The following is a 57671-nucleotide window of genomic DNA, read 5'->3' on the forward strand; positions in this document are numbered from 1 at the left end:
GGCGGCAAACTTGGTGTAATAGTCGGTTCAGCCGTTGGCTCAGACGTTGGTTCATTGCTTGGTGGAATACTAGGCTCTGAGCTTGGCTCAGTTGTTGGAGTGGTACCACAACTTGCGGCATCCCAAAACCAAGATGTTGCAGTTGGAGTTTCCCAAGTGCCTGGATTATTTTTGGCAACGTAACAGCTGTCTTTGTAGATAACTAGGTCGCCGTTATTGACTTTAGTCTTGCCTGCTTGCCATTGGATAGGCTCAGCAGCGAATGCTTGCGAACTAACGCAAGCACCAATCACCAAGGAGGCGATGGTGGTTAATTTCATCTTCATAATTTTCATCCTGAAAGTGTCACAATAAGATCCTTTATTGCCAGTTAATCATAAATCAAATTGCTAAGCGTTAACCAATTTGGAGCATCAAAATTAGATCAGACTCAACTTTTTTTACTGAAAACAAGCACATTTTCCTACAGCCAGGTATGTATTGTGCTCAGCACCACTCTTTACAAATCGATAAACCAAGATTATTTAAATATTTGGTAGCCTTCGGATAGAATTAGCTCATGTCCAAATCATTAACATGTTAGGTACTTATGACCTCATCAATCATTCGTTGTTCACATTGCGGAGTAAACAATCGGGTTGGCAATGACAAAGTTGCCGACAACCCAAAATGCGGCAAGTGTAAACAAGCTTTATTATTCGGCGCGCCTATCGCTGCCGATCAGGACAACTTTCATGCCCTAATCAATAGCGGCTTGCCCGTGGTAGTGGACTTTTGGGCCAGTTGGTGCGGTCCCTGCATGCAATTTGCGCCAACTTTTAACGCTGCCGCCGCGGATTTTGCACCGCAAGCGATCTTTGTGAAGGTGAATACCGAAGAGCAAAGCACGTTAAGCAGCCAATACCATATCCGTAGTATTCCCACTTTAATGATTTTTCAACATGGCAAGATAAAACAGCAACTTGCAGGCGCGTTGCCGCCAAGCCAATTCAATCAATGGTTACAGGCTAATCTCTAAAGTTAAGTTAAACTAAGCTCAGCTAAGCAAGGCAGTTTCCTAAGCTACTGCCTTGCTCATCTTTGGTTAAACCTGCTTGAATTGATTACTTTGGGCAACGTAGTGCCAGCCCGCGCCTTGAAGTCTTTGTTCTAATGCTAATCGGTCAATATCATATCGATGACACAAATCATCAATCGCGCCGTCCTCATCCCTCAGCTTCATATTGACAATGCTTAGTAAGATATTGATATCCATTTTTAAATAATTATCTAAGTTCATGCTCAACCTTATTTCGATCATTTTTCAATGGCAATACGATACAAAAAATACCGCCACAACTAAACAGCGCTAATAGTAGCAGTACAATCGATGACGAAACTTGATCCAGCATGCTGGCTTGGCCTACTCCGACGCGTTGTCGCATTGGCTCCTCTGAATATGAAGCCCCCACCGTTGCAGCCATCGCCCAGCCTGAATGGCTTAACGCTTGCTGCTCTAATTCAGCTTCCCAAGTTGCTGCTTTTAAAGGGCTGAGCATATTAGTTAAAAAAAACATAAGTAAAGTGATCAAAAGCGTTTGCAATCCGGTGCGCAATACCGCCTTACCCATTTGATGTTTCATGTTCGTTATCCTTTTCAACACTGAGATAGCAAACATTAAACCAGCCAACTTGGGTTATTTTAGATACCAAAAAAGGCACTTTAGCAGTGAAAAATGGCAAAAAATGTCAGCGATATAACAAGGATGCATGGGATAGAACAAGCAGATAGGATCGTAAGGGGTAAGAAATTTTTGCAAGCTTATTTAGAATACTTGCATAAGTATTAGTAAATCATGCTCTCAGATTGCAATGGAGCGCCCTTTTCCTTATTATTCTGGCCAGAAATTAGGATGTAGCGCAAGCTAAGGAAAACAATGAAAAACTATAAAATCGCATTACTAGCCGGTGACGGTATCGGTCCAGAAGTAATGAAAGAAGCGGTAAAAGTACTTAAATTGGTTGAACAGCGTAACAAAGATGTGTCATTTGAACTAAATGACGTTCTATTTGGTGCAGCAGCTTATTTTGCAACCGGTAAATCTTTCCCAGAAGAAACCATTAAAGCCTGTGATGAAGCTGATGCTATCCTAAAAGGCACCATAGGTCTTAGCCACGAAGAGTCTAAAAAGATCCCTGTAGACGAACAGCCTGAGCGTGGCGCACTGCTGCCTCTTCGCCGTCGCTACAATACCTACGCAAACTTCCGTCCGGTTTACTTGCCTAAAGCCCTTTCTCACTTCTCTCCACTAAAACAGGAAGTGATTGGCGAAGGCATCGACATCATGATCATTCGTGAGCTTGTGGGTGGTTTGTACTTCGGTCATAAAGAAGTGGGCGTTAACGAAAACGGTAAACGCTACGTACGTGAAGTACTTGAGTATGATGAAGACCAAATTCGTCAAATTATCAAAGTTGGCTTTGAAGTAGCGCAAAAGCGTAAAAAAGTACTGCACAACATCCACAAATCAAACGTACTTAAATCTTCAGTACTGTGGAACGAAATAGTTGACGAAGTAGCAAAAGACTTCCCAGAAGTAGAAGTGAAAAACATCCTAGTAGATGCAGCGGCTACTTACCTATGTCTGAACCCTGCCCAGTTTGACGTGATGGTAATGGAAAACATGTTTGGTGACATTCTAAGTGACCAAGGCGGCGGTATTCTTGGTTCATTAGGTCTAATGCCATCAGCGTGTAAAGGCCCAGAAAAATCTTACTACGAGCCATCACACGGCAGTGCGCCTGATATCGCAGGTAAAGGTATTGCTAACCCTTATTCTATGATCGGCTCAGTTGCCCTAATGCTTGAAATGAGCTTTGGCATGGAACAAGAAGCGAAAAACCTATGGGCTGCAATGCAAAGCGTATTTGCTGCTGGTTACTCTACGCCAGATCTTTCTAAAGACAGTGAAGCAACCCTGATCACCACAGAAAAATTTGGTGATATGGTATGTGAAGCACTGGCAAAAATGCCTGTTGCATAATCATTGTTAACGAACTGACCAAGCGCACCTCTCTGGGTGCGCTTTTTTATTGGCTTTTTTATTTATATTTGACAAAATAGCATCTGCTTTCTACTTTGTGCACTATAAGAATAAAATGCTAACTAGGCACATACTCAAGCACAATATAAAATAAACATTTAGCTCTCCAACCTTTGGCGTTTGCCGTATTTATTTCTTTTTGGAGTTATAACAGTGAAACCTTTCTTCGTTGCATGTGCATCGTTACTGCTCAGTCCTCTGACTTTTGCAGATGCCAGTGTTACCTTTCCCAGTGAATGGCCAGACAAGCAAGATCTGTCGGGTATTAGTTTACAAGCTGAAAATTATCAGCGCATGATGCACAAAGTAACCTGGCAAAATGACAATGATTTTACTGCAGCTAAACAGCAAATCATCATGGCAGGTCAAGCTCGAGTCGATGATAGATTGACCCAAAATTGGCTTGAATTAGATCAGCAAGGATTTGCCCTTGATACCGCCGAGCAACGTCGTTTGTTTGCCAACTCACTGCTGTATGTGTTGCGTTACAAAGAATCCATGGCGCAAGTTGGCGTTGATTGGTTCTTTCAACCTAATTCCGCTAGCAAACAAAAAGTCGTAGCGGTATCAGCCAGAGAGCAAGCCTATTCGCTGTATAAAAGTCTCCAGCAAAATGAATTTGCTCAGTTTATTGAACAAAATCAAGCGCACTATAGCCAATATCAGCAAATGGCCGCGGTTAAATCTCATTTTCGCACCTTAACGGATGTGAGTTGGCCACAAGTCCACGAAAACGTGCGTGTTGTTCGAGATAATGATCCTCTCGCCTCAGCCGAGCAAATTATTGATATCTTATTGCTGCTGGGTGACATTGATGAAACCCAAGCACAAGCGCTAAAAGATCAGCACCTCACCTATCTTTCTAAGGAATTACAGGAGTACATCCGTGTATTCCAGCGCCGTCATGGTCTCTATCCAGATGGCTTACTGGGCCCTAAAACCATTGGCTGGCTCAATGCTAATATTGATAAACGTGAGCAACTATTAGCACTGAACATGCTGCGCTTATCTTTATGGCCTGAAAATAAAGAAGGCATCGTTGTTGTTAATGTTCCCGCTTTTGAAATGGACGTTTGGGTTGAGCAAGAGCGTGTGTTTGAAGCGCGGGTTATCGTTGGCAAGCCGACACGTCAAACGCCTATTTTCATAACAAGGTTAGACTCCATCGTATTTAATCCAGGTTGGAATATACCCGTTAAAATAATGCGCGAAGATATCCTGCCTAAGGCCAAGCGTGACCATAGCTATTTAGATAGCAAAGGTTATCAAGTGTTAGCAAACTGGAGTGCAAATGCGCCGGTTATTCCACCCGAAGAAATTGACTGGGATACAATTAATCCTAAACGTTTCCCGTACCGCATGCGCCAGCCACCAGGTAACCTAAATGCCTTAGGCCGTTATAAATTTAATACCCCTAATGACATGGCGATTTATCTTCATGATACACCGGGGAAATCGCTGTTTAATAAAGAAAACCGTTCGTTAAGCTCAGGGTGTGTGCGAGTTGAAAATGCCAATCAATTTGCCCAAACCCTGTTAACGTTAAACAATAAAAATCCGAAGGACTACGATTACCTGCAAGGCAACACAGGCGAGATCAAAACCAAGGCTATCTCATTAAGGCTTAAATTGCCGGTGCATACCATCTATCAAACGGCTTGGGTTGATGACCAAGGTAAAGTGAATTTCAGAAATGACATTTACGATTTCGATCAACCAGTTAGTAACATTTCTGTTAGCAATTTGGTAAGCAATTCGCAAAACCTTTAGCTTTCTCATAAAAAAATGACGGTGAAATAGTTCACAAACTACTCAAAAGGGTCAAATCTGATTTGACCCTTTTTTGTGCAACCGTTATGGTGGCTGGGCTTGGAACGCCTCATACTTTTCTAATCAGGAAGATTGATAGAAAGTCAGTTGTACCCATTGGCAACTAAATTGCATTCCACGTTTTATCCATCCATAACAGTTGAGTAGTATTTATGGCTTCGCTAAACCGTAGACAATTTTTAGTAATGAGTGGGCTCACTGCAGCAGCAAGCGTGCTCCCTAACCCAGCATTCGCCAGTAAGACAGTTGTCCCTAGCAGTCGAATTTTAACCCTGTCCAGCATCCACACCGGTGAAACTGCTTCTATTGAGTATTTCGACGGCCAACATTACCTTGCTCAAGGGCTTGCCGAGTTAAACCATATTTGTCGGGACTTTCGACAAAATGAAACCACTATGATGGATCGCAGGCTATACGATAAACTTAATGCCATTCGCATTAAATTGGGTGTTAACGATGCACCAATTAAAATCATTGGTGGATACCGCTCACCTGAAACCAACAATATGCTGCGAAAAAAATCATCTAAGGTTGCCAAGAAAAGTTTTCATATGACTGGTCAAGCCATCGACTTCTATATTGAAGGGGTGCCGATGAATCAAGTGCATAAAGCTGCGCTTTCGCTACGTTCTGGTGGCGTTGGCCGTTACAGTAGCTTTATTCATATCGATACCGGGCCAACTCGCAGCTGGGGCTAGCCCAGCTGAAAGCGGTTTTCAGCTGGCTTGTTGCTGAGCTTGCAATTTGGTTTGAATGAAATCACTGTGCTTGAGATATAGCAGGTCGGCAATTTTACGAATGATATGATCTTCGTACGGATCAATTTGCTGATCAACATAAGCGAGTAACCACATAGCACGAACAAAACGAACCCTGTCTTCATAGCTCAGCTTATCGCTTAGCACGCGCGTATAGGTTTGCATCGATACAGAATCTCGCTGCAGTTCAACAGCTTGGTTAACTAGTTCAGTGGCGCTGTCAGTGTCAAGTTCAAACCCTTTCACCAACATTTGACCTACTTTGTGCTTTTCCTCTTCACTGATGTGCATATCTGCATTAGCAACCTCCATCAGCAACACAGCAACAGCTAAAGGTAAATTAACTATTTCTTGCTGATCTTGCTGTGACAATTCAGTAAAAAAGTTTTTCAATGCAGCAATCATCAACGCACTCCGGTTTGCTTAAATAAAAGTTAAGGTTACTCAAAGCGATAGACACTTGTAAACCATCTAGTAAGAGTACGTAGTGACATGGGAAATATATCATATCAAATACGGCTAAATATTATGTCAGCTCAGCAGGGTAAATCTGATTTGATTGGCTATAATTAGTCACATAAATGAACTGTTTTATCGACAAAGGGCAATCCTATGTGGTCAGATATTTGTAATAATATTCGCAATTCGATTAACAGTGAGTTCACCCCAATAGAACGAAAGCTACTGTTAAACGGTAACATATCCCATACCTATCGCCTGAGCAGTGAAGACAAACAATACTTCGTCAAAATTAATGATTTAGACAAAATAGACTTATATGTTTGCCAAGCTGACAATCTAATGCAAATTGCCAATAGCCAAACTATTCAGTGCCCGCAAGTCATATGTTACGGCACTACACAAGCGTTTAGTTACTTGGTATTAGAGTATTTTAACTTTTCTCAGAATGTGCAGGCGAATTGGTTTAGCACAGGTGAACAAATCGCCCGATTACACCAGTATGGCGAACAAAAGATGTTTGGCTGGGATACCGACAACTACATCAGTGCACTAGTGCAGCCTAATCGGTGGGCTAAACGTTGGTCGAGTTTTTTTGCCGAGCAACGTATTGGCTGGCAATTAGAATTAGCCATGGAAAACGGCATGGCATTTGGCCGTATTGATTCCATCGTTGAGCAAGCACAGCAAATATTACAACATCATAAACCAACTCCCAGTTTGTTACATGGCAACTTATGGTTTGGCAACCTAGGCTTTAATAACAGTGAGCCGGTCATCTTTGACAGCGCAAGTTACTGGGGTGATAGAGAAGCAGAAATAGCCCGTAGTCGATTATTACAATCCTTCCCTGAGGCTTTTTATCAAGGTTACCAACAAGCTCATCCCCTAGCCCATGACTATACTGATAGAGAATTGGTTTATCAGTTGTATTATCTACTGGCCATGTGTAACCAAGATGGCAGCGACCATCAACTGAAAACCGAAATGGTTGTTAGACGGATCATGATGTTATAGCTATGGAGCTAATATATGATTAACTTTTACCAAACGGAAATCACCTGCCCAAGTTGCGGCCATCATACCGAAGTTACCCTTGATTCCAGTAATGGCGATCAAGACTTCTACGAAGATTGTCACCAATGTTGTAACCCTATTCATATCCAATTACATGCCAATGAACTAACAAACAAGTTAGAAGTGAATGTATTCAGTGATGACTAAATAAGGAGGAGAACTCAGCTAGATTTTAGTGCTGTTGGTATAGATAATTTGACATAAAACAAGCTGAATTTAGAATTTTTATTCATTTTCATCCTGCAAGCCATTTCTTTATTGCACTTTCCTGCTGCAATGTATATTGTGCCCCGCAATAACGTTTACGACATATATAACCACCAGCAAGAGACCAGATAGTCACATATACCTTGCTAAGTGGCTTTAGAAGATTATTCACCAAGAGGCATGCTTTGCAAAAACAACTCGGACTACCTTCATTAGTTGCACTTGTCATTAGTACCATGATAGGGGCAGGCATTTTTAGTCTACCGCAGAATATTGCCGCTAACGCCTCCGCTGGTGCGGTATTCATTGCTTGGATCATCACTGCAATTGGCATGGGTGCCCTTGTCTTGGTGTTTCATCAATTGGCACGTAAACGTCCCGAGCTGGATGCCGGATTATTTGACTATGCCAAGGCCGGATTTGGTCACTTTATGGGCTTTAACTCCGCTTGGGGTTACTGGATATGTAATTTGTTGGCAAACGTATCTTATGCGGTGGTGTTTTTTGGTGCCTTAAGCATTTTTACTGACACCGCAGATTGGCAATTGTTTGGTGAAGGCAACACCGCAGCCGCCATTTTGGGGGCGTCTATCTTAATCTGGACCATGCATTTTTTAGTGCTACGCGGCGTACAACTAGCGGCCGCCGTTAATATTGTTGCCACCATCGCCAAGTTATTACCTATCTTAGTGTTTATTGTTGCTGTCATATTGGCCAGTGAGTGGGATAAATTTAGCTTTGACTTTTGGGGTCAACAAGCACCCGCGCTGGGTAGTGTGTTAGACCAAGTTAAATCGTCAATGATGGTCACCCTATGGGTATTCATTGGTATAGAAGGTGCCGTTATTGTGTCTGCGCGCGCTAAACTTCGCAGTGACGTCGGCAAAGCCACCATCATTGCACTGTTATGTGCCCTTTGTTTATACATCATGGTTACGTTATTCACCTTTGGGGTAATGACACAACCAGAAATCGCCGCACTGCATAACCCCTCTATGGGCCAAATTCTGGCGCATATACTCGGACCTTGGGGTGCAAAATTTGTTAGTGCTGGTTTAGTGATATCGGTTTCAGGTGCATTATTAAGTTGGACTGTGGTGTCAGCAGAAGCTCCCTTTATCGCAGCTAAATCGGGCTTATTTCCAAAACGCTTTGCGCAAGAGAACAAACATGGTTCGGCGTCTTTCTCACTGTGGATGTCGACCATTTTGGTGCAATTGTTCTTGATCACCACCTTAGTACAAGAAAGCACATATCTTGCCTTGGTGTATATTGCAACCTCAGCGGTATTATTACCTTACCTATTGGCCGCGGCCTACGCGCTAAAAAGTGGTTATTGCAAGCACAATCCAATCGGTAATAAAGGCATTGCATTTATCGCCACCCTATACAGTGTTTGGCTGGTCTATGCCGCAGGCTTAGACTCACTGCTACTTTGTGCCCTGCTTTATGCTCCTGGCATTTGGGTTTACCGCCAAGCTTGCCGTGAAACCGGCCAAGCCTTTTTACCGAGTAAGTCAGAGCGGGCCTTTGCCGGATTATTGATAGCGATGGCGATCACCGCCCTCTACTTTATCGCAACTGGCATTATCTCGCTTTAGTGCAAATTTGACCAATTAACCCCCTTCAAGACAAGGTGATAATGCGTGCTTTACGGCATGCATTGTCGTCTAGCTAATCTCATAACCCAGGATCTGCACTTTGTGTTGTTGCCAGTTAATAACAAGTGTTAAGCTGGTGTTTTTCTTACAGACCAATTTCTATGGATATCTTAATTTACCCCCTACTCGGCGCTGTCGCGGGTCTGATTGCCGGCTTATTTGGTCTAGGCGGCGGTATTATCATAGTGCCAGTGCTGATATTTGCCTTTGGTCTATTGGATATGCCCACCAGCATTTTAGTTCACATGGCCGTGGGAACATCCCTTGCTACCATCATAGTCACCTCTAGCAGCTCAGTGCTCACTCATCACAAACTCAAGGCGATTAATTGGCCTGTGGTAAAACAAATGACCATAGGCATTATTATCGGTACTTGGCTAGGCGCAGCAGCGGCCGATTTTGTTTCTGGTGAGCAATTTAAAAAGCTGATCGGCGTGTTTTCATTGTTGGTTGCTTTGCAAATGGGGCTTAACCTTAAACCTAAAGCAGCACGCAATTTACCCAATGCAACAGGCCAAACCTTGGCGGGTACAATTATTGGCGCATTATCATCCCTTTTTGGCATCGGCGGCGGTTCGTTGTCTGTGCCTTATTTTTCTTACTGTAGCGTGCCCATCGCCAACGCGATTGCTACCTCAGCCGCGCTGGGTTTACCCATCGCCATTGCAGGAACCTTAGGCCATATTTATGCAGGTTTGGATACTCCTAACTTACCCAGTTACAGCTTAGGCTATGTTTATTTACCGGCTTGGCTTGGCATCATACTCACCAGTGCCCTATTTGCTAAACTCGGGGCAAAATTAGCGCATCAGTTACCGCCATTATTGATGAAGCGCTTATTTGCATTATTACTGAGCCTAGTTGCCACTAAATTTTTATTCTTCTGAACCAAATAGGTTAAATGCAAAGCAAAGTGGCGCATCTTTAGGCGGTTGAACAAAAATGTAAGAATAAATATTGAAATCACTCAGCCCATAGGCAATAATGCGCACCGTTGCGAAAGCAATGTATCTATGGTGACCCTAGGGTCCTCTCGCATTGATACTCCGTGAACTCGGCCAGGACCGGAAGGTAGCAACCGCAGCGGATGACTCAAGTGCCGGGATGTGGCTTTAGGGTTACCACCCAAATTCCCCTCATTTTTATTCCCTAATTTAATCACCTACATAACTAGCTTGTTCTAACAGTAGCCTTCACCATTACATACAAGATCAGTAACTTTTCACATAAGCAGTTTTGACTAGGACCAGACTAAAGAACCCGAAACGGGTAACATAGCCCCTGCAGAATCCCCCAATAGTTTTTAATCACCCAACAAAAGCACAGCGTGCCGCTCTTTAGTGTCTTATGTATCTTCTTGAGGTTTCCTATCACGAGAAGCAAGCTAAATTTTGAGCGTATTTAGGTGTGGTGCGACCAACCAAACGATGGAAATGACAATGTAGTTGGAACAATCTCAAAATCATTTTTGACATTTGCGTGTTAGGACTTTTGCTCTAATCACGGCATTTCATATTACCCAAAGTATGGATAAGCTCTAAGCCTGTGGCCAATTTCTATTGCCCACTACACTTGTTAGCTTTAAGCTCTGGTGCTCGTTTGGGATAGCGACGATCTGGAAGTCATCTTCATATATCACTAGACCAGGTCGATCAGATATTAACTCCGTAACTATGAAGCCACTTTGTTCTACATAAGGAATTATGGCTACTACGTGAGCAAGAATTTCAACCGCTGTATCCTTAAACCAACAGACACCTTTTAAACTTTCTGGATTATCAAAAACATCAGGAATTGGAAAAGAACTCATCAACCATTCTAGATGTGTATCAAGGTCAACTATGCTGGTTCCTTCAGCCTGCCTTTCTCGACTGATACGATAAGCCACGCCTAAGATTCCTTGATTCACTCCCGACTGTTTGTTGATATGCCCAACGACAAAACGTTTGAACACTATTTAGTCCTCATAATTCAACCAAAAAGCTAACGCTTTGCTAAGCAGCGCGCGTCCAGTGGAGGCCGTTTTTTTGGCCGGAACGATGCTTGAGCAACTTGTTATATTTGTTTTGATAGCCACTCAACGACCTCTTCTTTGCCTATTGGTGAGTAGCGGCTTAAATGTGGTAGGCCTGCAACATATACGGAGCGGCCATTAATTTCACAATTAAACCCCTTGAGCGACCAATTTCCGTGACCTGATGGAAAATGCTCCTCGTCTCCACCGAGCATAGTGTGTAAATAACCATAGGGAGAAACTTTGGAGTTACCAAAAGTGATTATAAGTTTTGGTTTGATAATGCTCAGTATTGCTTCATGGACAGGCCAACACTTTTTTGCGAGCGAAAAGCTTATGTCACTTGCCTTCCGACTTTGAAGGAAAATTAGATTGCTTGCACACGCATCTCTTGTATTTAATCCAAGGTTCTCAAGAACCCACTGAATTCTTTTTTGAAGAGGAGCTTCACCGTTAGCCCATGCACCGTTATGATTTTCCCAGCTTTCATCAAGGTAGGAATTATCTGTATTTGTGAGCATGGAGTTTATGCTTTGCTCTACAGGATTTCCGCCAGCGCCACCAGGATTAAAACCAAGTAAATACACATCACCAGATTTTAGTGTTTCGTGGCTGCTATACAGAATACTTCCAGACTCACTTAAAACTTCTGAAAGGGCATCTTTTGCAATTTTGGGGATTTCATCCTTGTTCATTCAGTGCCTCGAAAAATAGAACGCTTTAGTATTTATACGCACTGTGTGCGTATAAATCCCTTGTTGGACTGAGCCGATACCCGAGCTGTGGTATCAGGTTGGTGTCATTTATGCTATAGGAATTTGCTTTTGGATGTGCCCCTTGTTTGACCATCGGGCAAGGTGTTTGTAGCATGATATTCCACATTCCTTGTTGGCATTGATGACGTTTTAATCCTTTCATTTAAACCAAGTTATCGTCTTTTGACAAGCTAACTTTATTTAAATTAACCGTCTATCTCCTTTTTATTTCATAGAGTAACATATTGATTAATCAGCAACCTTATCGGTTGATATCCCGTTCGCTCTGCGCCTTCAATTTCCCCTGTTTGTACTATTGGCTCTAACCCCACATGACTCAACCTCAACACCCCCTGTTGACACGCCGAACAAGGCCAATTCACCACCTTTTCCTCTTCAGATTCTTTCTGCTCCAGTTGTGCTATCCCTTGTTGTTTTCTTATCAGCGCCAACTTACGCTGGCGGCAGGCGCTCGCTAAAAAACCAAAATGACGCACCCGCATAAACCCTCTTGGTAACACATGCAGTAAATAACGCTGGATAAACACCTCAAGCGGCAAGGTCATGATTTTATCTCGTTGATTATCTGCATAATCACGATACCTAAAACTAACGCTGCCATCACTTTGCTGCACTAACCACGACTCCGACATCACGCCACGAGTCTTAGATCGGTTAGGCACCTCAGGATGGTTCTATATCCATATATTTGTGGATGGTCAATTTGCAGGGCAGTTAGAGTTTCGTAGCTTTTAACTCGAGCCGGAGACTGGCTATGTGCATCTCATTTACTTAAAGCCGAATTTTCGTGGATCAGGACTCGCCCCAAAAGTGCAGGATTATATTGTAACCACTTTGAGTAAAGCGGGTTGTTTACGTGCTGTACTTTCGGTCAGCCGAACTAACCATCGGCTCTCACATTCTACAAGCGCCATGGCTGGGAGTTCGTGCGTAAGAATCCCAAGCACGATGTAACGGACTTTTACCAACTTTGGCTACGCACCTAATCGGTAGCCTGAGGTCTCTACCTTCCAGCCCCCAAAGCACCCATCATGCACTCTCGATTGAGAAGATGTGCAATAGGCGGTTCATCTTCTGTAATGAATAGTAATCCAAATGTCCTTCAGTGATACCACAGGCAAGGGTGAGACGTTCACTGACACCTTGCTTGATTATTTGGCTGATGCCTATACAGGACTATTTCTGCTTACCCCAAACTCATTTTGGGGCAAAAGCGTTTTAGCTTTTCGTCCAACCAATATAGCGAGCCTCACGCTTATGTAATTGATTTTTGCCACGGTATGGGTTCATAAAGGATGTAAGAGACCATTTTTAACGAAGCGTAAGCATGCTGTTACAGGTTATTTATCAACTCAACCACCGCATCGGGGTCTAGCATGCTCTCCAAGTATTGATGTGACAATAGGTGCTTTTTGAGCAGCTCCCGATCTTGGCTAGCAAAGGCATCTTTTAGCAAAGCATAATAAACCAGCTCAAGTCGGATATCCGCACAGTTTTCCATTACAAACTCAACGCCGTCAGTTTGTACACAGGCCACAAAGGCTTTCCTTTGTAGCCACAAATCATAGCCACTGAAGTCTGGCTCCTTGAGGGAATTTGCTAACGCTATCTTTCGCACTATGTCAGCGTCACTGTTATACCGTTTGATGATTGAATAGGCAAAAAAGACCTGTGGAAATGAGTTATAAAAACGCTCCAAGTCCGCACGAGTTGCGCTCTCAAGCTTAATCCAGCTATCAAGGTAGGCATTGAGCGATCTTTCAGCCTCTTCAACAAGCGGGTCAACATTACTCAGATAATGCTCCCAGTTAGCTTGATTGAGATACAATTCGCGCTCGCAAAGGGGCTTGAAATACTCATTGGGGCAATGGGTTTTCAACCTTGCTAGGGCCTCATTGATGACATCTTCACCATAGCGGGTGGCAAGATCATGATAGAGATCGCTATATCCTTGGTTTATTAAGTCTTCCATCATGCGACAAAGTGCAATCGTAACTGTGCTTGGGAAGTTTCCAAATTGTTTAATTTCATCAATCACTTCGGGAAAATTTATCGCCTCCTGAAGATAGTTGTCTAGTCCGCAGCTATCCATGATAAATGCATCATGCGCTAACTTATTAGATAGCCTCTGGCTTGCAACATAATCCAGAACAATGCCTGATTCGATACAATATCCACACATAAAATATCTCCTACCCTTTAATTGCTTTAATCGTCTTCCCAACCTTCGTAAAGCTCGGCTTGAAACGCGCGTTTCTTTTCGACACGCTCTTGCGCCTTATCCAACGGGATATACATAAAATAAACGCCTTCGAATCGGCAAATACCATCGGGGTACTCCAAATAGGCAAGCAGTTTGTTATAAGCGGGATCGGTTTGATCCATGGCAATATCAATATACAGCGAGCCGCGATACGGCAATGAGAGGTTGAGGCATTCATAATCTCCGCATTCGTAATAATGGTATTCGTTCGCCGTTAACCAGTTCATTATTTGGCTGCGTATTGGGCTGTTTTGGTAGTCAAAGTCGACTCTTTCAGACCACATGTCTGGCTTGATAAATGAAATCCAAACAACATCCCGCTGTTTGGCAACAGCAATATCTTCTATGTAATCAATTAGCATAGGCATGGTTTGTTCTCCTTAGGTAATGACAATGCGCTATCTATGGCGCAAAGGGCCTCGAGCGCGCCTTGCTCGATAGCAATATAGCCTCTTGGTAAAGGGCCCAACTCTGGGTTGATCCTAATAACGGGTGAACCAAGTACCTCAACCTCTCTGCGGATGGTTGGGATATGTTGGCCAGCACCAATCTCAATCACGACTATCTCATCTGCCTGATAACGCATGAGTAAACGGCGATAGCCCGATTTTTGTGCAAATGTTCGTTGTGATAACCAATACGGATCATTGAACATTTTGATGTTCGGCCGCAGGTAACGCTGACAACATGGGCACTGTGGCAAAGTTGAAAAGTCATAATGAGGCTCATCAACTTCGAGCAAGCTATCATTGCAAGCAAGGGAGCATTGCCAATAATTAATGCTGCCATGCACTTCCATTATTTTATCGGCATCAAACCCGGCTTTTTGGAAGTGCCCGTCTACGTTAGTAGTATAAACGTAGTAGTCTTTGTTAAGATCGCTAATCCAATTCAGCAAAATCTTAAACCCATGATGTGGATTGGTATTTTTATATAAGCTGTAGCGATGACCATAAAACTGCCAAGCCTTGTTCGGATGCTCTATAAAAGCCGTCCCACTGGCTATATCACTAAAAGACAGTTGCTCTGACTCAAGCTCAGGATAGCAGCGCCAGAACCCTTTATTGCCACGAAAATCCGGCAAACCAGAGTCAATCCCCATGCCAGCACCGGCAGCGATGATGATGCATTTAGCCGAGTTAATCAGCTGAGCAGCTTGTAACATGTTGTTCCTTTCCATTATTAGTCCTCTGAATTTAGTTCCGCAAGAGAACTCCATAAATCTAACTTTAGAACCCTGAATTTTGCGAAAAAAAATGAAAATAGTTGAAATAATTCAAGGCAAGCAGCAGTAGAGGTTAAACCATACGCGCTACAGCAAGCTTAGCTACAAGCAGATACTTGTCATTTTTCAACAAAGTAAATAGTTAATGTTCAGGTATTACAGCGTTTGGGGGATTAACCATTCAAGCATCTTAGTACATATTTAAAGGCACAATAAATTTGTTGTTCTTAATTCACTGATCATATTCTTGGGATTAGTTTATCGTTACTTTCTAATCATCTTCCAATTCATCACTGCAATTATTTGACAGGGCAAGCTAACATGAAGATGATACCAAAAGGCTAATTAGCAATATTGGCAACCACCCTCTTTCACTTACCTCAAATTTGCTGGTACACCGAAATAAGATGGAAAAAACTATGCACCCAATTCTCGTTGATTTAAATAAGCGTTACACGTCTAAACGCTACGACCCTACTAAACGTATTCCAGCTGAAGATCTAGCGGTGATATATGAAGCCATGCGCTTATCGTCGTCCTCGATTAATTCACAGCCATGGAAGTTTATTGTGATTGAAAGTGATGCGGCTAAACAGCGCATGCATGATACTTTTGCAAATAAATTTCGATTTAATCAACCTCATATCAAGGCTGCATCACACATAGTGCTGTTTGCCCACAACCCTAAATACAACCGAGATGATTACGCCAAGGTAGTTGATAAGGGCATTGCTGATGGCCGCACTAAACCAGAAGACAGAGAAAAAGCCTTTGGCAGTTTTTCCTTTGCTACGTTAAACACTGATGAACAGGGTAACACGGGGCCTTGGACTAAGGCACAGGCGTATTTGGCGTTGGGTAACACCCTTCATACCCTTGCTCGCTTAGGCATAGATTCTACTTGTATGGAAGGCGTTGATAGCGAATTGATCGGCGAAATATTCAAAGATGAGTTAGCTGGCTATGTTTGTGAAGTGGCTTTGGCTATGGGCTATCATCACCCTGAGGAAGATTACAATGCTAAGCTACCTAAATCTCGTTTAGCAGCACAAGACGTAATAACCGTTCTCTAGACTGCGTTCTCTAGACAGATAGCAACGGCATGTAAGCTAATTCATTTACCCTAAAGGAGCTGATTTAAAGCGATTTTAGGGTAAATTGTTGCTTTATTTTAGCTGTTCAAGTTTCGCTTGTTCTTGCTCAAGCAACTGTTTTTGCTTATTTTTAACCTCATCCCACGAAATGCCATTTTCGATAGCCGTTACTCTCTCGTCATATTTGCGGCAGGCTCGATTGATTATTGAATCAAGCTTGACCCCCTGCTCTTTTTCAAGAGAGAGCACCACATTAAAGTAATCCCACAGTACATCGCCAAGCTCTTCCTCGAGATAACAAATTCGCTTGTTTGGAATTTCTTCGATGACTTCGTCCACTTCTTTTTTAATCTCAGATAAATAGGTGGATGCGCCAGCGTACCAAGTATTGTCCTTATCAAATTCGGCTTTACGCTTGGCGATGGCGATTAATTTGGCAAAATCAGTCATTTGGGCTTCTCTTTAGGGTTTGAACTGGCAATCACATTGCATGCCTTTTACGGGATCAAGTGATCATACTTGAGCAACTGCGCCAAGCAAGGGTAAGTGTTTGCGCTGCTGATAAGTCAGTGCCAAGGTTAAACAATGTCGAATGGCAGTCTCGGGCAGTGGCTGATCCAAGGATAATTTGATTGCTCGATTTCCTTCAAAGCATAATTGCTCGTGATAAAGCTCGCGAAAGGTATCAACGAGCTTAGTTTGGCAATGAAAAAACAGGTAATAGTGCTCAGGCGATTTCGGCTTCCAATCTATTCTGACAGGGCTACCCGATTTGACTCGATAACTAGGCTCCCCCCACTTTAAACTCTCTTCAACCTTATCCGATGTGAGTTGTGCGCCAAGCTCAAAGATTAGGGCGCGCAAATCTAATAGGCGCGATTGTACTTGATTGGGATAGGTTGCAAAATGTGCTTTGACGGCAGGCTCCATGTGTTCCCTCAATGTTAATGGTGGAAATTTTCTGTTATCCCAGTTTTATGTTATCAATGTGCTGCTAACATGCCGATAAATTAGGCTGGAAACGGCAACTCACCGTCAATTAAAAAGTCGCTAATATCAAAACGCATCACTTGGTTTTGGTAAAGTAGTTTAAACGCGACGGTATTGGCATCAACCTCACACAAAATGCCATAAGTGGCCAGAGGCTGACGCTGACACAAGGCTTGCGGCTCAAATAAGCCAACACAAATATCCCCGTTTTTGCTTCTGGCCGAGTGATATTCAAATGCCATTACGCCAGCTTCGCGCATCGCCGCCCCTAATTGCTGACAAACGCGGTAATCGGTTGGATCAAGTAGCTCAGCGTGCCCAGCAAAGGGGGCTTGATGTAACTTAATGCCTTGCTCGCTTTGGTAACCTACCGTAAATAACGTATGCTCGGTGCGCAGTTTGTCTTTGATTGGCGGCGCTTCCATGGCATGCCAAAACACAAATCGATAATATGCCGACTCAATCAGGGTCGCCTGCTCTGTGGCTCCGCCGTAAAAAATACTCGGCTCATGTGTTTGGCCAAAACGCGAGCCCCATTGCAGTGGTGGGTAACGAAACGGGGTTTTGAGTAAATAATGCAGCTCGCTTTGGGCGAGCTCCTCACTGGGATACTCAGGTTTGGCTTGCTCAAGTAAATCTTCCAGCATGGCTTGCTCGTCAAGGTTATCAACCAGCGATAAGGTCGCCACTTGCTCTTGGCTTTCAACCAGTCGATATAACACGCCACTGACAGGGGTAATGGCCTGCTCACCCCGACAACGTTGCCAAAGCATTAAAGTTTGCCTCGAATACCATCAAGGTAGCGCAAGACCGTCATCAAACCTTGAATCGATTTGATTTGCTCTTTGGGCACGCCGCGCGTGATCTTGTTATGGCTTTGCATAAAATGGCGCATCCACTGTTTATCACCACCGGTAGAGGCATAAAGTGCCCGCGCCAATCGGATCAACAGTAATGCCAGCTCACCTTGTTTCGATTTAGGATCAAGTGAAGTCAATCGGCTCAAGCCCGTGCGATGTATGCCGATCACGGCTGCGAGCTCGGTTTTGTTTAAGGCTAGCTGTTCGCCCACATTCAACAAGGCTTTGGCTAACACTTGCTCTGGCGTTGCGACGGTTTGTTGTACTGCTGACATACTCCCTCCACCCTGTCGGTTTTGCACTTATTATAGCCCTAATGTGTTAAATAGACAAATATAAGCCACTAACAGGCAAAAATGCAGCCGTTGTACCAATTACATGAACTTAAAATGCGGGTGGTAAGCGTGTGAAACGCGATAGCTAAAGGCAAGGATTTGTGAGGAAGATGGCCTACTGAGTCTAATCTAGTAGGCCAAACTTAAATTTATTGCGCTAAAGCAAACCGACGGTACTCTTGATTACATAGCTGCTGATCCAGCATGAGATCATCTAGGCTAGCCAGCTGCTCAACTACCGCAAACTTCCACGTTAGTCCGGCGGCTTTTGCCTTAGCAAGGTAAGCTTCACCCTTAGTGCTAACAGCGCGAGACTTGCCGGTTTCTTTTGCCTCTTGCAGACCAAGCTTTTCTAGCATGTTATTGATATTGACTGCGCCAACATCAAAAAGCTTACCCAATAAGGTAGGCGTAAATTCATCTTTTGCAATGGCTTTTTCAATCGCTGTGATGGTTTCAATAGGATGTGTTACGGTGAAGGCTGCTGTATTGATGATGGCTTTATCCGCCGAGATATCGCTTGCTTTAACGGCTTCTTGCTGTTTTTCTTCGCTGCTCTGTGCTGTTACAGGCTGGTTTGTTACCTGCTCTTCCACCTTAGGAGTCGAGGTCTTAACCACGGCTGGCGATGTGGTAACTGGGCGATTTGCGTTAAGCTTGCGGGCAGCTAGTTGCTGGGCCTTTAGGGCTTTTTGCTGATTATATTTTTGTTTTTTATTTTTGGCTCGTGCTTGACGTTTAGCTAACTTCATTACTACTTTATTCCATTGGCGGTGCAGGAAACTCACACAATAATGCCGAACCTTCCGTTTCGGCTTGTGCTTTAAATTAGCCGCGTATTATAAAGCATCAACCACAGGCATCAAATTGCGCCTGCTCAAGCTTGCGACAGATCCCATTATGAAAAATAGGGGTTGCCACAAGCAAAAAATTTAAGCTCGGTTCAATCACGTACGTCAGAGCCCAAATATAGTTTGAAAGCTCAACCCATTACGAAGCGTTATTATTCTTTATCATAAACTTTATAGCCTTTCTCGGATAAGCAGTTACGCAGCACCACAGCTTGCTTGCCCGTCGCGTCATTAGCCCCTGAAATTGCGCCGACCCCAGCACCAGCGGCAGTCCCAACAACCGCGCCGACTAAAGCACCAGACCATCCATCTTCCACTGCACCAGCAACGGTGCCCACGAGTGCACCAGACGCAGCCCCATTAATGGCCTCGGTTTTGGCATATTCATGCTTGTCTAATTGCTCAGCGTAGTCTTCGCAATACTGGCGATCAGCCTGATATTGCGCGGGGTCAACTTGCGCCATATCCACTACGGGCTCTCGATTATACGAACAGCCAACACAAGAAATAATGATGACACAAATAACAGCAAAAAATACGAATCGACATTTCATAACTTCTCTCCATTGTTAAACTGACTTCAGCTTAACGTCTGGCACGAGATGGATCTGTCGCGTTTTTGTCATTAATTGTATGAAAATGTAAGGTGAGACTAGCCCATGGCTGAGCTAGTTAAGCAGCAGGAACAATAATCAGATCAATCCTTGTTTGAACTTAAGCCTTCTTTTAGCTCAAACATAGGTCGCCACATTTCGATTAGCTCGGCCTCACTGGGTATTTCACCGTGTTCAATTTTACGAATCACCTTACAAGGTGACCCCACCGCCAAGCAATCTTCAGGAATGTCTTTGGTTACCACACTTCCGGCTCCAATTACGCTTCTTGCACCTATGGTTACGCCGCCTAACACTATCACCCCAGCGCCAAGCCAAACACTATCGCCTATCGTGATAGGGTTACCTGTAGCAAAAGGTAGCACGCGGTCGGCCATGTCCAGTGGGTGACCCGCAGTACTGATAACCGCATTAGGCCCAACTTGCACATAACGGCCAAAATGCACAGGCGCAATATCGAGAATTTTCACCCCTGCATTTAAGAAACCACCTTCAGCAAAATGAATGTTCTTCCCCATATCACAGTAAAATGGCGGCACAATATTTGCCCCATTATGGCTACCTAACAGTGAAGACAAAATATTACTTTTAAGCTCATGCTGTGACGGTCTAGCGTGGTTAAAGTCGTACAATTTTTCTTTCACTTCGGTTTGAAAGGCGAATAACTCTGGCGAGATTGGCAGTTTAACCTCAAAATCATCAAGTGAATGGCTCATTATTTTGTCACTCCAGAAAGATAACCAATTTGTATCCTAACTATAATCAAGCCCTTCAACAATATAAAAGCATAATATACAAGGTAAAAGGAGCATTAAACTAAGGCTCATTAGGTTTGCTTCGACGACAACGCTCCGAGCAATGCTTCACATGTTGCCAATCCCGTTGCCATTTTTTACGCCAACTAAACGGTCGCTGGCAAACGCAGCAAATCTTTGTTGGCAACTGAGATTTTTGCATCATTTTCATCAGCTTTCTCTAGTGGCTACTTTCTCAAGTGGTTAAGTGGTTAATTACGTGGTTTTGGCTTGGTCTTATTAGCTTTAGGTTGAACATGGCGCGCCAAGATGTGAGCCACTTGGCGCTTCACCTGCGGCCTATCACGCCAGTGCCATAATTTGGCTTGGGCAAATTGATAGCTTTGCTTGATATCTACAAGGGGAAATGGATAGTCCATGCCTAACTCAACTTGGTAAAAAAGTTGCTCCATCGGTGCCATTTGCCAAGGAGAATGAACGACTTCGTTGGGCAACTGAGCTAGCTCTGGACACCAACGCCTTACAAATTCTCCCTCAGGATCTTGCTCTATCCCCTGTTTAACCGGATTATAAATTCTAATGGTGTTGATACCGGTTATTCCGGCTTGCATTTGAAATTGGCGGTAATGGATCCCTGGCTCAAAATCCAAAAATACACTGGCTAGATGCTTCACGCCCAAACGCCAATCTAGATCTAGGTGATGACACAAAAAGCTAACTAGCATCGCCCGCATTCGAAAATTGATGTAACCCGTCGCCAACAAACAGCGCATACAAGCATCCACCATAGGGATCCCAGTCTGTCCTTGTTGCCATGCCTTTAAGCGTTTTATGGCAAGCTCGCCTGTGGTTGAAGGCATCGCCTGATAACCCGAGTTCATCGGCATAAACTCGATCTCGTGCTGACTTTCAAACTTTTGAATAAAGTGACAATGCCAATGCAGACGAGCGCTAAATGCAATCAGGCTTTTTCGCCACCCCGGTTGTTGCCAATGAGCCAGCGTCATCTGATAAACTTGCCGTAAACTTAAGTTACCCCATGCTAAGTATGCTGATAACCGAGAGCAATGAGCCTGACTCGTATTGGGGCTAGACAAAGAGTAATAATAAGGCTTACCCCGCTCGGTAAAAAAACTACTTAACGTCTGCTGCGCAAAGCTCTCACCACCTTGTTGAAAGTGTCCCTGCAAATCATCATATCTATGCTGGTAAGGTGTAACTTGGCTAACTTTCTCATCCAGCTGAGTGATGTGCATAGAACTAGGGGGCATCAAACCAAGTTGAGTAAGCTGCTGATCAGACAAAATATGCCAGTCGACCTTAGCCAAATCACAATTTTTTTGCTCTGCGCGCATGACTTTATGCCAATTATTTTGCCAATCCGAACGATGGTTCAAACCACGCATTACAGCCGCATAGGGTGTCTCATGCCAACTGATGTTATTGCGTTTAAACCAAGCAGCCATCGCTTGATCTCGGCGAAAAGTGTTTTCTAAGCCCACTTCTTGATGAGAAAATATTGCAGTAAGAGGCGTTAATCTGTGTAACTGGGTGAACGTTTCTAGTGCACTGGCTTGGCTACACAATATTGATTTATTAGGCAATCGAACCGCCATGTCTTGCAATGATTGCAACACAAACCGCCAATGACGAAGACGATAATGTTCATCGGTCAACTGCATAGGTTCAAAACAATAAATAAGTAAAACCCGTCCTCCTGACCGAGCGGCTTCAAACAAAGGCTCGTGATCTTGCAATCTTAAGTCGCGTTTGAGCCAAACAACAGAGACAGACTCAGATCCAAACGATTTCGCAATATGATTAAATGAAATACTAATATCTAAACCTTACATTTACGTTCATCCTCCCCGACTTTACGGATCCTTTCAGCAGTTGGATTAAATTCACCGCAGCTAAGCGCTTCCCTTGCTTCTGCCGCAACGCTTTCTTTGTTATCATAGCCGCGAATCAAATCAGCATAATTAGGAAGTCGTTGATGAAGTTAATCCGTTGGCTATTAGGCCGCATTATATTATTGGTCAATGCCCTGACCCCGCCTAAAAGCCTTAAACGCAGCGCTGAACAACAGCAACAAGTTGATAAACAAACTCAGCATTACGCTTTATATCAGTTTCAAGCTTGCCCTTTTTGCGTCAAAGTTAGACGCCAGATAAAGCGTTTAGGTCTAAACATAGAATACCGTGATGCCAAAAATGATTTACAGCATCAGGCAGACCTGCAAGCGGGTGGCGGTCGCGTGAAGGTACCTTGCTTACGCATAGATAAGTACAACGCGCAAGGTGAACTCGAAACAGTTTGGATGTATGAATCATCCGATATTAACGCCTATTTGGCCGAGCAATTTGCCCAATAATCATATTGTTGTTGCTATAATTTAATTCGAGTTAGCTAATAAGCACCTCACTACTACTACAGGAACCCAAGATGTCTTTAGACTCAAGCCAAATTGCCGTAATTGAAGGCTATGACGCCGAGCAGCGTTACCAGTACCTCATTAGAGAAGCCGTAAAAGAGCAACAACTGTGGATATTAACCGACCAACATGGCTGTGTGATGCTAAATACTGAGGATGAAGATTGTGTCCCCGTTTGGCCAAACCAAGAATTTGCACAAGCTTGGGCGACGGGCGATTGGCAAGACTGTGAAGCAAAAGCGATCAAATTAGCCGATTGGCAAGCTCGTTGGACTCCCGGATTAGAAGATGATCAATTAGCGATAGTGGTTTTTCCCAAAACCGATGAAGACGGTTTAGTGATCACACCTGACGAACTTGACTTTGAGCTAAGCAAACAGCAGCAAAAGAAAAATAAATCACGCAAATAAGCGTATTAAAGAGATAACCTAATGAATTTTAAAAAAGAAATCCAAGATTGGAATAACAAGCTTGATAAGTTTAAGCACAAACTTAACGCCGCGTATGAGCGTGATGATGCGGCGATGGTCAAGCACTTTAAACTAGAAATTGCCAAAGCAGAGAAGAAAATCAAAACTCTGAAAGGGAAACAAACCTACGAAATTGGTAATCAAGGCAGTGCGGTTTTAAAAATGCCGTTTAAGCGCGTATTGACCAAGCAAGAGCAGGCCGATATGGGCGCACTGAAAAAATCCGTTAAGGGCTTGATTGTCGTCCATCCAATGACCGCTTTAGGGCGCGACCTTGGCATTAAAGAAGTGACAGGTTTTGCCCCTCAAGCGTTTTAATATCTAATACTGCTGGTCGCTCTCACGCAAGCGTAAACGTGAACGACCAGCCCCCTCGCAATTACAATACCCCTTGTTGTACCGTTTCATGCTCTGCGTGATTTAATTGCAATGCAAGACTCGCTATCTTATCGGCCATGCCATGAAGTAATAACGCATGCCAAGGCGCAAAGAAATACCAATAAGCTAAGCCCCAAAAACCAGCCGGATGCCAAAGTAATTCAATGGTTAAATTACATTCGGGGGCACTATCTGTTTCATTGATGGGCGTAATACTAAGTTGCATGCCTCCACCACCTGGTGCCTTCATACCAAATTTCATGACCAACAGCCGCTCAGGGATCACACTTAAGATCCGCCACGAGTCTACCCGCTCACCAACAATAAATTGTTCGGTATTATCACGCCCATGGAGACGACCATGGCCACCTACAAGTTGGTCTATCCATTCACGCATAGCCCACAAGGCGTTAGCATAAAAATACCTATCTTTGCCCCCTAGTCGATTTAACACTTGCCAAACTTTCGCTGGATGCGCCTTGATCCTAATAGAATGGGCTGCACGCTTGGCATAAAATCCATGTAAGGGCGAAAAATTGCGAAACTCAGGGATACCATCTTGCCAACGTTTCGGATAGCTGCGGATCTTCTCCGTGGCTAAAACAGCGTCCACCGCTTGTTCAAAGCTTAATAGTGTTTGTGGTATCAAGGTTTGGATCCGCAAACCGCTGCCTTGTAATGGTTCATCAAGCCCAGCCAATAAGGCTTTTGCTAATGGCTTGGGCACCGATGTGATGATGCCCAGCACTTGCTGTGTCCAGCTAACCGGTAAGCCCTTAATCGCAATAATTTGACAAGACTTGGACAGCTTTTTCGCAATAATTTGCATCATATGCTTGTAACTGATCCACTCAGGCCCTGTGGCATCGTATATCTGTCCGGCCGAACTAGGATGATTAATCAGCTCGACAAGGTAATAAATTAGATTATCTAGCGCGATAGGTGGCGCTAAATTTTTCACGCTGCTGGGAGCAAAAAAGATCGGAATATGGCCCACCACATCACGCATCACTTCAAACGCGGCAGAGCCGGGCGCAACGATGATACCCGCTCGCACTTCGGTCACCGGAATGGCAGAGCCCGCTAAGATATGGCCTGTGGATACTCGCGATAACATGTGCTCTGATTTGGGGTTCCCCGACACCAAGCTGCCCAAGTAGATAATGCGTTTCACCTTGGTTCCCTGCACTGCCGCGACGAGATTATGAGCGGCTTGTTGCTCGGTTTGGGTGTAATGTTGGCCATCTGTCATGCCATGCATTAAATAGTAAACAACGTCGATATCCTGTAACGCAGCGGCAATGGAATCGGGTTGAAGCAGATCAACGGTAAATCGTTGATGCGGCAAATCGCGCCAAGGCACAGGCTTAGTTGCACTGCGTGAACTGATACTGACGTGATGCCCCGCTGCTATTAACCTTGGCACTAAATGGCGTCCGACCGTACCGAGTGCTCCTATCACCAATATATTCACGGTTTGCTCCTTATGCTGAGGGCTTGAGTCAGTTACAATAATGCTTATCTACATTACAACAATATGATAACAATCTGATGAACAGAAAGAAGAAAATCAACCAAGAATTGAAGAAAAGGCAAAAAAGAGCAAACGCTAAGTTGCAACACAGCAATAAACCCAAATACATCTCAAAGGCTGAACGTGCAAAAGCGGCAGAAATAACACAGGACGAGGTTGACGTTGAGCAGGAAACAACAACATCAGATGAATAAATAGCAAAAATGCAGGCCTAGCTTGACCTGCCACATCCATTAAACCACCGAGAAGCATCAATAAAACGCATCTCGGTGTGTCCAATTAAAATGAGCGGCTGTACTGCACGCCCACTAGCACAGCATCTGCGCGGGTTTTACCTTCCAATTTTGAATAAGGTGATTGCTCAGTCACATTGACATCTTCACCCATAAGATAAGTCGCCCCCACATCAATAGATGAGTCGGCATTTAAGTGATAGCTAAAACCTGCTGAAAACCAATTACGATCCGAATCAGGCACTGAGATCGAAGTGATTTGATCTTGTGCACTGGTGTCGTGCATGTAACCTGCACGTAGCGTCCAGCTTGAGTTTAATTCGTAGGTAGCGCCTAAAGAATAGTGAAAACCATCTTGCCACTCATAACGATTTAACACGCCGTGAGCGCTGGATTTTAATACATCAAACTCTTCCCAACCGATCCATTGCACGCTGTAGTGCACAGCCCATTGCGGGCTCACACGATGATAACCAGAAAACTCGATCATATCAGGCAATGGCATATGCAGCTTATCGTTTTTAGCTAGTGGAGACGTTTGATTCCCGGCGTATAAAATATCCCCCTTAGCCTCAAGTTTAGGGCTGTAACGGTAAGATAAGCCAAAACGGTTGTTCTGATTTAGCTCAAACATCACTCCCAAATTAAAACCAAGCGCAAAGCCATCGGCATCGATGTCTAAAATAGTCTGTTGCCCGGCCGGGGTATTTAGGCCACGGTGCATTTTACCTTTACCGTAAACAAGATCTAAACCCGCACCTAAACTCCATTGCTCATCAATACGGTAAGCTAGGCTAGTACCTAGGTTAAAGCTTTTAACGTCGGTTTTGCCGCCGAATTCAGGTGCAACGTAAGCACTATCAAACTCGGTTTTAGTACCAAAATTAGAGTAGACATTGACACCCCAAACCCAATTTGAATTGATCGGGACAATAACATGCAAATTAGGCGCTACCGAGGTATCCCCAGCATCGCCAAAATTAGCAGGGAAGATTTGACCGGGTACAAAGCCATTGACATAGCTGGCATCTTTTACCTTGATATCAGTATCTAAAACGATAAAACCTAAAGACATGGTCGTTTTATCGAACAAAGTCATGGCCGCCGCGTTACGCGCCATCACTGAGGCATTGTCGCCAATGACCGCATCACCGGCAAACGCACGGCCAAGGCCTGTTGCTGATTGTGAATTTAATTGAAAGCCAGCAGCCCAGCTTGGTCCTGCAATACATGCCAATGAGAGCGCACCAAGTCGCTTGGCAAAGGTTTTACTCACGACCATAATGATTCCTTTATTAATTATCTTGTTGATATCAGGTGGCCGGCGATTCTACCGCTCTGGTCAGAAATAACAAATCACCCTTATCTCAAAATACCAAATTATTGTTAACACACTAAACAAGGGAAATTAAAATGCAATATCCCTTTAACACAGATTTAACATTAGCCAAAAAACACCACAGATAAAGTAATTAGGAAGAAATATGCGCGAAAATTACGTTAATTAGGCCGCATTTGCACCGATTGCTGCTCACTTTAGTCACTTTTTGCTTTCTTTTTTTATGAATTTCATTAACATTCGGTGGGCATTTTTGCCTTATAGGCAAGGTCGGTGCCACTGCATTACCTCCATTGCAACCAAACAAGGTCTGTCATAAGGCAAGCCTCAGAATTGCAAGTTCAGGGTTAATTACATCAACCCTTAAAACTGCTAAAATGCGCCGACAATATCCAATATAAAGCAATTAGCGTGCACTCGAAAAACTGCATTAAAAGCAGAAAAGAACAACAACTCGTGCACCGCGACCTGTCTTTAAGACTAACAGCTCGACAGAGAACGAAGGAATATCATGACCAAACCAACTTCAAAAATTATCTACACCATTACTGACGAAGCGCCAGCACTGGCGACCTACTCTTTCCTTCCCATCGTGAAGGCATTCACTGAAGCTGGTGAGATTGAAGTAGAGACCAAAGACATCTCTCTTGCAGGACGCATCATTGCAAACTTTCCTGAAAAACTAACAGAACAACAACGTCAACCGGATGCCCTAACCGAACTAGGCGAGTTAGCTAAAACCCCAGAAGCTAACATGATCAAACTGCCTAACATCAGTGCATCAGTGCCACAGCTTGTTGCTGCTATTAAAGAACTACAAGCACACGGCTACGACCTACCGGATTACCCAGCAAGCCCTGCTAACGAAGAAGAAAAAGAAATTGCCGCGCGTTACGCGAAAATCCTAGGTAGTGCAGTAAACCCAGTACTACGTGAAGGTAACTCAGATCGCCGTGTAGCGGCACCAGTAAAAGAGTACGCAAAGAAAAACCCACACTCAATGGGGGTTTGGAGCAAAGACTCTAAATCACATGTTGCTCACATGCAAAGCGATGATTTCTTTGGCAGCGAGCAATCGGTCATCATGGAACAAGCCGATGATGTTAAAATTGAACTGGTTGCCAACGACGGCAGCGTAACCGTACTTAAAGCATCTACCCCACTGCAAGCGGGTGAAGTGATTGACTCCGCACGCATGAGTGCCAAAGCACTGCGCGCTTTTTATGAGCAAGAAATCAAAGATGCAAAAGAATCTGGCGTGCTACTTTCTCTGCACCTAAAAGCCACCATGATGAAGGTATCTGACCCCATCATGTTCGGCCACGCGGTTTCTGTTTACTTCAAAGACGTATTTGAAAAACACGCAGATCTATTCAAAGAGCTAGGCGTGAACACCAAAAACGGTTTTGGCGATGTAGTGGCTAAAATTGCTAGCCTACCTGCAGATAAAAAAGCTGAAATCGAAGCGGACATTGCAGCCGTTTACGCTGTACAACCACCACTTGCTATGGTTGATTCTGACAAAGGCATCACCAACTTACACGTACCAAGTGATGTGATCATCGATGCGTCAATGCCTGCCGCTATTCGATCTTCAGGCCAAATGTGGGGCCCTGATGGCAAGCTAGCCGATACTAAAGCCATGATCCCAGATCGTTGTTACGCAGGTATCTACCAGCAAACTATCCAGTTCTGTAAAGATAATGGTGCATTTGACCCAACTACTATGGGTAACGTATCAAACGTGGGTCTCATGGCGCAAAAAGCAGAAGAATACGGCTCACACGACAAGACTTTTGAAGTACCAACCGACGGTACCATCCGTGTTGTGAACCAAGCTGGCGAAACCCTAATGGAGCATGCGGTAGAGCAAGGCGACATCTGGAGAATGTGTCAGGCTAAAGATGAGCCAATCAAAGATTGGGTTAAGCTTGCCGTTAACCGTGCTCGCGCAACAGGCTCACCTGCGGTATTTTGGTTAAACGAGGCACGTGCTCACGATGCTAACCTAATCAAGAAAGTTAACACTTACCTAGCTGATCACGACACTGCTGGTCTAGAAATCAAGATCTTATCGCCAGAAGATGCGATTGCCTACACACTAGATCGCGTTAAAGCAGGCCAAGATACAATTTCTGTAACAGGTAACGTACTACGTGACTACCTAACGGATTTATTCCCAATTCTTGAGCTAGGCACCAGTGCGAAAATGCTATCTATCGTACCACTACTAGCAGGCGGTGGTTTATACGAAACCGGTGCGGGCGGCTCAGCGCCTAAACACGTACAACAGTTTGAGCAAGAGTCTCACCTACGTTGGGATTCATTGGGTGAGTTCTTAGCCTTAGCCGTGTCAATTGAAGATCTTGGCCACAAAAATGGCAATGCAAAAGCGCTTGTAATTGCTGATGCGTTAAACCAAGCGACCAGTAAGCTACTTGACACTAATAAGTCGCCGATGCGTAAAGCTGGCCAGTTAGACAACCGTGGTAGCCATTTCTACCTTGCGCTGTACTGGGCACAAGCACTAGCGGCACAAACTCAAGATGCTGCGTTGCAAGCACACTTTGCGCCTATTGCTAAATCACTGGCTGAAAACGAAGAAACTATCTTAGCTGAAATTCTTGCTACAGCGGGCAAGCCTTCAGATCTAGGCGGTTACTTCCAACCTGATTTTGCGAAAGCTTCTGCAGCAATGCGCCCAAGCGCAACATTCAATGCCATCATTGGCTAATGTACGCAAATAAGCGACGTTAAGCAGGCTTCGGCCTGCTTTTTTTTTCATAAGGAAAGCAACATGATCCGTTCTCGCTTGGCTTTAGCCCTATTTTCTTTTGCTATCTTGCTCTCTTGGCACCCAGCCAATGCTAGCAATGAGCCGAATAATCAAAATGCCTTCCTACCTTACTATGCCCAACAAACATTTACCGGTGATTTAACAGAAATAAAACAGCGACGGGTGCTGCGCGCCTTGGTCAGCTACAACAAAACCGATTTTTTTATCCGCAAAGGAACCATCCTAGGGCTGCAAACCGAATTACTCCAACAGCTTGAAAACCAACTAAACCAAGGCATTAAAAAGGAAATCGACAAAACCAAGATCAAATTTATTCCTGTGCCATTTGAACAGTTGATCCCAGCCCTGAACGAAGGAAAAGGCGACTTCATTGCTGCATTCTTATCAAATACCTCTGATCGCCAAAAACAAATCAGCTTTGTTGATTCGCTCTTAACCCAGGTAAATGAAGTGCTAGTAACAAATAAATCCATAGCACCAATCAATCGCTTAGAGCAATTAGCTGGGCTTACCATACACGTTTTGCAACACAGCAGTTATACCGAACACCTCAATACCATCAATCGGATTTTAGCTAAGCAAGACCTGCCTGCTATCAAAATTATCGAAGCCAATCGCTATTTAACATCAGAAGATCTCATTGAAATGCTGGCTGGAGATATGATCCAAGCAGTGGTAGTCGATGACTACAAAGCCAAATTATGGACACAAGTATTCCCTGAACTTATGATCCATACTGAGCAGCCCATTAGCGTCAATAACCATATTGGCTGGGCGACACGACAAAATAATCCAGAGTTAAACCAATTTTTATCCCAGTTTGTCAGCAAACATGCGCAGCAAGGCACACTGTTAGGCAATACCCTATTTAATCGTTACTACAAGGACATAAAGTGGGCAAAAGCCGCCCCCGCTATGCCTGATTTAAGTGATCCCATTTATCTCGCATTTCAGCAAGCGGCAGAAACTAACCAATTAGACGTTATCGCACTGATTGCTCAAGCCTACCAAGAGTCAAAATTCAACAACACGCTGGTCAGCCACCGCGGCGCCGTTGGTATCATGCAAGTGCTCCCATCCACAGCTAAGGAAATGCAGGTGAAGGACTATCGCAGCTTAGAAGGCAACATCCGAGCTGCAGCGCGCTATATGCATTGGATCGATAAACATTACCTCGCGGATAAAAATTTAACACCTGACAACCATCAAGCTATGCTGTGGGCGGCTTATAATGCAGGCCCAAATAAGTTGAATAAAATGCTCAAACGAGCACAAGAGATGGGACTAGATGATACGGTATGGTTTGGCCAAGTAGAAATTGCTGCGGCATTAGAAACAGGCCGAGAAACTGTGCAATACGTCGCGAACAATTATAAATACTACCTAGCCTATAAACTGTCTATTGATTTAGCCGCCAACAAAACAGCCGAGAAACAGCCTAATTAGCCAGCAAGAATGACGTAGCATCAACAATATCGGCAACTAAATAGCGGTCTATAATGCGTTGATAAAGGCCGTTATTACGAATTTCAACTAAGCCAACATTAAAATCGTTGCGCAAATTAATATCGTTAAACAACACCTTATAGGCGACGCTGTCAAAAATACGATGCACTTTCATGGCTGAAGTATCGATATTTTGCTCTTTGGCGTAGTATCTAAAAATATTTAAATCCAACACTATCACCTCTGCTCGCCCACTGGTTAGCATGGAGATCTGTAAGTCTTGGCGGGATTTTTCACTGTAACGGGAATTCTCAGCAACGGCCTGCTGATACGCTAAAGGTAAATATTGGCTCGCATTTTGAAACGCTACAATGGAGTATTTTGATAGCTGACTTACATTTTCAAGTTCAATCCCTTGGCTTGCCATACTTACCGCCACATTCACATAGCTGATATGAGAGTCAGAATAGTAGCCACCTTGATATTGTGAGCTTTCATTAGCCGGTGCAGCGGCATCCGCAAACCCATTGGCTAAAGACGGAATAACACGTGCAAAAGGGACAAATACCGGTGTTAAGGTATGCCCGTTAACAGCCAGTGCTGCAGCGATAATCTCTAACTCTAAACCAGAATTGGACTCTGCTAGATAATATGGTGGTAAGGCCAGCCCGACTGCTAGACGAATATCTTTGGCCAAGGCATTGGCATGATAGCCAGCCAGCATAGCTAAACAGAAAAACACAATACGTTTGCAACTCATGCTAGCACTCCTAATAAAACCAAAACACAGTTAGAGCTAATTGAGCGTCTCTAACACAATATCAATTGTAGATAACAAATACATCAAACGCTGTTAGATTAATCATAATTATGCCGGTCAAAACACGCTAACTCAGAGGCTTGTCAGTGACTTGAGAGAATTTGGATGATAAATCAGCTAAAACAGTGCAAACAATCACCAAGTAAACATTTTGCAATAAAAAGTACTTGCCAGCGTGTTCGCCTTTGGTAAACTAGCGCTCGTTTCCAAGAGACATGGCAATTATGTAGCTTGGATAACGCAGGAAATATACTCGCGTAGCTCAGTTGGTTAGAGCGCCACCTTGACATGGTGGAGGTCGGTAGTTCAAATCTACTCGCGAGTACCATCTCCTCTCTTTATATACTCGCGTAGCTCAGTTGGTTAGAGCGCCACCTTGACATGGTGGAGGTCGGTAGTTCAAATCTACTCGCGAGTACCATCTTAGCTTATCCTATACCCTGTCCCGGCAATATTAGTACCCCTGATTCGATTTCGAACCGACGATCTACTAGCAACTTTCTGTTAATTGAGTAAAAATAGCCATATTTTTGAATAACAATCTATCCCCAATAAGGAAATCACATGATAGGTAAATGGGCTGCACGCTTTTTTCAAATGGCTGAGCTGGTTAGCTCGTGGAGTAAAGATCCTTCAACCCAAGTTGGCGCTGTCATTACCGAGCATAATCGTATTGTTTCATTAGGATTCAATGGCTATCCCCACGGTATATCAGACAGTGCCGAAACCGATAGCCGTGAAATGAAGCTGCTGAAGACCCTGCACGCCGAAGAAAATGCCATTTTATTTGCCAAACGAGATTTAGCGGGCTGTGAAATTTGGGTGACCCATTTCCCTTGCCCTAACTGCGCCGCCAAAATTATTCAAACCGGCATAGCTGTGGTGCATTGCCCTGAGCAAAGCGAAGACTTTTTATCGCGCTGGGGTGACAAAATCAAAGTCAGCCAAGATATGTTTGAACAAGCCAATGTAAAAGTAGACTGGCTCAGTTTGGATGATCTCAAGTTACTTGGCAAATAGCGCCTTTATTGGTCAGGCGCTGTGGCTAAGGACTGATTACCGAAGGAAGGCTAGCTCGCTGTTTGTTTTGGCGCGCCTGTGCCAATAAGGCGCTGTACTCCTTTTCATTGTGCAGCGAAATAAGCGTGAGCTCCTGCTCTAGATAAACATCATCTTGATATCCTGCATTAATAGCCTTACTTAAGGCGTGGATGGCCATATTTGGGTTGTAGTTCCCATATAATCGGGCGCGAAACACTTCAAGGTTGGCCAATTTTACCCCATCATTGTCTAGGGCATTAATCTGCTGCAAACCCAATTGACGATACTTTGCCGCTTCAACTGGTCTACCTTGTTGAACTAAACTATAGGCCAAACTGCCATAGTATAATGGCATCTGTAAACGGCGATGCTGAAACTGACTCTGACGTTTAATTCCCTCACTTACGTATTCGCTAGCGGTGGAGAAATCCCCTGCATACATAGCGGCCATGCCATGGATCAGATTCAATGTTGATATTTCATACGATAGTTCAAGTTGCTCTGTACTGCGTTCAACCAAGGCTAGCAAGTCGTGATGTTGATTATTGGCCAAATACAGGGCTTGATAAGCGTTATAAGTTTCTGTGATGGGACGATGTGCCACTTTAACAAGCTCCTGCTCAGCTTTAGATAGCTCTCCCAAGCCCACCAGCGCCAAACTTTTTAAAATGCGTATGACATGATACTGGGGTGTTAGTTGCAGACGCCTTTGCGACCACCTTAATGCATACTGATTTGCACCGACAATTAAGGCCGTTGTTATCGCCATTTCACTATAGTGGTATGGCATTGGCACGGCTTCTGGCTCGTTTAATCGCTTATCTATCAGACTTAAATGCTTATTGACTTGATCGCCCATCTGAATAGCCACTAACGCATTGAGCAAAATAACCCTTGGATCCTTTTTATAGTCTTGTTGTAACGTCAGCAATACCCGCTTAGCATGATACAGTTTTTGCTCTGCGAGATGGCAGCGGACCAAGGTCAGATTGGCCCTTAAATTATTGGGGTCAGACGCTAGAACCTGGGCTGCTGACTGGCGAGCTTGGTTATAATCACCCGCATTAACTTGGATTTTCGCCAGCGCCAATAACGCATCAACAGATTCTGGCGCGATACTAAGTGATCGATATAGGTTCTGCTTCGCCAGCGTTAGCCATTCCTGCTTATCTTGCTCACCGATATATTTTGCTAGGTATAATTGGGATAATTCTGCAAATGCCTGACTGTCTTGATCATCAAACTGAGTGATGGTTGTCAGTAGATTAATGGCATCATCATAGGCTGCTGGCGTATGCAATGCGACCAAGTTACCTGCTTTTTGGTGTAAGGCTTGCGTATCTTTAAATCGAAGGGCTTTGTTGTTTAACGCTGTTAACATCTGCTTAATCAAGGCAAGGTGCACTTGCTCTTGCTGGTCATGAATAACATCTCGCCCACCTGACCAGATCTGAATGCCATCCTTACCCCTTATCAACGATACTTCAAGGTGTAAGGTGCCTGAGGCTAATTCCTCAACCTGCCCCTCAACTAAATAATCTGCGCCTAGCATACTGGCGATATCAACGGCCGAGCCTCCTTTACGTGCTGCGGCCTCACTTGATGTGAATGAAACCGTATCCAAGTTGGTGACACGATTGAACATGTAACTCAGCCCTCTGGCTGAAACTTGAGCTAGATTTTGTTGTTCATGGCTTAACCCAGGACGTTGAAAAGGCAATATTGCAATAGTTGCTATTTCGCTTTTCTTTGTAGGAACATACCAATTCAACGTGATCACCAACAGAACCAAGACCAATGCACCTAGCCATCTTGTATGTCCCAAGCTTATGCCACTCTGTTGCCACAGGTTTAGAGGCTTGCTGGCCAGAGCTTGAGCAGGCTTACATTGGCCTGCCAGTGTGGCATTAACATCGATTGGACTTAAAGAGTTGGCAGTAGCCTGCTTTATAGAACTGACCACCTCGATAGTTGATAAACACTCTTTCTGCTCAACTTTTTGAACTGGTGCAATCAGTTTGTAGCCTTTTTTGGGAACCGTGACGATATAATGAGGCTGACTTGCCTTATCCCCTAACGCTTTACGTAATTGGGCGATAGTTTGGTAAATGGACGCTTCCGTCACCACTCTGTCAGGCCAAACATCTGCCAGTAATTGCTCAACACTTTTCACTTCTTCTGGGTGCTGGCACAAATACACAAGGAGTGTCATCACCTTAGGCTCAACGCTTTTCACGCTATCCCTATTTGTTAGTTTGTTCTCGTTAGCGACAACCAACCAGTCGCCTACCTTGTACTGCATAAATTTCCTTGTATGAATTAGGGCAATTTGCCCGCTCACACATTGCTTAGCGCTGACAGTGAAAAGGGTTATCTGCTAAATCATTTCGATCTGATCGTTTTTTACAATTGCCTAGTGAGTTAGTGCAGGTGATTATCACCAAAATTCATAAAAAACACTGACTTTTGAACTAATGAATATCTAAGTTTTTTCTAATCGTTTTTATTTATCTTGTTGTATTTATTATTTTTTATTAGATATCAGAAAATGATTACTTTTCCATTACAGTAAAACTCTGTCAAGTAAATATCATGCTTAGCGTTTGTTATCAAAACGTTTCAATTTAACTTTTAACGGATTTAAAAGTTATCACTAACAAGGAAGAGTGGACGATTAAGGTTTAACCATGTCAGCTCAAAAACTTGAACCACGCAAACTGATTAGTGTTGTGATCCCAACTTATAATCGCGCGGAGTTATTGCGCCACACCCTCACTTCACTGCAACAACAAATCCTACCCACGACGCAGTTTGAAGTCATCGTGGTAGATGATGGCTCACGCGATCACAGCCAAGCGGTTTGTGAATCATTTAGCAATGTATTAGATATCAAATACTTCCACCAACAAGATAAAGGGTTTCGTGCCGGGAAAGCGCGCAATATTGGCGCCGCTATCGCTGAAGGCGATTATCTTGTCTTTATCGATACTAGTGTTGTATTAGCACGTAATACATTGTCTCTTCATTTGGCTAAACACCAAGCAGCCAGCGGTCCACTCAGCATCATAGGTTACGTTTATGCCTTTGGCGTTCGTGGCAACGACATCGACCGCGCCATTCCTATGATGAGCAGTAATAATGCCGATACCAGCTTGGCCTATTTAAAAGACGTTCAAGCCCTAGATCAACGTGAACCCCAGTACCAATTGATGGGCTCAGACTTAAGCCTGTGGCCCGCCCCGTTCGATATCTTTTGGACTTGTCATGTTTCCGTTGAACGTCAGCTGTTTATTCGCGTTGGCGGCTTTGACGAAAGCTTTACCTCGTGGGGAGGTGAAGACGTTGATCTTGGCATCCGCTTGTTCCAAGCCGGCAGTCAATTTCACCTTGATCGAGACATCTGCTCATTCCACTGGCCACATCCCGAAGAAGGTGAAGATGACAAAAACAACCAAGGCGTCAACATCGCCCAAGACCTACACCAAAAATATCAACTGTGGGAAACCAGCTTTTATGGCGACTTATACGGTGAGCCTAACATGTCCCTTAATGAAGTGATCACCCGCTTTGGTGGGCGCTCAACCATGGAGCTTGTCGGCTAATGGCTCATTATCAGCATCACTATGTTAGCCGCCCCGATCAGATGGACGACAATATCGACCAGCTGTTATGGCAACTGAAGCAAGCTAAGCTAAATCTCGGCAAGTTGGGCTATATCTCTGGCATACCTCGCATTGCCTTTACTCACGTTATGGATCAGCAATGTAGCCCGACGCCGCTGCAACTCAGTGATTTTGAGCACAGCATCAGTATTGGCGATCATTGCTATTTAGAATCGACCTGCGCGCCTGCGTTTCATAACCAAAGCGTTAAGCTCACCGTGGTGAAATGCAATCAAGGCAAAGCAGGTACCATTAGTATAGGTAACAATGTCCAACTACAAGGCACTGCCATCGTCGCTTATGAGCAAGTCAGCATAGGCAACAAGGTGGTGTTTGGCCCCATGGTCACCATTATGGATTGCAGCGGCCATACCTTAACCGGCCGTGGTGAAGTGGGTGAAATTGCCCAGCTTAAACCTAAGCCGGTGCGTATTGGTGATAATGTCTGGGTGGGCGCCAATGCCATGATCTTAAAAGGCGTGGAGATTGGTGATAACGCAGTTATAGGCGCAGGCAGCGTGGTCTATGAAAACGTGCCTGCCAATGCCATCGCCCTTGGCAATCCTGCAAAAGTTGTCAAGCACCTATCTGCAGAAATGGTTAAGGCGGCATCATGATTGCCTTTTATCATCAAATTAGCTGGTTTGTTAAACTGCACAAATGGCGTTATGGCGCGATCATAGTGGCGATCATTGCCGCGTCTTTGTTTAGCTTATTGCCACCCTTATTGATTGCCGAGCTCGTCGATCAGCTGGCCGTGATCGAGCAATTCAAGCTAGCCGAGATCTGGCCAACAACTTCACTGCTAGTGGGGTTGGCCTTAGGCACATATATGCTGCGGTTTCTATGGCGCTATTTTTTATTTGGCAGCGCCCTAGAGCTAGAGCGGCGCTTGATGATTCAGCTCTATCGCCATTGCTGCAATATGCCTAGGCCGTTTTTTCAGCGACATTCTAGTGCCAAGTTACTTAATCACCTTAATTCCGATGTCAATGCCGTGAGCCAAGGCGTGGGCAATGGGGTGATCTTTTTTGTTGATGCCTTTGTCATGTCGAGTTTAGTGCTGGTGGTGCTGGCAAGCCAAATCAGCTGGCTGCTCACCTTAGTGGTGCTGTTGCCCTTGCCTATTCTGGCTTGGCTTATCAAAAGCTACGGCCAACAAATGCAAAGCCGGGTGATGCAATCTCAGCAGCAGCTTGGTTTGTTTTATCAACAAGTCCAGCAAACCATTAATGGCATCAGTGTGCTAAAAGGTCACGCTTGTGAAAGCCTAGCCACGGCGCAATATCAGCAGCAGTTAAGCGCGCTGACCCAAGCCAACATAGCCCAAGCCGAAGTAGAAGCCAAATATGAGCCCACTACAGCACTGATCGCCTCTACCACCTTCTTACTTACATTAGGCGTGGGTAGCGTACTGATTGCCCAGCAGCAACTCACTCTAGGCCAATTATTGGCGTTTAATCTTTACCTTGGTTATTTGATCTGGCCCCTCAATGCCTTTGGCTTGCTTTACACCACCATTAATAGCGCATCGGTTTCGATGCAACGCATTAACCAAGTGCTCAACGAACAACAAGTGGGTTTAGCCGATAAGGCCCCGACCGAGCCCAGCCAACTCACCACCTTGATTAAACTCGATTTGGATTACTTTGCCCATCATAACGAACAAGTCGCCAATGAAGCACGTTTTAACCCAGCTAATTGCCTGCTGCAAGACATACACTTTCAAGCTAAACAAGGGCAATTACAGGCCATCGTTGGCCCCGTGGCCAGCGGCAAATCTAGCCTATTACGTTTGCTACTCGGCTCTGAAGCACTGCGTAGCGTTAGCCGTTTGCTGCATCCCAATGCCAGCATAGCTTATGTGCCCCAAGATTGCGGCTTGTTTAGTGGCACGGTGCGCGACAATATTGCCCTTGGCGCCCCCCATGCTAGCACAGCACAAATTGAGCATGCGGCAGAGCTTGCTTGCTTAAGCCAAGAACTTGCCGCCATGGCAAACGGGTTAGACACACAAATTGGCGAGCAAGGAAATCAGCTTTCTGGCGGTCAGCGCCAGCGCGTCGCGATTGCCCGCGCCCTGCTCACCGATGCCGATGTGTTGTTACTGGACGATAGCTTGTCGGCGTTAGACGCCGCCACTTGCAGCCAGCTGTTGTTTAACCTCAAATGTTGGATGGGCGAAACCAAAGCCGTGATCTTAGCCACCAGCCGCTTTGAATTACTGCCCCATACCGACAAGGTGTTACTGCTTCGCCCGCAGCAAGCCCCGCTTTTTCTCACCCATCAAGCATTGATGGCGCAAAGTCCTTGGTATCAGCAGCAATGCCAACCAAGCCAAACGCCGCCAACTGACACCGTATACTAGGGAGCAATAAGATGCCATCGACCTTAGTGCGCCTGCTGCGCTACAGCCTTCATTTTAAGCAAAACCTTGCCTTGGCCTGTGCCTTGTTATTGCTTGCCACAGGGCTGGATATGCTCGCCCCTTGGCTCACCATGATCTACATAGACGAGTTTGTTAGCCAAGAACATTTTCCAATAGCTGAGCTGATGCAGATCGCCTTGATTTATATTGGGGTGTTCATCACGGCCAACCTCTTGTCATATTGGCAATCCGTTAGTTTTTTTAATCTCTCTGCCAAGGTGATTTATCAACTACGAGAGCAAAGCTTTGGTCATTGCCTGAGCTTGCCCATGACGTATTTTCAGCGCCGCAGCCAAGGAGAAATCATTCACACTCTAAGCCAAGATATCGAAGCCGTGCGTCATTTGTTTACTCAGATAATTGGGCGCACCTTGCGCGATCTCGTGAGTGTCACTGCAGTGATCATTGCCATGCTCATGCTTAATGTGCGCCTTGCCCTAGTCTGTATCGCCTTTATCCCCGTTTTTGCCATCGTGTTTTTCGCCTATCGACGCTATTCATTACCCCTGCACAGGCGGTTAAAACAACAAACCGCCAGTATAAATGGCTTTTTAAATGAAAGCTTGCAGCAGGTATTATTACTGCAAGTGTTTAACGCCCAATCGCGCTTTAGTGATCGCCTCAATGCCAAGGCAAAATTTAATATCGCGTTAAATCAGCGTAATATTCGCCTTGAAGCCTTACTGCTGCGCCCTATGCTCGAACTACTCAGCATATTAATGATGGCGGCACTGATCATCAGCCTTGGCCTACTGCCCCGTGATGGCACAAATGATGCCTTAGCCTTAGGCATGCTGTTTGCCTTTTTTGCTTACCTTTCACGCTTTTTTGAGCCTTTGATTAGTTTGATGCAAAGCCAAGGTGAGCTTGTTCAAGCCATCGCCGCTGCCGAACGCGTATTTAGTTTATTGGATGAGCCAAGTGAAACCGCCACTGGCGAGCACAAATTATCCCAGTGCCCCGTGATCGAATTTAACCAAGTCAGCTTTGGCTATGAGCCCCACAAACAGGCCCTCAAGGACGTTTCTTTTCGTCTAGAGTGCGGTGACATGCTGGCACTGGTGGGAGCCAGTGGTAGTGGTAAAAGCACTATTGCACAGTTACTTAAAGGCTATTACCGAACGAAACAAGGCAACATTCGCCTCAATGGCATCAACATTAATGATTATCAACTGGCCTCACTGCGCCAAGGCATCAGCTTGGTTGAGCAAAAACCCTTTATCCTTAGCACTACATTGCGTCAAAACTTATCACTCACGCAAAGCGGGAAAGAAGAGGCGTTAATTCAGGTATTAGAGCAAGTGGGACTAGGCCCTTGGTTTAATCAGCTCGAACATGGCTTAGACACCCAACTTGATAACAGCAGCGATGCCCTCACCCTAGGCCAAAAACAGCTACTGTGTTTTGCCAGAGCCATGCTCTGCCAAAGTCAAGTGATCATCTTAGATGAAGCCAGCGCCAGTCTGGATCCGGACAGCGAACGCGCCATTGACCAATTGCTAGCACAACTTAGCGGTAAGGTTAGCCTTGTTGTCATCGCCCATAAGCTCAGCACCATCACCCAAGCCAACAACATCTTAGTATTAGAACAAGGCCAAATAAAACAACATGGCACGCATAGCCAGCTAAGCCAGCAAAACGGCACCTATCGAGATCTGCTCAATGCGCAACCCCCTTGCACATTAAAGGCCTTGGCCTAGGTACGAATGAATGCTGAGTCTGGTGGGCATCTTCTGGCCCATTGTTGGCATTTTTGCGATATAACTATCCCTCCTGCCCCAGCTAAATACTGGCTCGCGTAGGAGGAGGTTTTAAACCGCGAAGGCTATTTGGTCTTTTCTACCAACTTAATCAAACGGACATTTTCCGCTTCTACGCCAGTTAATTCAACGACGTAGGAGAAGGGGTGATACCAAGGCTTATTGAGGAAATATTCGTTGAGTTCAGCCGATTGAAACACAAATCCATGACGGGCGAATATCTCGTTACGTATCAAACGTAATTCTTGTTGAGAATACTGCATCAACTCAGCTTGCTCTAATAACCGAATATCAGAATCGGGAATTATATATTCATTTTCAGATTGGGTACGTTGCTCAATTCGCTGAGTGATTTTAGCCTTGTTTGTTCTTGCCACTTCATAATGTTGCAATAGCTCGACATTGAATTTTTCAATATCAGATAACACCACCTCTTTTGTTGTTGGGCGATACCAACTGGTTGCATTGAAGTAGAAGGATAGCGGTTTCGACTTGAAAATATAGCCATGACGCGCAAAGATTTCATTGCGCGCCAAGTTAAGGTCCTCAATTGATAGCTTATCTATGTCAGCATGCTTTAACTTTCTGCTTTCACTCATTGCAAGTAAGATTTCAAGATTTGGCTGATTTTCCCATAAAACCGTAATTGAAAAACCGTCATCTCTGATATCAGCCGATGAATACCTAAGTTTAAATCCATGATATCTATCTTCTAGATGGTAGTCCCTATCAGCATAAATATGTCCATCGGTAACCTCAAAATGTTCACTTCGAGCAAGATCATTCACTGTCTCTATCGACAGCATTTCCGATATATCGTAATAGTCAAATCCTTGCTCCGTTTTCTGCCCTATCGCTAAGCCATTTAAATGAAACTGACCTTGCGGAATATAAGTCAAATTCTCGCGATCGATTTGTTTTGCATGCCAAATGTCTTGCTCTGCTCTAACCAGCAACAAAGGTTTCGCACCATCAGCCAACACGTAAAATCGATTATGCTCTTCAGGTAATAGTTCTCCCGCCATCGCTAATGCAACTAATAATAAATAAAACATCTTTAATCCACCTATTACTGGTTAATCCATGTCCACACTGACAATAGCAAAGAGTAGTAAAACGATTTGCCAACACAGTTATCAATCATGCTAAGGTCTTATACAACCCCAATACTGTTTTATCCTTGCCCTAAAGAAACGTTATGCCATTAACACCGGAAAAGAAGGCTGCTGAAGTGACAAAACTCGAAGTTTTGCTTTTTTAGAAATGAAAGTGTGCTTTTGACAGGCACAAAAAAAGACGTCCTAGGACGTCTTTCTTCAAGTATGTGGCGGTGAGGGAGGGATTTGAACCCTCGATACGTTTCCGTATACACACTTTCCAGGCGTGCTCCTTCGGCCACTCGGACACCTCACCTAATTTTGTTCTGTTTATGGACTTTTAAAGCCTAGCTATATCGCCTAACGCCTGCCTCAAACAGTGGCCGCAAGAATAAGGAAATCGTTTTGCGGCGTCAACTATTTAAGTGCAATTTACAACTGTTTGCTTAAAAACTCAGCAGCAGAGATTGAGCTAGATCAATTTAAGCTCTTGGCGTAGAAAAACACCTGCGCCAAATAGGCCCGGATCAGGATGCAGCACCACAAAAGTGGCAATGCCTGCATTGTATTCACTAAAGCGACCTTTGTATTCGAAATGACTACGAAAATCAGATTGAGTAAAGTAATCAATAAAACGCGGCACGATGCCACCTGCGATATACACGCCGCCTTCACACGCAAGGTTTAACGCTAGGTTACCCGCAAAGGTGCCTAAACCTTGGCAAAATACGGCAAGGGTTCGCGCCGCAATGGGACAATCATTGGCAAGGCCTGCGCGGCTCACATCGGCAGCGGTGGCTAAAGTTGGGGTTTGGCCCTCTAGCTGACACAGAGCGCGGTAGATATTCTCGATACCTTGGCCTGACAATAATCGCTCGGCGCTAACGTGGCCCATCTCTTGGGCAAGTACATTAAGCACTGCGCGCGCGTCTTCACCCACAGGGCAAAACGAGGTATGGCCGCCCTCGCCGTCTAAGCTTATCCATTTATCATTAACATTGATCAAATGGCCAACACCTAGGCCGGTACCCGGTCCGCAAATACCAATGGCTTTTTTAGCTTTTACACTGCCACCACCGATTTGTACTTTTTCATCATCGGCTAAAAATGGCACCGCTAATGAGATGGCCGTGTAATCATTGATCACATAGAGCTTGTCTAAGCTAAGGGCGGCTTTTAACGCTGTTTGTGAAAATGTCCAAGTGTGGTTGGTCATTTCAATCAGATCGTCATCAACTGGGCAAGCAATAGCAATACATAGCTCTTTGACTAAGCCATCAAGCTCAGCAAAATACAATTTGATCACGTCAGCAATCGAAGCGTAATCTGCACAAAGATATTTTTTAATTTGGGTTAATTCACCCGTTTGTTTATCAACGCTTGCAAGGCGAATATTGGTGCCACCTACATCGGCGACAACGGAATGCGTGTTCATGGCAACTCCAACAAGTTCTAAATTTGGTCATAATTGTTTGTTATTTTAATGGCAATGACAACTGCTTAACTGATCTGGTCAGGGTAATTCACGTTTTTTTTGTGAAGCAGTCACAATTACTTGGGGTTATCGCCAAATAAAAGTAAAATCATCAGCCATTTACAACCCGTATTTAGACCAAATGGAAGGGTCTTTCATAACAATCAAGTTTTCCCACAAGGAGCGCAGTAACTATTATGTCCAAGGATTATTCACGCCGTGACTGGCTGTTGTTATTTTTAAAAGGCGCAGGAATGGGCGCAGCCGACGTGGTTCCCGGCGTGTCGGGTGGCACCATCGCTTTTGTAACGGGTATCTACGAACGCTTACTTAACGCCATTAAATCGGTCAACCTAGAAGCACTTTCTGTACTACGCCAGCAAGGCATCAAAGCCCTTTGGCAACACATAGATGGTACATTTTTAACTGTGCTGTTTTCAGGCCTACTCCTTAGCATCGCTTCCTTGGCCAAAATAATTACCTATTTGTTAGCCAACCACCCCTTGCTGGTATGGTCGTTCTTTTTTGGCTTGATCATTGCCTCGGTTATCCATATCGCCAAACAAATCGACAATTGGGGCGCAGTCAATATCATCAGTTTGATTGCGGGCAGTATTATTGCTTTTGTCATCACCAGTATTTCACCTACCTCTGTCGAGCCGCAGCCTTGGTTTTTCTTGGTATCGGGCGCCATTGCCATCTGCGCCATGATCTTACCGGGGATCTCAGGCAGTTTTATCTTGCTGTTAATGGGTATGTATGGGCATGTATTGGCCGCGGTGAATGATCGTGATTTTGTTTTACTGGGCTTATTCTTGATTGGATGTGTAATTGGCCTAATGTCCTTCTCACGCTTTCTATCTTGGCTATTAGCGCGATTTCATGAAGCCACCTTTGCCTTATTAGCTGGCTTTTTAATTGGCTCGCTCAATGTATTGTGGCCTTGGAAACAAGTCACCAGCACTTATTTAAGCTCAAAAGGGATTGAAAAGCCCCTCACCACCAGCAATGTTTTTCCTAATGACTTTGCCGTATTAACAGGCCAAGAGCCACAAACTTGGTTATGTTTAGGCTTAATGGTGGCAGGACTTGCATTGATTTTAGGGATCGAAAAGCTGTCTGAACAAAAAGCTTAAGCTTAGCTTTATCCTGCGCATTGACGCCGCTAAGTTAGCGGCGTTTTTGTTGGTCTTTGCCGCTAGGCTTGTTGCTCACGCGCAGCTAACACACGCTCAACCGTATCGACCACGGCTTGGGTCTGACTATCAATTTCAATGTTCAGTTTATCGCCAATTTGTTTGTCACTTAATGTAGTCACTCGCAAGGTTTCGGGGATCAAATGCACCCAAAAGTCCTGCTCACTCACTTCGCCTAAGGTTAAACTAATGCCATCAATGGCAATATAACCCTTAGCTAAAATGTATTTACGCCACTGGCTGTCAAACTCGAATCGCAAGGCGGTATTGTTCGCAGTTTGCTTACGCTCAACTAAGGTCACTTGGCTATGAATATGGCCCGATAATAAATGACCGCCAATTTCTGCACCAAAGGTAGCCGCACGCTCTACATTCACCCAATCCCCAACATTCAACTGAGCAAGGTTAGTTACCCTTAATGTTTCTTCCATTACATCGAAATACACATTATTATCTTGCTGTTTTACCACCGTTAAACAGGTACCGTTTAACGCGATGCTAGCCCCAATAGCAATACCTTGGCTCAATCTCGCAGGCAATGACACCACCAGCGTATTTAACCCTGGTTTGGCTTGGATTTCGGTAATGGGCGCTTTTGCCATCACAATTCCAGTAAACATGAATACCCCTTAGTAGTTGGAGACACCTTGAGCTCGTATAAGCAGGAATTATCTCATTTAGTAAAACTCAGTTGGCCTATTTTAATTGCTCAGATAGCAATGACAACCATGGGCTTCATTGATACCGTGATGGCCGGTAAGGTCAGTGCCACCGACATGGCCGCGGTCGCGGTTGCATCCAGCTTTTGGATCCCCGCTATTTTATTACTGCAAGGCTTGATCATGGCGGTGACCCCCATAGTGTCACATTTAAACGGCGGCAAAAAGCGCAAACAGATCCCTTTTTCGCTGATGCAAGCCTTATGGTTAGCCTTAGTGCTCAGTGCTTTGTTAATGCTCGCTCTGTACTACTCTCCTTGGGTTCTGATCTGGATGGATGTCGAGCCAGAATTAGCTCGCCTCACTAAAGGCTATTTACATGCGGTGATTTGGGGGATTCCTCCTTTTGCGCTTTACTTGGTGCTGCGTAGTTTATGTGATGGTTTATCCCGCACCGTGCCCTCAATGATGATCGGGTTTGTTGGTCTTGCGGTGAACATTCCCGCTAACTACATCTTTATTTTCGGTAAGTTTGGCATGCCTGCACTAGGCGGGATAGGTTGTGGTGTGGCAACCGCTTTGGTTTATCTTGCTATGGGCTTGGCGATGCTCGCTTATGTCTTATTAGACTCTGAATTTAAGCCATTGCATCCGTTTCGCCGCCTGATTAAGCCCAATATCAAGCAAATGAAGCGTATCTTTAAGCTGGGCTTTCCTGTTGCCGCTGCGACTTTTTTTGAAGTCACCTTATTTACCGTTGTCGCCTTACTATTGGCTCCGATGGGCCCGCTGGTGGTATCCAGTCATCAAATCGCTATTAACTATTCGTCCATGGTGTTTATGATCCCATTAAGTATCGGTATTGCCGCCAGCATTCGTGTTGGTCACAGCTTAGGTGAACGTAAGCCCGAGCAAGCAAAAGTTGCAGCCAATACCGCGATCATGTTTGGTTTAGCTATTGCCGTGGTCACAGCCACATTCAGTTATGTTTTTCGCCAGCAAATCGCCAGTTTCTATACCGACGAGACGGCCGTCATTGAGTTGGCTGTTAGCCTGTTGGTGTTAGCCTGTATTTATCAATTTTCCGATACTATTCAAGTGATTATTGCTGGCATTTTACGCGGTTATAAAGACACACAAGTGATTTTTTATATCACACTGGTGTCGTTTTGGATGATAGGTTTGCCCCTTGGTTATTCGTTAGCAAGCGGTATCAACTTGCTATTTATTGACTTGCCAACATTGGGGGCAAAAGGCTATTGGATTGGCTTCATCGCGGGCTTAACCGCTGCAGCTATCTTATTAAGCTTTCGCCTTGCTTATAATTATCGTCAATCGGCCAAACTGGTTGCCAGTGCAAAGGCTATCTCGCAAACACAAGTTTAACTCGCTCGCCAAATCAGCATGGGTGAGTTTGGCCTTAGCAATGATATTTGCTAAGGCCAAAACTCGCGACGAAAGCAGAATTACTGGCTATTGCTCAATAGCCATACTCGGCCAAAGTGTTTGTAATAGCCGGCATTGCGGCCAGCTTGAATGCCTAAACCATGATACAAGTCTAAATGACTACCTTTGACCGCGCCGCCGGTATCCAGAACCATGAGCAGTTTTAATACATGATGACCGGTCCACTCGCCTTTGGCATCAAGTTGTGGCACTTCAGCCAAAATCACACTGCCCATGGGCAGATGACTGCGATCGCCCGCCACAGCAGCGCCGCCAATAAGTGGGATCCCCGCCGAGCCAATCACATCAAGCTGATCATTAGCTTTAAAGAAGACGAATGAAGCATTTTCTTCAAGTAGTGCCTGTAGGGTCGCTTCATCTTGCTGCAGCGCCCATTGTTTAATGGCTTCCAGCGACATTTTCTCACGCGGCACCTCGCCTTGTTCAATCAGTACTTTTCCGATACTGGTGTAAGCGTGACCATTTTTTCCAGCATACGCAAAGTACTGCTTATCGCCACCGTCTTCAAAATAGACAAACCCACTGCCTTGAACTTCAAGCATAAAGTTATCCAGTAATGATTTGCTGTATCCTATTTCTAACCCTTGATTGTCAAGCGCACCGGCATAAATCTCGGCGCGACTTGGACATTGCCCCTCGCAGTTTGGCATTGCATACAAAGGATACTTATAGATGGCATCGCGCTGGTGTTTAATCTTCATCACAGGTGAGAAATAGCCCGTGAATAAGACGTTACCTTGACCATCAGCGCCGCCCATTTGCGCCGCACTAATGCCATATTGGCTCAAGAAAGCGGGGTCACCATTTTGTTCAGCCCATTGCTCAACACGCTGATAAAGGCCGTTGTGTCGATTAACTAAATTAGGCGAACGCGTTTTAACTTTCTCGGCCTGTAAGGTAAACAAGCTGTAATCTCTCGGTTTATCACTTTGTACCCGCTCAACAGGAGTAAGCACTTGGGTAAAAGTTTGTTCAGATGACTGTTTGCCTAAGCTAGGCGTGGCTTTTTCATCTGGTGCACTGGAACAACTGACTAAGGCTAAAACACAAATACTGACACTGATAATTCGAAACATAAAATTCCCAAATGGTTCAAAGCGATAAAAATTGCGCTTTAGTTTACCGTTATTTCGGCGTCCTTCATATATTGCTAGTTTCAACAGTCCAATTTTTCGCAAAATGTGACACATTGACTAAATATTTGGTTCAAGATGAATTTAGTTGCAGCTGTTGCTGCCCATATAAGAAATAGTTACTTATACTAAAATAAAAGCAAAAGTTTACTACCTTATCCCAAGCGGCCATTTATGCTCAAAATAGCGTGTAGATTATTAAGTTTGATTATTCTTGTTTCAGCATCTGCACTTGCCGACACGCGCCCGCAGGCCAAGGTTCTGATCATACCGAAAGGGATTAATTTAACTTTTTGGCAAGTGGTCGAAGCAGGTGTAAAACAAGCCAGTAACGATCTCAATACACCGGTTATTTGGCGTGGTCCCTATAACGACGATGATCTGAACTCACAAATTGCCATTATACGTAACTACCTAGACTCAGACATCCAAGTCTTAGCCGTTGCGGCAATCGATGCCCATATGCTCACACCTTTTATTTTGCAATACCAACGCCGCGGCAAGCAGATACTGGTATTTGATTCAGAAGCCATTGGAGTCAATCCTCTTAGCTTCATCGCAAGTAATAATTACCAAGCTGGTGTTAGCTTAGTTAAATCTATCGAGAGCCATTTACCTAAGGAAATTCATGCCGTTATAGTGCAAAATGATAGCGGCCATGCCTCTACTGAGGACAGAGCTATCGGGATCCAAGAACAACTAAAAAAATACCCAGTCAGCTCGGTCAAACTCATTGATGGTGGCCCAACCCGAGGCAGTGCCCTACATGAAACCTATGACACCCTGGTTGCGCATCCGGAAATTAATCTTATTCTGACGGTGAATGAAGCGACAACTGAAGGCGCGGCCTTAGCGATTAGAAAGCTCAACCGCAGCAACGTAATCGTGGCTGGCTTTGACCTAAACGATACGATTTATCGCCTGCTAAATGAGGGGATAATCACCCAATTAGTGTTGCAAGACCCGTATGCCATGGGGTATCTGGTAATGCAACAGGCAGCTAAGTTGCTCGCCGGTGAACGCATCGAGCCTCGGTACGAGATCCCCATCAGATTAGTCAATAAACAAAGCTTAAGTGACGCTGATATAGCCGCGTTTTTACGCCAATATTTGGCCAGCGATTAACACACCGCCTTGGATTGTTTAAAACTTAATTTCGCGTCTGCCTGTTTGCTTGTCTATCTGAGTTGGTGATACCTGCTTGGACTGATTTTTTGCCCCTGCGTTTGCTTTAGGCTGTTTGGCCTTTTGGCTTTTTGCCGCACTTCTTTGATTGGTCGACTTGCTTGGCTGTGCTTTTTTTGCTTTCTGCAGTGGCTCTGATTCAGGCTTAGCCTTAGGTTTTGCTTTAGCGGCAACTTCTTCAACGGGTGCATCACAAAGCACTAAATAGAATTCACCATTAAACTGGATCACATCGCCATCATAAACCTTGCAACGTTTGCGGGTTTCAACTTCACCGTTAAGGGCAACATAGCCTTCGCTGATGGCCATTTTAGCTTCACCACCGCCACTAACCGCGTTGGCAATTTTAAGTACTTTGTAAAGTTCAATTGGCTGAGCGCTTACTTCAATACCAATTGCTTCAATTTCAATTTCTTCACTCACGCTTACTACCTTATTTAGCGAGCCATCTAGCCACGCAGTTTACCTAAATCACACCCTGACGGCTATTTTTGAGCAAAGTAATTTTTTACCTTCAACGCTAAAGCATCTAACTCAGTGACGCGCTCTTGCTCGGCTTGCTTACCACACTGCTGTTTTACAAAGGTAGCTGTGCGTAGCACATCGCGCCAGCGAGGAATTTTCGGTAATGTCTGAACCAAGAAGTATCTATCTAAAGTGCGAGTTTGCGCCGAAGATCGATCTAAATACACTTTCCAAATTTTACTTTCTTGGGCTAAATCTATTTTGGATTTTCCCGTTACATCTTGCCATAAGCTTAACGCACTGGTCATGATGGCTACCAGCACTTGGCGGTATTCCAGCTCAGATAAACTTGCTGTGCAACCTAGAGCTTGCCCCACATATTCCCCCTGAGTCTGAATTTGATGAAGCACAATACTGATATCCCCCATTGCACTGCCCTTATCATGGTAAACCTGAGAAACAAAGGCTTGTGAGCGAATTTTATCTCCATTGGCGGCGACAAAATCCAATTGCAGCTCAAATCTAGCCTGCTGAACTAAACCGCGAGAAATGCGCTCCAACTCAGATTCAGAAATGAGGGTATTTACTTCAGCACCTATAATATTGGCTTGCTCATAACCCAATAAACGCTGTGCTGCTTGGTTGAAAAATACCACCTGATTAAAAGGATTGATGATAAGTATTGCATCTTCAACATTTTCAAGTAGTTGAGTCATCCTTGCTTGGCTCGCTTGAAGTGCATTCTCGGCTTCAATACGCCTTGCAACCTCTTGTTTTAGCATTTTATTTTCTTGGCTAAACTGCGCCGCTTGTTTTAACTCTAATAAGTTATGAACACGAGCCAAAAGTTCGTCTTTCACAAACGGCTTCATCAAATAATCATTCGCTCCGGCATGAAAACCGGTCATGATATCTTTCACCCGCGTTTTGGCAGTGAGCATTAAAATCGGTAGCTGATCATTACTAAAGGTTTTGCGGACCTCTTGCGCCACGGTAAAACCACTAATTTTAGGCATCATGACGTCCAAGATAAGCAGGTCAACTCGTTGTTGCTGCAAAAATGTCAAGGCATCTTCACCATTGGTCATCAGTCTAATTTGATATCCAGCGAGACTAAGATGATTCTTCAGTACCTGTAAGTTCATTGGCTCGTCATCAACCACCAGAATACGTCGCCCAACCTGGGTCAATTCATCATTGGCTAAACTAGGTTGATTTTTCGCTTGCTCAACAGGTTCATGACTTTCCGCTAAACCATTGTAATACATATTATTTGTTGGCATCAGCATAGATCCAATCGGCTGGCAACGGCCAAGACTGAAACTAAAACAACTGCCCTTACCTTCTTCACTTGTGACACTTAAGTGCCCGTTCATCAAGCTGATCAACTGCTGAGAAATAGCCAAACCTAAGCCGCTGCCGCCTTGGCTTCGCGTTTCACTGCCATCTATTTGCTTAAAGGGATCAAATATTCTAGCTTGGTTAGCAGGTGCGATGCCCATGCCTGTGTCTTGCACCGCTATTCTGACTTGGTCACCTTGCAAAGCCACCGAAACGGTGATCTTGCCGCTGTCGGTATATTTGATGGCATTGTTCACCAGATTAAACAGTACCTGCTCAAACCGGATGGGGTCTGCCGTCACAAACAGCTCGTTAACCGGTAAGTCGGCTACTAATTCAAGGGACTTGCTGCCAATTAAATGCTCAGATAGGGCTAGCACTCCACCCACGGTCACATTGGCACTCACGCAGCTCAGATTCACGCGCAGACGATTATTTTTCACTTTATGAAAGTCTAGTAAGTCATCCACTAAATGGGCGAGACGTTTAGCTCCATTTAAGGCAAGGGTCAGCTGCTTGGTTTGCTCTTGACTACAAGGGCCTGCTACACCGTTAAGTACAGATTCAGTGATACCAATCACGCCTGTTAGTGGCGTGCGTAGTTCATGGGACGTGTTAGTTAAAAATTCATCCTTAATTTTATCGGCTTGGCGCAACGCTAGGTTTTGCTCGTTGATCACCGCAACCTTTTCTTCTAGCTGCTGATTGGTATCGTTGATCACCTTCATTTGATCGGTAATGGCATCTTGCATAACATCAAAATGTGCAGCCAAACGACCAATTTCATCACGGCGGCCTCGACCTAACAAGTGCCTGTCCCATTCACCCAATGTCACCGCTTCGGTCGCCAACATCAAAGATTCTAACGGTCTGGTTAGTGAGCGCGACAATAGATAAACAATGGCCGCGATAATGGCAACTGATACACAACCAATCAAAATGATTAGATTACGAAACCGTATACTTGAGGCTTGAATTTCACTGTTGGCTTGCTCGGCCACGATCACCCATTTTTGGCCCATTAGTTCTAAATTAATATACGCCGCTAATGTGGCAATGCCTTGATAGTTTTGTGTTAACAAGGTGCCTGAGTTATGCCGGTTAGAATGATGCAAGGCATCTAGCCATAGCGGAGTCTGTTGCTGGTGTAAATTGAGCAACTGATAGGCCATATCTTGAGTTTGCAAAGCCGATATAGGGTAGCCTTGCTTATTTAGTACATAAGTTTCCCCCGTCAGCCCTAATCCTTGGCGACTGGCCATGATTTTACTTAGGGGCTTGGTGGGCAGTGCATAAGCAATATAGCCAGTATAACGGCCATGATTGTTGATAGGCATGATAAAATAACTCACCACAGCTTGCTTGATGGCATCATAACTAAAGTCATAAAACAACATCGGCTTAGTCGTTTCAGCTGTCAGTGTGTTCCCTCGTTCGCGCTCTAATTCAACAAACGCTCGGCCTAAGGGTGAGGTTTGTAGTGACGATGCGCGTAGGTTTTCGGTAAAGTAACCATCCTTATTCGTGCTATACACTACCTGCCCCGATAAATTGATCAAAATAATGTCGTTAAAGTCGGAGACGGCTAAATAATCAATAAACCCGTCATGAAATCTATCATGTACATGAGCATAACTGCCCACTGTCATCCCCAGTTTAGAAGGTAAATTTTTAAAATCGCCCGCTTGCTGATAAGTTGCCAATAATAGCTCAGCCGCTTTGTCTGGCTCATCGGAAATTAAATCAAAGGCATAAGAAAAACCATAAAATCGACTCATGGCGTAACGAACAAAATCTGTATTGCTAAAATGTAATGCCTGTTGCCTTAAGCCAAGTAAATGCTGCTCTAAAGTGTTTTCCTTACTCAGGGCAATAGAATATAGGGTATCGGCTACCTGTTTATTATTGTTACTGACAAAGGATGCATGAAACACAATGGCAATCAGCGCCATCGGTGTGATCGATAAAAGTAAAAATGCTAAGCCAAGTTTAGCGCGAAAACTGATGTTTTTTATCTTTTGCAACAAAACGGGTTATTCCTACTGCTATTGGTGGTTCAAACAACATGACACAACAATGATATTTAATTTAGTTACCAGCAATCCGTTTTGGGTAACTCAAGCTGTTAAGCAACTCGGCAATAAATTTGTCCTAAGAAGGAGTTCTTACGATTTTTTTGTCCCTCATCCTAAACGCCTACTATGTCTTATGTCACTTTTCACTCAATAATCTCACTTAAATTTGACCTCTGTTGTGAGCCATCTCGCGAAATGCAATACGTTACGACAACACAGTATATTACTAATTATCAATAACTTAATATTGTGTTTTTACGTTATTTCTAAGACATTTACGAGTTTTTACATTGTTGTAACACATGTGCAGTGATTCAATGACTCTATCAAAGCGCTCATCAGATTAATGTTTGTCACGGGTGTTTTGGTTGGTTTGGTCAGCACTGATGAGATTGATATAACGCATGATTTAGGTAAAAGCCCGACTGCGTTCCACGCAATCTCAGTTGACCACCACCTTTTGGGAACTAGCAAGATGACTTCTAGTTGCCATAAAGTTTATTAACGACTTATTTCAAGGATGCAACAAGATGAAAAATTTGATCGTGAAAAGTACCCTCGCAGCCATGTTATCAAGCAGTGTTATCCTTCCGGTTGCGGCCGCGGGTGCGGGTGCGGGTGCGGATGATAATAAAGCCATTTTGAATATAGCACCGGTACAGCGCACCTCTTGGGTACGAAACTTTAACCCTTATAATCAAACCACGTTTTTGCCCACCACCAATGAATACATTTACGAGCCATTGGCTATCTACAATCCGATGCAAGGCGGTAAAATTCATTATCGCTTAGCCGACAATATCGAATTTAATAGTGATGCAACTGCCGCGGTTTTTACTCTACGTAAGGGTGTTAAGTGGTCAGATGGCGAAGAGTTTAACGCCGAAGACGTCAAGTTTAGTTTTGATTTGGTTAAGGCTAATCCCGCCCTTGATAGCCGCGCTATTTGGCAACGTATTAGCGCCGTTGAAGTACTTAACTCACATCAGGTCAAATTTAGTTTCCCTGAGCCAGACAGCGGCGCACCGATTGAAATTGTGCGCGTGCCTATCGTGGCCGAGCACATCTGGCGTGAAGTTAAAGATCCCGTCACCTTCACCAATGAAAACCCAGTTGGCACAGGGCCACTAACTGAAATTGAACGTTTTACCACTCGAGTTTACGTCCAATGTCGCAACCCCCATTACTGGGATGACGCCACCTTGAAAGTGGATTGTGTACGTTTGCCGCAATTAGCCAATAATGACCAAGTCTTAGCTGCTGCGCAAAAAGGCGAACTTGATTGGTTTGGTTCATTTTTACCAGATATCGACAAAACCTATGTGGCCAAAGATGCGCAAAACTTTAAGTACTGGTTTCCGGCCGACTCCATGGTGGCCTTTAATTTAAACCTAGCCAGTAACAATCCTGGCAACCGTAAAGCATTTAATGACGTGAACTTTCGCCGCGCTGTATCAATGGCCATGGATCGTAACAGCATGGTTAACATTGCAGGTTACGGTTACCCTACCCTTAACGAATACCCATCTGGCCTAGGAGCAGGTTATCACTCTTGGAATAATGACGAAGTAGATAAGAAATTCGGCCAATATTCTCGCTACGATATAAAGGCGGCTAAGGCCTTGTTACAACAAGCGGGCTACCAAGATAAAGATGGTGACGGCTACGTAGACAACCCGGATGGTTCGCCAATTGCGTTTTCAATCTTAGTGCCAAACGGCTGGACTGATTGGGTCAATACGGTACAAATTGCCGTCGATGGCCTACAAGAAATGGGCATTAACGCGAAAGTTTCCACACCCGAGGCAACCGCATGGACTTCGGCCTTAATCGATGGCTCTTATGACGCTGCTATCAATGCCTATTTTGCGGGTGTTACACCGCATTTAATGTACAACACGGCATTTCATAGCTCGCAGCTTGATAAAACGCGAATGAGCTCAACCCGATTTACCGATCCTGAGCTAGATAAGCTACTTGATCAGTTTTACTCCACCACGGACAAAGCCAAGCAGCAGCAAACCATGGGCCAAATTCAGATGATAGTGGCTGAAAACATGCCGTTTATCCCTGTGTTTAACAACCCAAGTTGGTATCAATACAACACCCAGCGCTTTGAAGGCTTCTTTAACGCTGACAACCCGATAGCGAAGCCGCAACCGCATCCAGGTAACCCTGAGCGACTATTGCACTTACTGAGCCTTAAGCCTAAGTCATAAAGCTAATAGCCCTTTTCTTAAGCCTATGATGAAACAGGCTTAAGAGCTGGCCAACTTGATTCCCCTTCAAGTTGGCCAACAACTCACCTGACCTAAGGTCCCCCATTTTGCTTTCATGAGGAGTCTGCTATGGACTTTGTATTACGTCGTCTTGGGTTTTACCTCATCGCATTTTTTTTTGCAGCGACATTTAATTTTTTCTTGCCTAGGTTAATGCCAGGTGATCCCATCACTGTAATGTTTTCCTCGCAAGGGAACCCGCTGCCAGTGGAAAGTTTGGCAGCCCTAAAAGAAACCTTCGGCTTTGTCGATGGTCCTTTGTATCAACAATATTTTGCTTATTTAAAAAGTGTCGTTACGTGGGATCTCGGCAGCTCGGTGAAATACTTCCCTCAAACTGTCAACGAAGTGCTTGGCCGCTCAATGATCTGGACCTTGTTCTTAGTTGGCACCTCGACCCTGATCAGCTTTTTCATTGGCTCGATTAGCGGCATCGTAGCGGCTTGGTATCGCGGAGGATGGTTAGACACCATATTGTCGCCCCTGTCCTTAGTGTTGCAGTCCATCCCCGCGGTAGTGCTTGCTCTACTATTTATGTTTGTGTTTGGTGTAGCCCTAAACTGGCTGCCGTTTTCTTATGCTTACAGCATTGAGCTCGACCCAGCGTTTAGTTGGGAATACATCAAAAGCGTACTCACACACGCCATCTTGCCGATCATCTCATTGGTTATCGTACAAATTGGCGGTTACCTGCTCACCATAAGAAATAACTTAATCAACCTATTGGGGGAAGACTACATAGTGATGGGGCGCGCCAAAGGCTTAAGTGAAAGCCGGGTGATGTTTAATTATGGCGCCCGCAATGCCCTACTCCCTTCCATTACGGCTTTCGCCATGACGGTAGGTGTGGTGTTGGGCGGCTCCTTGATTACCGAAGTTGTTTTTAACTACCCAGGTCTTGGCAATACCTTATTCGAAGCCATTGTGTCGCGTGATTACCCGGTGATCCAAGGTCAATTACTGATCATGACCTTGGCCATGTTGTCGGCTAATTTTGTCGCCGATATTGCGTATGTCTATTTAGATCCTCGCCTTCGCCGTGACTAACAATTGTGATTAAACCCTATTGAATTGAATCAATTATAAATAGTAAGGGAAGTATTATGGCTAATTTTTTAAAATTATTGCGCCGTAACAAAAAAGTCAGTTTTGGATTATTTATTGTCATAACCTATTTACTGATTGCCTTATCGGCACCATTAATTACCTCGCATGATCCCAATGATCGGGTGGCACGGCCCCATCAAGAGCCCAACGCAGAAAACGTGTTTGGCACCACCCGTATGGGTAGAGATGTTTATCATTTGTTCGTGCATGGCACAGCCACTTCATTGGCAGTCGGTTTTGGTGCAGGCCTGATCATCGTCGTGATAGGCACCGCCCTTGGTGTATCGGCGGGTTACTTTGGCGGCAAATATGACGAATTTGTCAGTTTAATTACGAATATTGCATTAGTGATCCCCCAGTTGCCCCTGTTGCTGGTATTAGCGGCCTTTATTGGCGAGGCCAGTCCATTGACCATAGCGATTATCATCGGCTTGACCAGCTGGGCATGGGGAGCAAGGGTCACGCGATCGCAAACTTTAACCCTAAGAAACAAAGAGTTTATCCATGCCAGTGAACTGGCCTGTGAGCCACCATGGCGTATCATCTTTGTGGAAATATTGCCAAATCTAAGCTCTATCATCGGCTTAAATTTCCTTGGCTCGATTATCTACACCATCATCACCGAAGCCACCTTAGAATTTCTTGGCTTAGGCGATCCCCTTGCTGTTAGCTGGGGCACTATGTTGTTTAACGCCCAAAATGCATCAGCCATGACTGTTGGTGCTTGGTGGGAAGTATTAGTGCCTTGTCTTGCCATTGCTATCTTGGGCATGGGCTTAGCACTACTTAACTTTGGTATTGACGAAATCGCTAACCCGCGACTTCGCACCTTTAGCGGTATTAAACGCTTTAACAAACGCATTAAACAACTACGTGCCAAGCAAGCCGAATCATCGGTTGCACAAACATCAAATTCAAACACGAAAGAGGTCGTATATCATGGCTAATCAACCTCATTTGAATAACACAAACAATACCCTTGAAGTCAAAGATCTTAGC

General features: G+C 44.5%; 56 protein-coding genes, 3 tRNA genes, 1 other RNA gene and 1 pseudogene (2 of these 61 cut by a window edge). 31 read left to right on the plus strand and 30 right to left on the minus strand.

Annotated elements, in window-relative coordinates; translation table 11 throughout:
- On the minus strand, positions 1–326 hold the 5' portion of the coding sequence (locus ACK8OT_RS03740; protein WP_410195171.1) for an Ig-like domain-containing protein. The gene continues 2083 nt to the left of window position 1, outside the view; 326 of the gene's 2409 nt are visible here — the first part of the coding sequence; it begins with the start codon at positions 324–326; its stop codon lies off the left edge, out of view.
- Positions 327–589: 263 nt separating this feature from the next.
- Between ACK8OT_RS03740 and trxC the strand changes: the two genes are divergently transcribed.
- Positions 590–1018, plus strand: coding sequence for a thioredoxin TrxC (gene trxC, locus ACK8OT_RS03745; RefSeq protein ID WP_410195172.1), 429 nt, complete (start codon positions 590–592; stop codon positions 1016–1018).
- Between the two features lie 66 nt (positions 1019–1084).
- Here trxC and ACK8OT_RS03750 read toward each other — a convergent pair whose 3' ends face one another.
- The gene (locus ACK8OT_RS03750) at positions 1085–1279 is read right to left on the minus strand and encodes a DUF4250 domain-containing protein (protein ID WP_410195173.1); all 195 of its coding nucleotides are present in this window, start codon (positions 1277–1279) and stop codon (positions 1085–1087) included.
- Complete coding sequence (locus ACK8OT_RS03755; protein WP_410195174.1) at positions 1266–1622, minus strand: hypothetical protein; 357 nt, start codon at positions 1620–1622, stop codon at positions 1266–1268. Before ACK8OT_RS03755 ends, ACK8OT_RS03750 begins: the two co-directional genes overlap by 14 nt.
- A 294-nt stretch (positions 1623–1916) precedes the next feature.
- On the opposite strand from ACK8OT_RS03755, the gene leuB reads away from it, so the two are divergent.
- The 3 genes from leuB to mepK all read left to right on the plus strand — a co-directional run bounded on the left by leuB (position 1917) and on the right by mepK (position 5611).
- Positions 1917–3023 (plus strand): 3-isopropylmalate dehydrogenase, encoded by a 1107-nt coding sequence (leuB, locus tag ACK8OT_RS03760; RefSeq protein WP_410195175.1) that lies wholly within the window; start codon positions 1917–1919, stop codon positions 3021–3023.
- A 213-nt stretch (positions 3024–3236) separates the two neighbouring features.
- Positions 3237–4853, plus strand: coding sequence for a L,D-transpeptidase family protein (locus ACK8OT_RS03765; protein ID WP_410195176.1), 1617 nt, complete (start codon positions 3237–3239; stop codon positions 4851–4853).
- Between the two features lie 212 nt (positions 4854–5065).
- Entirely contained in the window at positions 5066–5611 is a 546-nt protein-coding gene (gene mepK / locus ACK8OT_RS03770; RefSeq protein WP_410195177.1) for a peptidoglycan L,D-endopeptidase MepK, read from the plus strand.
- Between the two features lie 18 nt (positions 5612–5629).
- On the opposite strand, the gene ACK8OT_RS03775 is transcribed toward mepK, so the two are convergent.
- The gene (locus ACK8OT_RS03775; protein WP_410195178.1) at positions 5630–6076 is read right to left on the minus strand and encodes a tellurite resistance TerB family protein; all 447 of its coding nucleotides are present in this window, start codon (positions 6074–6076) and stop codon (positions 5630–5632) included.
- 207 nt (positions 6077–6283) lie between these two features.
- On the opposite strand from ACK8OT_RS03775, the gene ACK8OT_RS03780 reads away from it, so the two are divergent.
- The 5 genes from ACK8OT_RS03780 to ffs all read left to right on the plus strand — a co-directional run bounded on the left by ACK8OT_RS03780 (position 6284) and on the right by ffs (position 10194).
- Complete coding sequence (locus ACK8OT_RS03780) at positions 6284–7147, plus strand: fructosamine kinase family protein (protein WP_410195179.1); 864 nt, start codon at positions 6284–6286, stop codon at positions 7145–7147.
- Between the two features lie 15 nt (positions 7148–7162).
- Positions 7163–7354: a CPXCG motif-containing cysteine-rich protein gene (locus tag ACK8OT_RS03785; RefSeq protein ID WP_410195180.1), complete on the plus strand. Its 192-nt coding sequence runs from the start codon at positions 7163–7165 to the stop codon at positions 7352–7354.
- Positions 7355–7599: 245 nt separating this feature from the next.
- Positions 7600–9015 carry a basic amino acid/polyamine antiporter gene (locus tag ACK8OT_RS03790; protein ID WP_410195181.1) on the plus strand — a complete coding sequence of 472 codons (1416 nt, stop codon included), beginning with the start codon at positions 7600–7602 and terminating at the stop codon, positions 9013–9015.
- A gap of 161 nt (positions 9016–9176) precedes the next feature.
- On the plus strand, positions 9177–9962 hold the full coding sequence (locus tag ACK8OT_RS03795) for a sulfite exporter TauE/SafE family protein (RefSeq protein ID WP_410195182.1): 786 nt from the start codon (positions 9177–9179) through the stop codon (positions 9960–9962).
- A 135-nt stretch (positions 9963–10097) separates the two neighbouring features.
- An RNA gene (gene ffs, locus ACK8OT_RS03800) (signal recognition particle sRNA small type) lies at positions 10098–10194 on the plus strand.
- Between the two features lie 418 nt (positions 10195–10612).
- On the opposite strand, the gene ACK8OT_RS03805 is transcribed toward ffs, so the two are convergent.
- The 3 genes from ACK8OT_RS03805 to ACK8OT_RS03815 all read right to left on the minus strand — a co-directional run bounded on the left by ACK8OT_RS03805 (position 10613) and on the right by ACK8OT_RS03815 (position 12527).
- The gene (locus tag ACK8OT_RS03805) at positions 10613–11029 is read right to left on the minus strand and encodes a hypothetical protein (protein WP_410195183.1); all 417 of its coding nucleotides are present in this window, start codon (positions 11027–11029) and stop codon (positions 10613–10615) included.
- Positions 11030–11130: 101 nt separating this feature from the next.
- Positions 11131–11784, minus strand: a complete 654-nt coding sequence (locus ACK8OT_RS03810; RefSeq protein WP_410195184.1) for a uracil-DNA glycosylase family protein — start codon at positions 11782–11784, stop codon at positions 11131–11133.
- A 290-nt stretch (positions 11785–12074) separates the two neighbouring features.
- Positions 12075–12527 (minus strand): transposase, encoded by a 453-nt coding sequence (locus ACK8OT_RS03815; protein ID WP_410195185.1) that lies wholly within the window; start codon positions 12525–12527, stop codon positions 12075–12077.
- Between the two features lie 91 nt (positions 12528–12618).
- Between ACK8OT_RS03815 and ACK8OT_RS03820 the strand changes: the two are divergent.
- A pseudogene (locus tag ACK8OT_RS03820) lies at positions 12619–12819 on the plus strand (N-acetyltransferase); the annotation flags it as partial.
- 379 nt (positions 12820–13198) lie between these two features.
- Here ACK8OT_RS03820 and ACK8OT_RS03825 read toward each other — a convergent pair.
- The 3 genes from ACK8OT_RS03825 to ACK8OT_RS03835 are packed head-to-tail and all read right to left on the minus strand — an operon-like array spanning position 13199 to position 15308.
- Complete coding sequence (locus ACK8OT_RS03825) at positions 13199–14047, minus strand: hypothetical protein (RefSeq protein ID WP_410195186.1); 849 nt, start codon at positions 14045–14047, stop codon at positions 13199–13201.
- Between the two features lie 26 nt (positions 14048–14073).
- The gene (locus ACK8OT_RS03830) at positions 14074–14496 is read right to left on the minus strand and encodes a hypothetical protein (protein ID WP_410195187.1); all 423 of its coding nucleotides are present in this window, start codon (positions 14494–14496) and stop codon (positions 14074–14076) included.
- Positions 14484–15308, minus strand: a complete 825-nt coding sequence (locus ACK8OT_RS03835; RefSeq protein WP_410195188.1) for an SIR2 family NAD-dependent protein deacylase — start codon at positions 15306–15308, stop codon at positions 14484–14486. The genes ACK8OT_RS03830 and ACK8OT_RS03835 overlap by 13 nt, the downstream gene beginning before the upstream one ends.
- A 464-nt stretch (positions 15309–15772) precedes the next feature.
- Here ACK8OT_RS03835 and ACK8OT_RS03840 point away from each other — a divergent pair, with 464 nt between their 5' ends.
- Entirely contained in the window at positions 15773–16426 is a 654-nt protein-coding gene (locus tag ACK8OT_RS03840; protein ID WP_410195189.1) for a nitroreductase family protein, read from the plus strand.
- Positions 16427–16519: 93 nt separating this feature from the next.
- On the opposite strand, the gene ACK8OT_RS03845 is transcribed toward ACK8OT_RS03840, so the two are convergent.
- The 9 genes from ACK8OT_RS03845 to ACK8OT_RS03885 form a co-directional block, all read right to left on the minus strand.
- Entirely contained in the window at positions 16520–16897 is a 378-nt protein-coding gene (locus tag ACK8OT_RS03845) for a MazG nucleotide pyrophosphohydrolase domain-containing protein (RefSeq protein WP_410195190.1), read from the minus strand.
- 63 nt (positions 16898–16960) lie between these two features.
- A complete protein-coding gene (locus ACK8OT_RS03850) occupies positions 16961–17377 on the minus strand; it encodes a DUF1801 domain-containing protein (protein ID WP_410195191.1) in 417 nt (138 codons plus the stop codon).
- Positions 17378–17457: 80 nt separating this feature from the next.
- A complete protein-coding gene (locus tag ACK8OT_RS03855) occupies positions 17458–18210 on the minus strand; it encodes an RES family NAD+ phosphorylase (RefSeq protein WP_410195192.1) in 753 nt (250 codons plus the stop codon).
- Positions 18210–18572 carry an MbcA/ParS/Xre antitoxin family protein gene (locus ACK8OT_RS03860; protein ID WP_410195193.1) on the minus strand — a complete coding sequence of 121 codons (363 nt, stop codon included), beginning with the start codon at positions 18570–18572 and terminating at the stop codon, positions 18210–18212. Before ACK8OT_RS03860 ends, ACK8OT_RS03855 begins: the two co-directional genes overlap by 1 nt.
- Positions 18573–18781: 209 nt before the next feature.
- Positions 18782–19384, minus strand: a complete 603-nt coding sequence (locus tag ACK8OT_RS03865) for a hypothetical protein (protein ID WP_410195194.1) — start codon at positions 19382–19384, stop codon at positions 18782–18784.
- Positions 19385–19635: 251 nt separating this feature from the next.
- Positions 19636–20037, minus strand: coding sequence for a glycine zipper family protein (locus ACK8OT_RS03870; RefSeq protein WP_410195195.1), 402 nt, complete (start codon positions 20035–20037; stop codon positions 19636–19638).
- Between the two features lie 143 nt (positions 20038–20180).
- Positions 20181–20813, minus strand: coding sequence for a sugar O-acetyltransferase (locus tag ACK8OT_RS03875; protein WP_410195196.1), 633 nt, complete (start codon positions 20811–20813; stop codon positions 20181–20183).
- A gap of 100 nt (positions 20814–20913) precedes the next feature.
- Positions 20914–21054 (minus strand): DUF2256 domain-containing protein, encoded by a 141-nt coding sequence (locus tag ACK8OT_RS03880; RefSeq protein WP_410195269.1) that lies wholly within the window; start codon positions 21052–21054, stop codon positions 20914–20916.
- Between the two features lie 49 nt (positions 21055–21103).
- A complete protein-coding gene (locus ACK8OT_RS03885) occupies positions 21104–22609 on the minus strand; it encodes a cryptochrome/deoxyribodipyrimidine photo-lyase family protein (RefSeq protein WP_410195197.1) in 1506 nt (501 codons plus the stop codon).
- Between the two features lie 239 nt (positions 22610–22848).
- Here ACK8OT_RS03885 and ACK8OT_RS03890 point away from each other — a divergent pair, with 239 nt between their 5' ends.
- The 3 genes from ACK8OT_RS03890 to ACK8OT_RS03900 all read left to right on the plus strand — a co-directional run bounded on the left by ACK8OT_RS03890 (position 22849) and on the right by ACK8OT_RS03900 (position 24074).
- Positions 22849–23226, plus strand: coding sequence for a glutaredoxin family protein (locus tag ACK8OT_RS03890; RefSeq protein ID WP_410195198.1), 378 nt, complete (start codon positions 22849–22851; stop codon positions 23224–23226).
- Between the two features lie 71 nt (positions 23227–23297).
- Entirely contained in the window at positions 23298–23696 is a 399-nt protein-coding gene (locus ACK8OT_RS03895) for a DUF2750 domain-containing protein (RefSeq protein ID WP_410195199.1), read from the plus strand.
- A gap of 21 nt (positions 23697–23717) precedes the next feature.
- Positions 23718–24074 carry a YibL family ribosome-associated protein gene (locus ACK8OT_RS03900; RefSeq protein ID WP_410195200.1) on the plus strand — a complete coding sequence of 119 codons (357 nt, stop codon included), beginning with the start codon at positions 23718–23720 and terminating at the stop codon, positions 24072–24074.
- Between the two features lie 61 nt (positions 24075–24135).
- On the opposite strand, the gene ACK8OT_RS03905 is transcribed toward ACK8OT_RS03900, so the two are convergent.
- Positions 24136–25608, minus strand: coding sequence for a DUF2867 domain-containing protein (locus ACK8OT_RS03905; protein ID WP_410195201.1), 1473 nt, complete (start codon positions 25606–25608; stop codon positions 24136–24138).
- Between the two features lie 77 nt (positions 25609–25685).
- Here ACK8OT_RS03905 and ACK8OT_RS03910 point away from each other — a divergent pair, with 77 nt between their 5' ends.
- Positions 25686–25862, plus strand: coding sequence for a DUF2986 domain-containing protein (locus ACK8OT_RS03910; protein WP_410195202.1), 177 nt, complete (start codon positions 25686–25688; stop codon positions 25860–25862).
- Positions 25863–25947: 85 nt separating this feature from the next.
- On the opposite strand, the gene ACK8OT_RS03915 is transcribed toward ACK8OT_RS03910, so the two are convergent.
- The gene (locus ACK8OT_RS03915; protein ID WP_410195203.1) at positions 25948–27183 is read right to left on the minus strand and encodes an outer membrane protein transport protein; all 1236 of its coding nucleotides are present in this window, start codon (positions 27181–27183) and stop codon (positions 25948–25950) included.
- 568 nt (positions 27184–27751) lie between these two features.
- Here ACK8OT_RS03915 and ACK8OT_RS03920 point away from each other — a divergent pair.
- Entirely contained in the window at positions 27752–29974 is a 2223-nt protein-coding gene (locus tag ACK8OT_RS03920; RefSeq protein WP_410195204.1) for an NADP-dependent isocitrate dehydrogenase, read from the plus strand.
- A 63-nt stretch (positions 29975–30037) separates the two neighbouring features.
- Positions 30038–31483: an MltF family protein gene (locus ACK8OT_RS03925; RefSeq protein WP_410195205.1), complete on the plus strand. Its 1446-nt coding sequence runs from the start codon at positions 30038–30040 to the stop codon at positions 31481–31483.
- Here the strand turns inward: ACK8OT_RS03925 and ACK8OT_RS03930 are convergent.
- A complete protein-coding gene (locus ACK8OT_RS03930; protein ID WP_410195206.1) occupies positions 31476–32243 on the minus strand; it encodes a substrate-binding periplasmic protein in 768 nt (255 codons plus the stop codon). The genes ACK8OT_RS03925 and ACK8OT_RS03930 overlap by 8 nt on opposite strands.
- A 311-nt stretch (positions 32244–32554) precedes the next feature.
- On the opposite strand from ACK8OT_RS03930, the gene ACK8OT_RS03935 reads away from it, so the two are divergent.
- The 3 genes from ACK8OT_RS03935 (at position 32555) to ACK8OT_RS03945 (ending at position 33323) form a co-directional block, all read left to right on the plus strand.
- Positions 32555–32631, plus strand: a tRNA-Val gene (locus ACK8OT_RS03935).
- Between the two features lie 16 nt (positions 32632–32647).
- Positions 32648–32724: transfer RNA gene (locus ACK8OT_RS03940), tRNA-Val, on the plus strand.
- Positions 32725–32867: 143 nt separating this feature from the next.
- A complete protein-coding gene (locus ACK8OT_RS03945) occupies positions 32868–33323 on the plus strand; it encodes a dCMP deaminase family protein (RefSeq protein WP_410195207.1) in 456 nt (151 codons plus the stop codon).
- Positions 33324–33348: 25 nt separating this feature from the next.
- On the opposite strand, the gene ACK8OT_RS03950 is transcribed toward ACK8OT_RS03945, so the two are convergent.
- The gene (locus tag ACK8OT_RS03950; protein WP_410195208.1) at positions 33349–35646 is read right to left on the minus strand and encodes a winged helix-turn-helix domain-containing protein; all 2298 of its coding nucleotides are present in this window, start codon (positions 35644–35646) and stop codon (positions 33349–33351) included.
- A 385-nt stretch (positions 35647–36031) separates the two neighbouring features.
- On the opposite strand from ACK8OT_RS03950, the gene ACK8OT_RS03955 reads away from it, so the two are divergent.
- The 4 genes from ACK8OT_RS03955 to ACK8OT_RS03970 are packed head-to-tail and all read left to right on the plus strand — an operon-like array spanning position 36032 to position 41134.
- The gene (locus tag ACK8OT_RS03955) at positions 36032–36946 is read left to right on the plus strand and encodes a glycosyltransferase (RefSeq protein WP_410195209.1); all 915 of its coding nucleotides are present in this window, start codon (positions 36032–36034) and stop codon (positions 36944–36946) included.
- Positions 36946–37623 (plus strand): acyltransferase, encoded by a 678-nt coding sequence (locus tag ACK8OT_RS03960; protein ID WP_410195210.1) that lies wholly within the window; start codon positions 36946–36948, stop codon positions 37621–37623. Before ACK8OT_RS03955 ends, ACK8OT_RS03960 begins: the two co-directional genes overlap by 1 nt.
- Positions 37620–39374 carry an ABC transporter transmembrane domain-containing protein gene (locus tag ACK8OT_RS03965; RefSeq protein ID WP_410195211.1) on the plus strand — a complete coding sequence of 585 codons (1755 nt, stop codon included), beginning with the start codon at positions 37620–37622 and terminating at the stop codon, positions 39372–39374. Before ACK8OT_RS03960 ends, ACK8OT_RS03965 begins: the two co-directional genes overlap by 4 nt.
- Positions 39375–39385: 11 nt before the next feature.
- Positions 39386–41134, plus strand: coding sequence for an ABC transporter ATP-binding protein (locus ACK8OT_RS03970; protein WP_410195212.1), 1749 nt, complete (start codon positions 39386–39388; stop codon positions 41132–41134).
- A gap of 125 nt (positions 41135–41259) precedes the next feature.
- Here ACK8OT_RS03970 and ACK8OT_RS03975 read toward each other — a convergent pair whose 3' ends face one another.
- The 3 genes from ACK8OT_RS03975 to ACK8OT_RS03985 form a co-directional block, all read right to left on the minus strand.
- Positions 41260–42249, minus strand: coding sequence for a YARHG domain-containing protein (locus ACK8OT_RS03975; RefSeq protein ID WP_410195213.1), 990 nt, complete (start codon positions 42247–42249; stop codon positions 41260–41262).
- A gap of 270 nt (positions 42250–42519) precedes the next feature.
- Positions 42520–42607 (minus strand) — tRNA-Ser (locus ACK8OT_RS03980).
- A 156-nt stretch (positions 42608–42763) separates the two neighbouring features.
- The gene (locus ACK8OT_RS03985) at positions 42764–43726 is read right to left on the minus strand and encodes a glucokinase (RefSeq protein ID WP_410195214.1); all 963 of its coding nucleotides are present in this window, start codon (positions 43724–43726) and stop codon (positions 42764–42766) included.
- Between the two features lie 236 nt (positions 43727–43962).
- Between ACK8OT_RS03985 and ACK8OT_RS03990 the strand changes: the two genes are divergently transcribed.
- Positions 43963–44901, plus strand: a complete 939-nt coding sequence (locus tag ACK8OT_RS03990) for a polyprenyl-phosphate transporter (protein ID WP_410195215.1) — start codon at positions 43963–43965, stop codon at positions 44899–44901.
- Positions 44902–44963: 62 nt separating this feature from the next.
- On the opposite strand, the gene ACK8OT_RS03995 is transcribed toward ACK8OT_RS03990, so the two are convergent.
- The gene (locus ACK8OT_RS03995; RefSeq protein ID WP_410195216.1) at positions 44964–45581 is read right to left on the minus strand and encodes a riboflavin synthase subunit alpha; all 618 of its coding nucleotides are present in this window, start codon (positions 45579–45581) and stop codon (positions 44964–44966) included.
- A gap of 27 nt (positions 45582–45608) precedes the next feature.
- Here ACK8OT_RS03995 and ACK8OT_RS04000 point away from each other — a divergent pair, with 27 nt between their 5' ends.
- On the plus strand, positions 45609–47006 hold the full coding sequence (locus tag ACK8OT_RS04000) for an MATE family efflux transporter (protein ID WP_410195217.1): 1398 nt from the start codon (positions 45609–45611) through the stop codon (positions 47004–47006).
- Between the two features lie 80 nt (positions 47007–47086).
- Here the strand turns inward: ACK8OT_RS04000 and mltA are convergent, their stop codons facing one another.
- Positions 47087–48163: a murein transglycosylase A gene (gene mltA / locus ACK8OT_RS04005; protein ID WP_410195218.1), complete on the minus strand. Its 1077-nt coding sequence runs from the start codon at positions 48161–48163 to the stop codon at positions 47087–47089.
- Between the two features lie 231 nt (positions 48164–48394).
- Here mltA and ACK8OT_RS04010 point away from each other — a divergent pair, with 231 nt between their 5' ends.
- The gene (locus ACK8OT_RS04010) at positions 48395–49345 is read left to right on the plus strand and encodes a substrate-binding domain-containing protein (RefSeq protein ID WP_410195219.1); all 951 of its coding nucleotides are present in this window, start codon (positions 48395–48397) and stop codon (positions 49343–49345) included.
- 18 nt (positions 49346–49363) lie between these two features.
- On the opposite strand, the gene ACK8OT_RS04015 is transcribed toward ACK8OT_RS04010, so the two are convergent.
- Positions 49364–49828, minus strand: coding sequence for an RNA-binding S4 domain-containing protein (locus tag ACK8OT_RS04015; protein ID WP_410195220.1), 465 nt, complete (start codon positions 49826–49828; stop codon positions 49364–49366).
- A gap of 62 nt (positions 49829–49890) precedes the next feature.
- A complete protein-coding gene (locus ACK8OT_RS04020) occupies positions 49891–53238 on the minus strand; it encodes an ATP-binding protein (RefSeq protein WP_410195221.1) in 3348 nt (1115 codons plus the stop codon).
- A 578-nt stretch (positions 53239–53816) separates the two neighbouring features.
- On the opposite strand from ACK8OT_RS04020, the gene ACK8OT_RS04025 reads away from it, so the two are divergent.
- The 4 genes from ACK8OT_RS04025 to ACK8OT_RS04040 all read left to right on the plus strand — a co-directional run.
- Positions 53817–55505, plus strand: a complete 1689-nt coding sequence (locus ACK8OT_RS04025) for an ABC transporter substrate-binding protein (protein ID WP_410195222.1) — start codon at positions 53817–53819, stop codon at positions 55503–55505.
- Positions 55506–55634: 129 nt separating this feature from the next.
- Entirely contained in the window at positions 55635–56612 is a 978-nt protein-coding gene (locus ACK8OT_RS04030) for an ABC transporter permease (RefSeq protein WP_410195223.1), read from the plus strand.
- A gap of 56 nt (positions 56613–56668) precedes the next feature.
- Positions 56669–57619 carry an ABC transporter permease gene (locus tag ACK8OT_RS04035; RefSeq protein WP_410195224.1) on the plus strand — a complete coding sequence of 317 codons (951 nt, stop codon included), beginning with the start codon at positions 56669–56671 and terminating at the stop codon, positions 57617–57619.
- A protein-coding gene (locus tag ACK8OT_RS04040) for an ABC transporter ATP-binding protein (RefSeq protein ID WP_410195225.1) crosses the window boundary here: on the plus strand, positions 57612–57671 show its 5' portion. The gene runs 813 nt beyond the window's last position; 60 of the gene's 873 nt are visible here — the first part of the coding sequence; its start codon is at positions 57612–57614; its stop codon lies beyond the right edge, outside the window. Before ACK8OT_RS04035 ends, ACK8OT_RS04040 begins: the two co-directional genes overlap by 8 nt.

Source organism: Motilimonas thetidivivens, from assembly GCF_046452435.1.
In the GTDB taxonomy this organism is placed as follows: Bacteria; Pseudomonadota; Gammaproteobacteria; order Enterobacterales; family CBDFNC01; genus Motilimonas.

Coding starts and splice junctions, on each gene's coding strand:
- trxC (WP_410195172.1), top strand. CDS start 590: ATGACCTCATCAATCATTCGTTGTTCACATTGCGGAGTAAACAATCGG.
- ACK8OT_RS03945 (WP_410195207.1), top strand. CDS start 32,868: ATGATAGGTAAATGGGCTGCACGCTTTTTTCAAATGGCTGAGCTGGTT.
- ACK8OT_RS03995 (WP_410195216.1), bottom strand. CDS start 45,581: ATGTTTACTGGAATTGTGATGGCAAAAGCGCCCATTACCGAAATCCAA.
- ACK8OT_RS03850 (WP_410195191.1), bottom strand. CDS start 17,377: ATGGAGCCTGCCGTCAAAGCACATTTTGCAACCTATCCCAATCAAGTA.
- ACK8OT_RS04035 (WP_410195224.1), top strand. CDS start 56,669: ATGGCTAATTTTTTAAAATTATTGCGCCGTAACAAAAAAGTCAGTTTT.
- ACK8OT_RS03975 (WP_410195213.1), bottom strand. CDS start 42,249: ATGTTTTATTTATTATTAGTTGCATTAGCGATGGCGGGAGAACTATTA.
- ACK8OT_RS03840 (WP_410195189.1), top strand. CDS start 15,773: ATGCACCCAATTCTCGTTGATTTAAATAAGCGTTACACGTCTAAACGC.
- ACK8OT_RS03875 (WP_410195196.1), bottom strand. CDS start 20,813: ATGAGCCATTCACTTGATGATTTTGAGGTTAAACTGCCAATCTCGCCA.
- ACK8OT_RS03925 (WP_410195205.1), top strand. CDS start 30,038: ATGATCCGTTCTCGCTTGGCTTTAGCCCTATTTTCTTTTGCTATCTTG.
- ACK8OT_RS03910 (WP_410195202.1), top strand. CDS start 25,686: ATGAACAGAAAGAAGAAAATCAACCAAGAATTGAAGAAAAGGCAAAAA.
- ACK8OT_RS03795 (WP_410195182.1), top strand. CDS start 9,177: ATGGATATCTTAATTTACCCCCTACTCGGCGCTGTCGCGGGTCTGATT.
- ACK8OT_RS03955 (WP_410195209.1), top strand. CDS start 36,032: ATGTCAGCTCAAAAACTTGAACCACGCAAACTGATTAGTGTTGTGATC.
- ACK8OT_RS03755 (WP_410195174.1), bottom strand. CDS start 1,622: ATGAAACATCAAATGGGTAAGGCGGTATTGCGCACCGGATTGCAAACG.
- ACK8OT_RS03970 (WP_410195212.1), top strand. CDS start 39,386: ATGCCATCGACCTTAGTGCGCCTGCTGCGCTACAGCCTTCATTTTAAG.
- ACK8OT_RS03860 (WP_410195193.1), bottom strand. CDS start 18,572: ATGTCAGCAGTACAACAAACCGTCGCAACGCCAGAGCAAGTGTTAGCC.
- ACK8OT_RS03920 (WP_410195204.1), top strand. CDS start 27,752: ATGACCAAACCAACTTCAAAAATTATCTACACCATTACTGACGAAGCG.
- ACK8OT_RS03835 (WP_410195188.1), bottom strand. CDS start 15,308: ATGGAAAGGAACAACATGTTACAAGCTGCTCAGCTGATTAACTCGGCT.
- ACK8OT_RS03870 (WP_410195195.1), bottom strand. CDS start 20,037: ATGAAATGTCGATTCGTATTTTTTGCTGTTATTTGTGTCATCATTATT.
- leuB (WP_410195175.1), top strand. CDS start 1,917: ATGAAAAACTATAAAATCGCATTACTAGCCGGTGACGGTATCGGTCCA.
- ACK8OT_RS03825 (WP_410195186.1), bottom strand. CDS start 14,047: ATGTGTGGATATTGTATCGAATCAGGCATTGTTCTGGATTATGTTGCA.
- ACK8OT_RS03990 (WP_410195215.1), top strand. CDS start 43,963: ATGTCCAAGGATTATTCACGCCGTGACTGGCTGTTGTTATTTTTAAAA.
- ACK8OT_RS03890 (WP_410195198.1), top strand. CDS start 22,849: ATGAAGTTAATCCGTTGGCTATTAGGCCGCATTATATTATTGGTCAAT.
- ACK8OT_RS04010 (WP_410195219.1), top strand. CDS start 48,395: ATGCTCAAAATAGCGTGTAGATTATTAAGTTTGATTATTCTTGTTTCA.
- ACK8OT_RS03775 (WP_410195178.1), bottom strand. CDS start 6,076: ATGATTGCTGCATTGAAAAACTTTTTTACTGAATTGTCACAGCAAGAT.
- ACK8OT_RS03965 (WP_410195211.1), top strand. CDS start 37,620: ATGATTGCCTTTTATCATCAAATTAGCTGGTTTGTTAAACTGCACAAA.
- ACK8OT_RS03780 (WP_410195179.1), top strand. CDS start 6,284: ATGTGGTCAGATATTTGTAATAATATTCGCAATTCGATTAACAGTGAG.
- ACK8OT_RS03785 (WP_410195180.1), top strand. CDS start 7,163: ATGATTAACTTTTACCAAACGGAAATCACCTGCCCAAGTTGCGGCCAT.
- mepK (WP_410195177.1), top strand. CDS start 5,066: ATGGCTTCGCTAAACCGTAGACAATTTTTAGTAATGAGTGGGCTCACT.
- ACK8OT_RS03960 (WP_410195210.1), top strand. CDS start 36,946: ATGGCTCATTATCAGCATCACTATGTTAGCCGCCCCGATCAGATGGAC.
- mltA (WP_410195218.1), bottom strand. CDS start 48,163: ATGTTTCGAATTATCAGTGTCAGTATTTGTGTTTTAGCCTTAGTCAGT.
- ACK8OT_RS03930 (WP_410195206.1), bottom strand. CDS start 32,243: ATGAGTTGCAAACGTATTGTGTTTTTCTGTTTAGCTATGCTGGCTGGC.
- ACK8OT_RS03845 (WP_410195190.1), bottom strand. CDS start 16,897: ATGACTGATTTTGCCAAATTAATCGCCATCGCCAAGCGTAAAGCCGAA.
- ACK8OT_RS04030 (WP_410195223.1), top strand. CDS start 55,635: ATGGACTTTGTATTACGTCGTCTTGGGTTTTACCTCATCGCATTTTTT.
- ACK8OT_RS03915 (WP_410195203.1), bottom strand. CDS start 27,183: ATGGTCGTGAGTAAAACCTTTGCCAAGCGACTTGGTGCGCTCTCATTG.
- ACK8OT_RS03950 (WP_410195208.1), bottom strand. CDS start 35,646: ATGCAGTACAAGGTAGGCGACTGGTTGGTTGTCGCTAACGAGAACAAA.
- ACK8OT_RS03900 (WP_410195200.1), top strand. CDS start 23,718: ATGAATTTTAAAAAAGAAATCCAAGATTGGAATAACAAGCTTGATAAG.
- ACK8OT_RS03810 (WP_410195184.1), bottom strand. CDS start 11,784: ATGAACAAGGATGAAATCCCCAAAATTGCAAAAGATGCCCTTTCAGAA.
- ACK8OT_RS04025 (WP_410195222.1), top strand. CDS start 53,817: ATGAAAAATTTGATCGTGAAAAGTACCCTCGCAGCCATGTTATCAAGC.
- ACK8OT_RS03855 (WP_410195192.1), bottom strand. CDS start 18,210: ATGCTTTGGCAACGTTGTCGGGGTGAGCAGGCCATTACCCCTGTCAGT.
- ACK8OT_RS03880 (WP_410195269.1), bottom strand. CDS start 21,054: ATGCAAAAATCTCAGTTGCCAACAAAGATTTGCTGCGTTTGCCAGCGA.
- ACK8OT_RS03985 (WP_410195214.1), bottom strand. CDS start 43,726: ATGAACACGCATTCCGTTGTCGCCGATGTAGGTGGCACCAATATTCGC.
- ACK8OT_RS03865 (WP_410195194.1), bottom strand. CDS start 19,384: ATGAAGTTAGCTAAACGTCAAGCACGAGCCAAAAATAAAAAACAAAAA.
- ACK8OT_RS03895 (WP_410195199.1), top strand. CDS start 23,298: ATGTCTTTAGACTCAAGCCAAATTGCCGTAATTGAAGGCTATGACGCC.
- ACK8OT_RS03750 (WP_410195173.1), bottom strand. CDS start 1,279: ATGAACTTAGATAATTATTTAAAAATGGATATCAATATCTTACTAAGC.
- ACK8OT_RS03830 (WP_410195187.1), bottom strand. CDS start 14,496: ATGCCTATGCTAATTGATTACATAGAAGATATTGCTGTTGCCAAACAG.